At 34.8% G+C, this 57671-nt stretch carries 58 protein-coding genes and 1 tRNA gene (1 of these 59 cut by a window edge); 23 read left to right on the forward strand and 36 right to left on the reverse strand.

The genetic code is table 11. From position 1 onward, the window contains the following. Positions 1-46 precede the first annotated feature (46 nt). The 6 genes from CAO17_RS10325 to CAO17_RS10350 all read right to left on the reverse strand — a co-directional run bounded on the left by CAO17_RS10325 (position 47) and on the right by CAO17_RS10350 (position 5225). Positions 47-1267, reverse strand: a complete 1221-nt coding sequence (locus CAO17_RS10325; RefSeq protein WP_085991018.1) for an ISL3 family transposase — start codon at positions 1265-1267, stop codon at positions 47-49. A 163-nt stretch (positions 1268-1430) separates the two neighbouring features. Continuing rightward, positions 1431-1503, reverse strand: a tRNA-Val gene (locus CAO17_RS10330). A 138-nt stretch (positions 1504-1641) separates the two neighbouring features. After that, a complete protein-coding gene (locus CAO17_RS10335) occupies positions 1642-2925 on the reverse strand; it encodes a TRAP transporter large permease (protein WP_085992682.1) in 1284 nt (427 codons plus the stop codon). A gap of 18 nt (positions 2926-2943) precedes the next feature. Beyond that, the gene (locus CAO17_RS10340; protein ID WP_085992683.1) at positions 2944-3432 is read right to left on the reverse strand and encodes a TRAP transporter small permease; all 489 of its coding nucleotides are present in this window, start codon (positions 3430-3432) and stop codon (positions 2944-2946) included. A 95-nt stretch (positions 3433-3527) separates the two neighbouring features. After that, the gene (locus CAO17_RS10345; protein WP_085992684.1) at positions 3528-4604 is read right to left on the reverse strand and encodes a TRAP transporter substrate-binding protein; all 1077 of its coding nucleotides are present in this window, start codon (positions 4602-4604) and stop codon (positions 3528-3530) included. 180 nt (positions 4605-4784) lie between these two features. Next, complete coding sequence (locus CAO17_RS10350; protein WP_085994453.1) at positions 4785-5225, reverse strand: DinB family protein; 441 nt, start codon at positions 5223-5225, stop codon at positions 4785-4787. A gap of 256 nt (positions 5226-5481) precedes the next feature. Here CAO17_RS10350 and CAO17_RS10355 point away from each other — a divergent pair, with 256 nt between their 5' ends. Beyond that, the gene (locus CAO17_RS10355; protein WP_085992685.1) at positions 5482-6144 is read left to right on the forward strand and encodes a YjbE family putative metal transport protein; all 663 of its coding nucleotides are present in this window, start codon (positions 5482-5484) and stop codon (positions 6142-6144) included. 131 nt (positions 6145-6275) lie between these two features. Then, complete coding sequence (locus CAO17_RS10360) at positions 6276-6629, forward strand: truncated hemoglobin (RefSeq protein WP_179151932.1); 354 nt, start codon at positions 6276-6278, stop codon at positions 6627-6629. 102 nt (positions 6630-6731) lie between these two features. Here CAO17_RS10360 and CAO17_RS10365 read toward each other — a convergent pair whose 3' ends face one another. From CAO17_RS10365 to CAO17_RS10375, 3 genes are all read right to left on the reverse strand, one after another. After that, positions 6732-7046, reverse strand: coding sequence for a hypothetical protein (locus CAO17_RS10365; RefSeq protein ID WP_245831821.1), 315 nt, complete (start codon positions 7044-7046; stop codon positions 6732-6734). Positions 7047-7496: 450 nt separating this feature from the next. Then, complete coding sequence (locus CAO17_RS10370) at positions 7497-7640, reverse strand: YjcZ family sporulation protein (RefSeq protein WP_143833744.1); 144 nt, start codon at positions 7638-7640, stop codon at positions 7497-7499. Positions 7641-7668: 28 nt separating this feature from the next. Continuing rightward, on the reverse strand, positions 7669-7779 hold the full coding sequence (locus tag CAO17_RS10375) for a YjcZ family sporulation protein (RefSeq protein ID WP_085992687.1): 111 nt from the start codon (positions 7777-7779) through the stop codon (positions 7669-7671). Between the two features lie 204 nt (positions 7780-7983). Between CAO17_RS10375 and CAO17_RS10380 the strand changes: the two genes are divergently transcribed. Next, positions 7984-8472 (forward strand): C39 family peptidase, encoded by a 489-nt coding sequence (locus CAO17_RS10380; protein ID WP_218775555.1) that lies wholly within the window; start codon positions 7984-7986, stop codon positions 8470-8472. A gap of 143 nt (positions 8473-8615) precedes the next feature. Here the strand turns inward: CAO17_RS10380 and CAO17_RS10385 are convergent, their stop codons facing one another. From CAO17_RS10385 to CAO17_RS10400, 4 genes are all read right to left on the reverse strand, one after another. Continuing rightward, entirely contained in the window at positions 8616-9602 is a 987-nt protein-coding gene (locus CAO17_RS10385) for a catechol 2,3-dioxygenase (protein WP_085992688.1), read from the reverse strand. A 222-nt stretch (positions 9603-9824) separates the two neighbouring features. Then, complete coding sequence (locus CAO17_RS10390; RefSeq protein ID WP_085992689.1) at positions 9825-10016, reverse strand: 4-oxalocrotonate tautomerase; 192 nt, start codon at positions 10014-10016, stop codon at positions 9825-9827. A gap of 93 nt (positions 10017-10109) precedes the next feature. Continuing rightward, positions 10110-10898, reverse strand: a complete 789-nt coding sequence (locus CAO17_RS10395; protein WP_085992690.1) for a 2-keto-4-pentenoate hydratase — start codon at positions 10896-10898, stop codon at positions 10110-10112. A gap of 59 nt (positions 10899-10957) precedes the next feature. Then, positions 10958-12424, reverse strand: coding sequence for an aldehyde dehydrogenase (locus tag CAO17_RS10400; RefSeq protein WP_085992691.1), 1467 nt, complete (start codon positions 12422-12424; stop codon positions 10958-10960). Positions 12425-12742: 318 nt separating this feature from the next. Between CAO17_RS10400 and CAO17_RS10405 the strand changes: the two genes are divergently transcribed. Further along, the gene (locus CAO17_RS10405; RefSeq protein WP_085992692.1) at positions 12743-13540 is read left to right on the forward strand and encodes an IclR family transcriptional regulator; all 798 of its coding nucleotides are present in this window, start codon (positions 12743-12745) and stop codon (positions 13538-13540) included. 228 nt (positions 13541-13768) lie between these two features. On the opposite strand, the gene guaC is transcribed toward CAO17_RS10405, so the two are convergent. After that, positions 13769-14752, reverse strand: coding sequence for a GMP reductase (gene guaC / locus CAO17_RS10410; protein WP_085992693.1), 984 nt, complete (start codon positions 14750-14752; stop codon positions 13769-13771). A gap of 537 nt (positions 14753-15289) precedes the next feature. Here guaC and CAO17_RS10415 point away from each other — a divergent pair. The 6 genes from CAO17_RS10415 to CAO17_RS10440 all read left to right on the forward strand — a co-directional run bounded on the left by CAO17_RS10415 (position 15290) and on the right by CAO17_RS10440 (position 21470). After that, a complete protein-coding gene (locus tag CAO17_RS10415) occupies positions 15290-17011 on the forward strand; it encodes an ABC transporter ATP-binding protein (protein WP_085992694.1) in 1722 nt (573 codons plus the stop codon). Further along, positions 17004-18827, forward strand: coding sequence for an ABC transporter ATP-binding protein (locus CAO17_RS10420; RefSeq protein ID WP_085992695.1), 1824 nt, complete (start codon positions 17004-17006; stop codon positions 18825-18827). Before CAO17_RS10415 ends, CAO17_RS10420 begins: the two co-directional genes overlap by 8 nt. 79 nt (positions 18828-18906) lie before the next feature. Next, a complete protein-coding gene (locus CAO17_RS10425; protein ID WP_085992696.1) occupies positions 18907-19644 on the forward strand; it encodes an alpha/beta hydrolase in 738 nt (245 codons plus the stop codon). A 60-nt stretch (positions 19645-19704) separates the two neighbouring features. Continuing rightward, complete coding sequence (locus tag CAO17_RS10430) at positions 19705-20223, forward strand: YjcG family protein (protein ID WP_085992697.1); 519 nt, start codon at positions 19705-19707, stop codon at positions 20221-20223. Next, a complete protein-coding gene (locus CAO17_RS10435) occupies positions 20220-20642 on the forward strand; it encodes a GNAT family N-acetyltransferase (protein ID WP_085992698.1) in 423 nt (140 codons plus the stop codon). The genes CAO17_RS10430 and CAO17_RS10435 overlap by 4 nt, the downstream gene beginning before the upstream one ends. 117 nt (positions 20643-20759) lie before the next feature. Beyond that, the gene (locus CAO17_RS10440) at positions 20760-21470 is read left to right on the forward strand and encodes a DUF421 domain-containing protein (protein ID WP_085992699.1); all 711 of its coding nucleotides are present in this window, start codon (positions 20760-20762) and stop codon (positions 21468-21470) included. Here CAO17_RS10440 and CAO17_RS20720 read toward each other — a convergent pair. After that, positions 21426-21701, reverse strand: a complete 276-nt coding sequence (locus CAO17_RS20720; protein WP_143833745.1) for a hypothetical protein — start codon at positions 21699-21701, stop codon at positions 21426-21428. The genes CAO17_RS10440 and CAO17_RS20720 overlap by 45 nt on opposite strands. A gap of 106 nt (positions 21702-21807) precedes the next feature. Beyond that, positions 21808-22011 (reverse strand): hypothetical protein, encoded by a 204-nt coding sequence (locus CAO17_RS10445; RefSeq protein WP_085992700.1) that lies wholly within the window; start codon positions 22009-22011, stop codon positions 21808-21810. A gap of 199 nt (positions 22012-22210) precedes the next feature. Between CAO17_RS10445 and CAO17_RS10450 the strand changes: the two genes are divergently transcribed. Continuing rightward, positions 22211-22699, forward strand: coding sequence for a CotY/CotZ family spore coat protein (locus CAO17_RS10450; protein ID WP_085992701.1), 489 nt, complete (start codon positions 22211-22213; stop codon positions 22697-22699). 75 nt (positions 22700-22774) lie between these two features. Here the strand turns inward: CAO17_RS10450 and CAO17_RS10455 are convergent, their stop codons facing one another. Then, complete coding sequence (locus tag CAO17_RS10455; protein ID WP_085992702.1) at positions 22775-23260, reverse strand: CotO family spore coat protein; 486 nt, start codon at positions 23258-23260, stop codon at positions 22775-22777. A gap of 232 nt (positions 23261-23492) precedes the next feature. Then, positions 23493-24878, reverse strand: a complete 1386-nt coding sequence (mgtE, locus tag CAO17_RS10460) for a magnesium transporter (protein WP_085992703.1) — start codon at positions 24876-24878, stop codon at positions 23493-23495. Positions 24879-25173: 295 nt separating this feature from the next. Here mgtE and prpE point away from each other — a divergent pair, with 295 nt between their 5' ends. Further along, complete coding sequence (gene prpE / locus CAO17_RS10465; RefSeq protein WP_085992704.1) at positions 25174-25914, forward strand: bis(5'-nucleosyl)-tetraphosphatase PrpE; 741 nt, start codon at positions 25174-25176, stop codon at positions 25912-25914. On the opposite strand, the gene CAO17_RS10470 is transcribed toward prpE, so the two are convergent. From CAO17_RS10470 to yjbM, 3 genes are read right to left on the reverse strand one after another with little or no spacing between them, the layout of a single operon-like run. Beyond that, positions 25898-26788, reverse strand: coding sequence for an RluA family pseudouridine synthase (locus CAO17_RS10470; RefSeq protein ID WP_085992705.1), 891 nt, complete (start codon positions 26786-26788; stop codon positions 25898-25900). The genes prpE and CAO17_RS10470 overlap by 17 nt on opposite strands. A gap of 12 nt (positions 26789-26800) precedes the next feature. Further along, a complete protein-coding gene (locus CAO17_RS10475; RefSeq protein WP_085992706.1) occupies positions 26801-27616 on the reverse strand; it encodes an NAD kinase in 816 nt (271 codons plus the stop codon). A gap of 42 nt (positions 27617-27658) precedes the next feature. Continuing rightward, positions 27659-28270, reverse strand: a complete 612-nt coding sequence (gene yjbM, locus CAO17_RS10480) for a GTP diphosphokinase (RefSeq protein ID WP_085992707.1) — start codon at positions 28268-28270, stop codon at positions 27659-27661. Between the two features lie 145 nt (positions 28271-28415). Here yjbM and CAO17_RS10485 point away from each other — a divergent pair, with 145 nt between their 5' ends. From CAO17_RS10485 to CAO17_RS10500, 4 genes are all read left to right on the forward strand, one after another. Then, positions 28416-28988: a CYTH domain-containing protein gene (locus CAO17_RS10485; RefSeq protein ID WP_085992708.1), complete on the forward strand. Its 573-nt coding sequence runs from the start codon at positions 28416-28418 to the stop codon at positions 28986-28988. A gap of 202 nt (positions 28989-29190) precedes the next feature. Next, positions 29191-29577 (forward strand): globin domain-containing protein, encoded by a 387-nt coding sequence (locus tag CAO17_RS10490; RefSeq protein ID WP_085992709.1) that lies wholly within the window; start codon positions 29191-29193, stop codon positions 29575-29577. Positions 29578-29595: 18 nt separating this feature from the next. Beyond that, positions 29596-30462, forward strand: coding sequence for a ClpXP adapter SpxH family protein (locus CAO17_RS10495; RefSeq protein WP_085992710.1), 867 nt, complete (start codon positions 29596-29598; stop codon positions 30460-30462). 507 nt (positions 30463-30969) lie between these two features. After that, entirely contained in the window at positions 30970-31149 is a 180-nt protein-coding gene (locus tag CAO17_RS10500; protein ID WP_085994457.1) for a hypothetical protein, read from the forward strand. 927 nt (positions 31150-32076) lie between these two features. Here CAO17_RS10500 and pepF read toward each other — a convergent pair. From pepF to CAO17_RS10575, 15 genes are all read right to left on the reverse strand, one after another. After that, a complete protein-coding gene (pepF, locus tag CAO17_RS10505) occupies positions 32077-33888 on the reverse strand; it encodes an oligoendopeptidase F (RefSeq protein WP_085992711.1) in 1812 nt (603 codons plus the stop codon). 106 nt (positions 33889-33994) lie between these two features. Continuing rightward, positions 33995-35188, reverse strand: coding sequence for a competence protein CoiA (locus CAO17_RS10510; RefSeq protein WP_179151933.1), 1194 nt, complete (start codon positions 35186-35188; stop codon positions 33995-33997). Between the two features lie 332 nt (positions 35189-35520). After that, positions 35521-36192: an adaptor protein MecA gene (gene mecA, locus CAO17_RS10515; RefSeq protein WP_085994458.1), complete on the reverse strand. Its 672-nt coding sequence runs from the start codon at positions 36190-36192 to the stop codon at positions 35521-35523. Between the two features lie 440 nt (positions 36193-36632). Then, entirely contained in the window at positions 36633-37028 is a 396-nt protein-coding gene (gene spxA, locus CAO17_RS10520; protein ID WP_085992713.1) for a transcriptional regulator SpxA, read from the reverse strand. Positions 37029-37363: 335 nt separating this feature from the next. Further along, positions 37364-37951 (reverse strand): GNAT family N-acetyltransferase, encoded by a 588-nt coding sequence (locus CAO17_RS10525; protein ID WP_085992714.1) that lies wholly within the window; start codon positions 37949-37951, stop codon positions 37364-37366. A 225-nt stretch (positions 37952-38176) separates the two neighbouring features. Further along, positions 38177-39400, reverse strand: a complete 1224-nt coding sequence (locus tag CAO17_RS10530; protein WP_085992715.1) for a putative glycoside hydrolase — start codon at positions 39398-39400, stop codon at positions 38177-38179. A 131-nt stretch (positions 39401-39531) separates the two neighbouring features. Beyond that, positions 39532-41322 carry a cation:proton antiporter gene (locus CAO17_RS10535; protein WP_085994459.1) on the reverse strand — a complete coding sequence of 597 codons (1791 nt, stop codon included), beginning with the start codon at positions 41320-41322 and terminating at the stop codon, positions 39532-39534. A gap of 184 nt (positions 41323-41506) precedes the next feature. Then, positions 41507-42364: an MBL fold metallo-hydrolase gene (locus tag CAO17_RS10540; protein ID WP_085992716.1), complete on the reverse strand. Its 858-nt coding sequence runs from the start codon at positions 42362-42364 to the stop codon at positions 41507-41509. A 132-nt stretch (positions 42365-42496) separates the two neighbouring features. Next, positions 42497-43687, reverse strand: coding sequence for an amidohydrolase (locus tag CAO17_RS10545; protein WP_085992717.1), 1191 nt, complete (start codon positions 43685-43687; stop codon positions 42497-42499). A 184-nt stretch (positions 43688-43871) separates the two neighbouring features. Next, positions 43872-44924, reverse strand: a complete 1053-nt coding sequence (gene pseI / locus CAO17_RS10550) for a pseudaminic acid synthase (protein ID WP_085992718.1) — start codon at positions 44922-44924, stop codon at positions 43872-43874. After that, positions 44924-45472: a UDP-4-amino-4,6-dideoxy-N-acetyl-beta-L-altrosamine N-acetyltransferase gene (gene pseH / locus CAO17_RS10555; protein WP_085992719.1), complete on the reverse strand. Its 549-nt coding sequence runs from the start codon at positions 45470-45472 to the stop codon at positions 44924-44926. The genes pseI and pseH overlap by 1 nt, the downstream gene beginning before the upstream one ends. 2 nt (positions 45473-45474) lie before the next feature. After that, positions 45475-46542 carry a UDP-2,4-diacetamido-2,4,6-trideoxy-beta-L-altropyranose hydrolase gene (pseG, locus tag CAO17_RS10560; protein ID WP_085992720.1) on the reverse strand — a complete coding sequence of 356 codons (1068 nt, stop codon included), beginning with the start codon at positions 46540-46542 and terminating at the stop codon, positions 45475-45477. A gap of 12 nt (positions 46543-46554) precedes the next feature. Continuing rightward, positions 46555-47283 (reverse strand): cytidylyltransferase domain-containing protein, encoded by a 729-nt coding sequence (locus CAO17_RS10565; RefSeq protein ID WP_085992721.1) that lies wholly within the window; start codon positions 47281-47283, stop codon positions 46555-46557. A 9-nt stretch (positions 47284-47292) separates the two neighbouring features. Then, positions 47293-48495, reverse strand: coding sequence for a UDP-4-amino-4,6-dideoxy-N-acetyl-beta-L-altrosamine transaminase (gene pseC, locus CAO17_RS10570; protein ID WP_085992722.1), 1203 nt, complete (start codon positions 48493-48495; stop codon positions 47293-47295). 14 nt (positions 48496-48509) lie between these two features. Beyond that, entirely contained in the window at positions 48510-49454 is a 945-nt protein-coding gene (locus CAO17_RS10575; protein ID WP_085994460.1) for a dTDP-glucose 4,6-dehydratase, read from the reverse strand. Positions 49455-49731: 277 nt separating this feature from the next. Between CAO17_RS10575 and CAO17_RS10580 the strand changes: the two genes are divergently transcribed. The 7 genes from CAO17_RS10580 to CAO17_RS10610 all read left to right on the forward strand — a co-directional run. After that, positions 49732-50712, forward strand: coding sequence for an NAD-dependent 4,6-dehydratase LegB (locus tag CAO17_RS10580; protein WP_085992723.1), 981 nt, complete (start codon positions 49732-49734; stop codon positions 50710-50712). Between the two features lie 14 nt (positions 50713-50726). Then, positions 50727-51887, forward strand: coding sequence for a LegC family aminotransferase (locus CAO17_RS10585; protein WP_085992724.1), 1161 nt, complete (start codon positions 50727-50729; stop codon positions 51885-51887). Positions 51888-51908: 21 nt separating this feature from the next. After that, entirely contained in the window at positions 51909-52967 is a 1059-nt protein-coding gene (locus tag CAO17_RS10590) for a nucleotidyltransferase family protein (RefSeq protein ID WP_085992725.1), read from the forward strand. A gap of 112 nt (positions 52968-53079) precedes the next feature. Next, entirely contained in the window at positions 53080-54078 is a 999-nt protein-coding gene (neuB, locus tag CAO17_RS10595; protein WP_085992726.1) for an N-acetylneuraminate synthase, read from the forward strand. Beyond that, positions 54075-55232 (forward strand): UDP-N-acetylglucosamine 2-epimerase, encoded by a 1158-nt coding sequence (gene neuC, locus CAO17_RS10600; protein WP_085992727.1) that lies wholly within the window; start codon positions 54075-54077, stop codon positions 55230-55232. Before neuB ends, neuC begins: the two co-directional genes overlap by 4 nt. A 25-nt stretch (positions 55233-55257) precedes the next feature. After that, positions 55258-55953 carry an acylneuraminate cytidylyltransferase family protein gene (locus CAO17_RS10605; protein ID WP_085992728.1) on the forward strand — a complete coding sequence of 232 codons (696 nt, stop codon included), beginning with the start codon at positions 55258-55260 and terminating at the stop codon, positions 55951-55953. A 790-nt stretch (positions 55954-56743) separates the two neighbouring features. Continuing rightward, positions 56744-57671 carry the 5' portion of a glycosyltransferase family protein gene (locus CAO17_RS10610; RefSeq protein ID WP_085992729.1) on the forward strand. Its footprint extends 671 nt past the window's final position, so the window shows 928 of its 1599 coding nt (coding positions 1-928); its start codon is at positions 56744-56746; the stop codon falls past the right edge of the window.

The raw sequence follows: 57671 nt of genomic DNA on the forward strand, positions 1-57671 counted from the left end.
TGGTTCTAAGTCAAATGTTGGGGTGGGGCTATTAGCTCCTACCCCTTTAACCTATTGAATTGGCTACGGATTTAAATTGATGGTGTAATAATACCCTTAATCTCAATCGATCATATCTCTTGAATCCAAAGGCATTTCTCTTGATAACCTTTGTTTGATTATTCAATCCTTCAATAAACCCATTACTATACCCAAAGGCAAAGCTGTTCAATATTTCAGGTTGCCAATTTTGTAGCGTCTGTATCGCTTTTTCAAATTCCTCTAAACCCGCATCTTTTACTTGCGTATAAAACTGATACAGCCCTTCTTTAACCTCTTTCATATTATCTTTTCCTATTTTCTTTGCTTCTTCAAACCAAGTTCGATAAGATTCTTTTAACCCATAAGCTGTTCTCAAATCTTCTGATAACCCTAAATATCTTTCTAAGTACCAATGTTGTTTTGCGCTAAGGGCTTCATAATGCTTATAAAATACATGCTTCATTCGCTTGCACTTTTTACGATCATAAGGGTGGAATTCTTTTTGAACTCGTCTTCGCACACGTTCGAGTGCCCAATAAATATAACGACAGAAATGAAATCGATCCGCTATAATAATAGGATTCCCCAATGCTTGTTGAACAGCTGATTTAAAGCTATGACTCATATCCATAATGACTATTTCTACTTTTTCTCCCTTTTCCTGTAGATACTTTTTCACCGTTTTTACGGACCGATCAGGAAGAATATCCAAAGGCTCACCTGTCTCACCATTACCGATAATGGTTTGATATTTACCTTTATTTGTATCGCCCTTATATTCATCGATCGCTATTACCCGTGGCAGAGCTTTAACCTCACGTAATTTACCAGCTGATACGTTATCAAAACGTCGCATAGCTGTATTGGATGACGTATGAAATTGGGCAGCAGTATCCTTGAAATTCTTCCCCTTTATCACTCGAAAACCTAACGCCTGATTCCATTCCACCGTATGTCGCTGATAACGATAGACAATATTATTGTTTTCTACAAACCTCTTTCCACACTCACACCTATAACGACGCTTACGATAAAAAATATAGGTTCTACGTTCAAACAATTTTAAATGCTGAATTTTTTGCACTCGATAATCATGAATACGCTCTGTTATCTCCCCACAAGAAGGGCATTTATGAGGTTTTTTTGGCAACTGAACATGAATATGAAAGGATCCCTCTATCTCCTCTGTTTTCGTTATTTTCATTTCTTCTAATCCAGGTAATTTCATGTTAAAATACATATACACGCAACTCCTATCCACTTGTTTCTCGTCAATTCAAGTTTAAAGGATATAGGAGCTTGCGTGTTTTTTTATGCTTAAATTTTATTAAAACCCCAACATATATTTTAGAGCCAATAAAAAAGCGTTAATCCTTCATTAAACAAAGGACTAACGCTCTTTTAGTTAGTGATTCCGATTGGACTCGAACCAACGACCCCTACCCTGTCAAGGTAGTGCTCTCCCAGCTGAGCTACGGAATCGTATAAAATGAATAGCAATTAATATAAATATAATCGTTTTTTAACTTCTTGTCAACATTTTACTATATTGAGTTAATTTTTAAACATGAAGAACCCCCAATCGCCAAATGATTGGGGGGTCTTCAAATAAATCATAGACTAACCACCTAACAAATTCGGCAAAAACATAACAATACTAGGTACAAATGCAAAGATAAATAGTATTATAATTAACGTAATAGTAAATGGAAGAGTAGATTTAGCAACCTGTTCCAAAGATAATCCACTGATAGCGCTTGCCACATTTAAATTGTCTCCAACAGGTGGAGTTAAAAAGCCAATTTCTGCAGCTAAGATCATGACAATCCCAAAATGTACGGGGTCCATTCCAAGTTCTGTGACAACCGGAAGTAATATAGGTGCCAATAGGAGAATCCCTGCTAATGTTTCCATAAACATACCGATAAATATAAGTAAAATAACGATAAGACTAATAATTACCCATGATTCAACAGGCAGTGCTATTAAATAGTTTGCAATTGACGAAGGAACTTTTTCCACTGTTAGAATACGTCCATAGATTGATGCAGTTGCTACAATGATGAGTATAATTCCTGAGATTAAGATTGTCTGTTTAAAAATATCCGGTACCTTAACCCACTTTATTTCCCGGTAGACAAATATACCTAATAATGCACTATATCCAACTGCTACACCTGCAGCTTCTGTTGGAGTAAATACCCCGCCATAAATACCTCCAAGTACAACTACAGGCATAAGAAGCGTCCATTTTGCATCATTAAAGTATCTCCATCTTTTCTTCCAGCTTGCCTTCTCTCCAGAACCAACAAAATTTCTTTTTTTCGAAATAAAATAGCTAATAGTCCAAAGCAATGCTGCTATGATGATACCGGGTATAACACCTGCAATAAATAAATCTCCAATAGACGTATTTGTCGTTATTCCATAAATAATCAACGGAATACTTGGTGGAATAATAATACCGAGTGTACCAGCAGAAGCTACAACTCCTGAACTAAACCCAGTATCATATTTTTCCTTCACCATCGCAGGAATCATAATACCCCCAATAGCCGCTACAGTCGCAGGACCAGATCCGCTTAATGCCGCAAAAATAGTACAAGCCACAATAGCGACCCCTGCCAGCCCACCAGTAAAATGACCGACAAACGATTTAGCAAAATCTATAAGTCTTCTTGACATTCCTCCGTGTTCCATTAAAATTCCTGCAAATACAAATAAAGGAACCGCCATTAATGCATAGGAATCAACGGTCGAAAACATTCCCTGTGCAATGTATTCAATTGGCATTCTTTCTGTAACAAATAAGGTAAGAATAGATGCTATTCCTAAAGCGAATGCGATTGGCACACTAAGAATCATTAGTAAAATAAAACTACCAAATAATATGAGAGTACCCAACTACCCTCACCTCCAATATTATTGATTTGATTTTGGGATGTTATTTTTCATATCTTTCAGGATGTTTACAATATGCTGCACAACTCTAAATGTCATAAGAAAGGAACCTAGAGGTAATCCAATATAGATAAGGTACATCGGAATTTGATTCGCAGGGGATAATTGATGTGTATGGTACTGATCAATAATTAATTGAACACTGTAATAATCAAGGTAGATTAAAAAACTAATCCAAAATAAAAGTGCAATAAAGCATACAAAAAGCGATGCGAAGGTTGAAAACTTTCGAGTTAAATGGACTAAGATATTAAATTTAACATGGCGTTGATACCGCACTGCATAACTTGCACTTACATAAACAAACCAGACAAAGGCATATCGTGATAACTCCTCTGACCATGTCAATGGACTATCAAAAACATAACGCATAATAACCTGAATAATAACAAGAAACGAAAAAAATACGATTAATATGGATGCCAGATACGTTTCAATATGTTCATCCAAATGTTTATAAAGTCTAATAGGAACCTCCTCCTTTTAAGAAATTTAAATAGCCAGGAAGTAATGCCTTAGCTAGACACTAAATCCTGGCTATACATCTATTCACTTATAGCATTCAGGATTTTCTCATTTCCAGCAGCTTCTAATATATTGATTAACATTTCTTTATCTACTTCGTCGGTAAATTTCTCATAAAATGGTATGGAAGCTTCCACCCATGCATTATGCTCTTCATCAGATAAATCGGTAATAATTGCTCCTTCATCAATAAGCTTCTCTCTTAGTTCATCATCTAAATCTTTATTAAGATCTCTTAGATGTTGGATTGCTTCATTTGCGGAAGTTTGGATAATTTCTTGATTTTCTTCGGACAATCCTTCAAAAAATTCTTTATTAATTACTAGAATCTCAGGATCAAAAATGTGTCCAGTCGTAGTGATATAGTTACTAGGTTCATGGAATTTTCCGGTATAAATAAGTTGAAATGGATTTTCCACTCCTTCTACAACACCAGAAGATAATCCTGTAAACACCTCAGTGAAAGCCATAGGTGTTGGATTTGCACCAAGCTCTTTCCAAAATTCAATATGCATTGGTACTTCCATTGTACGTAGTTTTAACCCTTCCACTTGATCTGGAGTTACAATTTCCTCTTTCGTATTGGACAAATGTCTCCAACCATTTTCACTATAACCTAGCCCAATCAGGCCACTTTCCTCTAAACCAGCTAATAGTTCCGCACCTACTGAGCCATCAAAGACTTGATAAACCGCTTCTCTATCTTTAAATATAAATGGAAAATCAAAAACTTCTAGTGCAGATGAAAAGTTTGAAAGTACTCCAACAGATGGTGAGGTAATTTGTATATTTCCTGCCTGTGTGTTTTCTACCATTTCTCTTTCTCCACCCAATTGGCCATCAGGATAAACATCAACGACTATTCTTCCGTCTGACTTTTCCTCTACAAGCTCTTTAAATTTCAAATACATGTCATGTTGTGTTGCATCCTGAGAGACAACGTGTGCGGCTTGAATGGTAATGGTTTCTGTAGAATTACTACTTGAATCTTCTCCAGAGTTTTGGTCGCTATTTGATGAATCAGACCCACCCGAACAAGCTACTAACACCATTAAGATGAATGCAAATAATAAACCCCCTAACCATTTCTTTCTCAACGAATACTCCCCCCTTTTTCATCTTTTTTCATTCTCCTTGTATGGTTATGATTGGATTAGTCCTTTTATGCTAATCCACACGTCCTCACTATTAAAAGAATTAGATTTCTATTAGGAGAGTTAAAAAAACAGTCCCTCTCAAAATCTATGGAAAGAAACTGTTCGTCATAAGATTATAATTTATTCAACTAGTCGCTTCATCGCATGAATTTGTCCAGAATGATGAGATTCATGGTGAGCAATGATAGATACCACTTCTCCATACGTGTTAACACCGAATACAGGTTCAGGCATTTTATCAGCAAATCGTTCGTCTGGTATCTCCATTATTCGATTTTGTTGATCCTTCAATTGCTGAACAAGTGACTCCATTGCTGGTACTTCCCATTCCCATTCAGAAGGTTTTGACCCTGTATCAAATAGCTCTTTATATTTTGTTGGTAGTTTTCCATTTTCCGGAAATAAAAACTTCTCTGTAACAACCAATATATGACCCACATGCCAATGAATCGTATTATTGAATCCTCTTGGCTGCACATCAAGACTTTCCCTCAATCCCTCGATTTCCTTAAATAAGCTATCTCTTGTCATCCGGAACTGCATTTTGATTAGATTACTCATACTAACTCCTTCAATATATATTTTCTGATCACTAATAATAATATGATATTTATATGGAGGAAATTCTAGCTTTTCTATTTCTTTTATTCTATTACAACAGAAGGATTTCATTTATCTTTTTAAGTAAATATGTTCTTTCTCCTTTATTTCTTTCATAAAAATGGTGAAGAGTCTTTGCTAAATACCATTCCTTAAGACAAGCCCTTGCTCCATTCAACATTAAAATATGTCCACATACGGTAAGGAGGAAGCTTTTTTGGAAATTTTACAGCCTATACTAGAAATTTTACTCATTAATATCTTACTTAGTGGCGATAACGCTCTAGTCATTGCTATGGCAAGCCGAAATTTATCAATAGACCTGCAAGCAAGAGCTATTCGCTGGGGAACTTTCGGTGCTATTGGATTAAGAATACTTTTCACTTTTTTAATGATTCATCTTCTAAAAATGCCATTTATCGAGTTAGTTGGTGGCGTGTTACTACTTGTTGTTGCTTACAAATTATTAGTAGACAATCATGAAACAGATCATATAAAAAGTGGCGATTCGCTACAAGAGGCTGTTTCAATCATTATCTTTGCAGATGTGCTAATGAGCTTGGACAATGTACTAGCCATTGCTGCAGTTGCTGAGAATAATGTTCTTTTAATTATAACGGGAATCGTTCTAAGTATTCCTATTATATTAACTGCTAGTGAGCTCATTCTAAAACTAATCAAAAAGTATCCAGTTATCATTTTTTTTGGCTCAGGACTGCTTGCATGGACTGCTGGAGAAATGATATTAAAGGAAGGAATAGTGCAACATTTTGTTGAACATAAAGGTATACCTCCCATTGCCCTTCTTATTTCAGTTACATTCCTTGTTCTCTTAATTGGGGGAATAAAACGAAAATGGAATAAAAAAGGAGAGGAATAGACATTCAAGACATTTAATACCTGTTTTATTTTTAAAAAAATCTCAAACTGTGACATTTCTCACTAAAGTCATCCTAATTTATTACTATAATAAAGTTATAAATAATAAAAATGGCAAAGGAGATTTTCTATATGTCCGAAACAATTACACAAGATACCATAGACAAAATTATCGAACGCTTTTATGAGAAATTAACAAAGGAACCGTATTATCGTTCCATGTTTAAAGAACGTGGAGTGGATATTGAAGTGCTAAAAGAAAGGCAGAGAACATTTATTGCACGTCTCATTTCCGAGGAATTTTCACAGGATGGGGAAGATAAAAATCAAGTGATTAAAAGACATCCATTTAAAACAACCCCAGAAAGAGCAGAAATATGGATGGGACACATGAAGGAAACATTGAATGAAATGGATATTACCGATACAATTAAAAGTCGCTTATTGGGAAGAATACAATCACTGATGGACCAGATAGTAGAATAGAATACAACTTTAGTGGTACTTACCAACTTATTGGAAGTACCACTTTTTTCAATTACCGGGTAGCCCCAGTCTTGACATTTTAGATTTTTCCAAAAACATCAATCAGAATCCATTGTTTCTATAATACGGATAACCATAACCCCCAGGGTATCCATGATGTCCGTAACCTGGGCCATATCCTCCGTAACCAGCACCAGGATAAAATCCCGGACCGTATCCGCCAAACCCTGGACCATAAAAACCTCCAAATCCTGGGCCGTAAATAGGATAATGATGATGTTGATCAAACAACTCCCCACCTATAAAACCTAATCCCGCTCCAATAAGTCCTGCTGTTAGAGGTGTTATCCCAAAACCAGGGGCAGACCTTTGAGGAATTCCATAGTTCATAGGTATGTTTTTCCCAAATCCATGCATTTAACATTCTCCTTTTCTTCAAAAATGAATCCTCTATTTCACGGAGTATTACTATCTTTAAACTGTAATCATTCACCTACAGTTGGTCATCTAAATTCTTCTTCACTATAGCCTATGGAAAAACAAGAAAAATGAAATAGGCGTCATTCCCAAAATAAAAAACATTTTTAGTCGTTGCGAATAAAGTGAAGCTTCAATCAGCGCGGGGGGTTTTATCCCCCACTAAAATGATTCGTTTTTCCTCCATTTTGGGATGCGATATTCCTGCCCCTTAACCCGCGATAATTAATATTTTTCTAAACTACACCAAAAGGGCAACCTTATTTGGTTACCCTATTTCAAAAAATATATTTGAGGAGGACCAACAGGTGTGGGTATAGGTGAATGACCGAGCATTTGGAGGTTTCATCGCCTGTTGTCTCACACTTATTCGTTTACTTTATATTCCTACTACATCCAAGCTGCGCCAACAATAATTAGAAGGATGAATAATACTACAATTAAGACAAAGCTATCAGTACCATATCCTCCTGAACCGTAGCCGTAACCGCCGTAACCATAGCCTCCACCGCAATGTCCAAAACCGAATCCCATAATAACACTCCTTACGTTTATATTTTGATTAATAACCAAATCCGACGTATGCAGAACCTACAATAATTAAAAGAATGAACAATACAACGATTAAGGCAAAGCCTTCACCGTATCCTTTCCCTGCAAATGCTTCGCTCATTTTGATAACACCTCCTAGCATTTACACAATTACTATATGTATTTTAGACCATATCGTTATAGACAATTGTCCAAATCCTTTTAAATTAGGCTATATAGAAGTTGTTTAAATTGATGGAAGACAAACATATACTCTATTAATAACTCTTCCATAATTATGTTAATATGATAGAAAAGTGAAAGTTCACTCATGGGAGGAAAACCAATGATACAATTAAATGTGCCAGTAATTGGACAACTTCCGGAGCTTCCGACTGGTTGTGAAATTACTGCTGTTACCATGATGCTACAATATAAAGGAGTTTCAGTTGATAAAATAACATTGGCAAATGAAATGCCAAGAGCTTCCAAAGATCCAGACCTAGGTTATGTTGGAGATCCATTTACACCGGATGGTTGGACCATTTACCCTACTGCGTTAGTAGAATTAGTTAAACGCTATTGTGGGAGTAGTGTAAATTTAACAGGAACAGACGGTAATGAATTAGAAAAGCACTTATCTAATGGAAAACCAATTGTCGTCCTTGTCTCACCTATGCATCGTTTTACCGTTCACGCAATAACAATAACTGGTTATGATGAACAATTCTACTTCTATAATGACCCATGGACAGCAAAGAAGGATGTTAAAATGAAAAAAGAGAAGTTTTATCAGATATGGGAGAAGCAAAATAAAAGAGCATTAACTTACTAATTTATAGAGCAAATTACGTATACAAACGAAAAAAAGGTATTATATATAAGTCACTATCAGATTACATGCAAACAAGTAAATACTGAAAAGACCCCACCTATAGAGGGAGGATGGGGTCTTTATTAGGTCATCTATTATAGCGTTTATTTTGTAGTTACCGGTGATTTTACTTGCGGTGTTCCATACTTAAAGTAAGTATCTGGTAGTGGTGCACCATAGAAAATAATCGCTTTTTCTACTTCTTCTTCTGTCCATGTTACTGGTTTCCAATCTGGATCAAAAATAAGGTATCCGGAGTCCCCGAATAATTCTATACGGTTTCCACCCGGTTCAAAGACATACATACACATAGCTTGTGATACACCATGCTTTAATGGTCCTGCTTCAATTTCAATTCCATTTTCCGTTAATAATTCGGATAAATCATGTAAATGTTGTGGGAACCCATACCAAAATGCAAGATGATGAAGTTTTCCTAACCCCTTTTCTGAAGTGGATTGGTCACCCATAAAAGCAATTTCGTGAACCAATGGACTAACACTTAACCATGCACCAATTTCTGAACCATCATTTTTTACAACATGTTCCCTTAAATTAAATCCAAGTTCATTCATCAGAAAGTTCTTGTTATTTGTTACATTACTTGACATCAAATTAACATGATCAATACGACGTACAGGTACACCTTTGTTTGGACGTTTTTGTGGACGGTTTTTTAGTTGTGTTATTTCACTGTCCGGAGCTTGGTAATAATCTACATCCCAAAGAATTTCCATCTGATGATTATCCGGGGTTATAAATTGGTATGCTGCACCATGACCAAGGTCGCCATCAATCCAACCTTGGCCAGCACCAGATTTTTCCAAATCTTTCACACGACGTTCTAGAGCATTTTTAGAGCTTGCTCTCCAACTGACATGACCCAATCCAGGTTCATTTCTTTCTGTTACCTTTAAAGAATGATGATAGAAATCTTCATAGGACCGTAGATAAACAGATTGACCTTCTCTGGCTACTTCTGTCATTCCTAGTATTTCCTTAAAAAACCATAGGGTTCCATCTGGGTTTGGAGTAAATAACTCCACATGAGCTAACTGCGCAACATCAAATCTTTTCAATTCATTTTCCATTTAAAATCCCCCCCCATTTTAATTTTGAATTTAACCTTTATGATAACGCTTCCATTGATTATTAAAAAAATATGTATAATCGTTTCGTTTCATAAAAGTTAAGTAATAATTCTTAATTTTTATTATAGAGGAACTTATAGCAAAGGGAAGACTACAGTTCCTCTATATGCAACTGTTTATATTTTTTTCTAACAAAATTTCTAGTAGTTTTCACCCTATTATTTATCTACCTAGTTCTTTGGCACTTTTCCCCGCAATACCCCAGTGGGTTTTTGGCACCTCGTTTACAATAACACGTACATTTTCTTTCGGTGCATCTAATGACTCACTAACAGTATCCGTCACATTTTTCATCAAATTATTAATTTTTTCCTGTGATCTACCTTCCATAATTTGAATTTGTACTAATGGCATAATCTTTCACTCCTTTATAAAATCTCTATGCCTTTTTGTAGAAAATACGGCTGTGCATATCTTTAAGTAAGCCGCATTTTCTACATGAATCTACTATTCTTTTACAGAGAAGGAAACGTTTCCTAAGCCACCGTACTTCACATTTATGAAATCACCTGACTCAATGCGTACTGCTGCTGTTATTCCGCCTGTCATAATGGGTTGGCCAGCTTTAACTTTTTGTCCTTTTTTACTTAACATATTAGCAAGTCTAGCAACTGAATTAGCAGGATGACTTAATACAGCAGCACCAGCTCCTAGTGACCTTATCTCTCCATTTACGCTTAATGTCACACCAACTACATCTAGTTCTAGTGATTCTGGTCTTCTTATAGTTTTACCAAAAACAGCTCCCGCAGCAGAGGTATTATCCGCAATAACGTCTGGTAATGTGAAATTAAAGTTTTCATACCGACTATCAATAATTTCAATAGCTGGGAATACATATTCTGTTGCAGCAAGAACATCTAATGCTGTAATATTCGGTCCTTCCAGATCTCGTGATAGAATAAAACCAATTTCAGGTTCTACTTTAGGATGAATATAGTCTGATACGGAAATCGAGTCGTTTTCCTTCTCTATCATATAGTCAAATACATATCCATATATTGGGTCATCTACATTCATCTGTTTCATTTTTGCTTCACTAGTGATTCCCATTTTTGGCCCAATAATTTTATGTCCTTCTTCCAATTTTTGTTGAATTAGCTCTTCTTGAACTAAATAAGCATCATCAATGGAAAGATCAGGATATAACTCAGATGTAATTTTGGTAATTTCTCGTTTATCTTTTTCTGCCTGGTGTACATAATTTGCTAGTTCTTTAATTAAACCTTTATCCATGTTTCTCCTCCCAAATACGTCAATCTATTATTTATTTCATAGCCTTCTTATCTCTCTTTTTAAAGCTTGACAGTTATATTGGTTAGTTCAGAGTAGAAGTCAAAGCTATGTGCTCCACCTTCTCTTCCTATTCCACTGTGTTTCATTCCACCAAATGGTGTACGAAGGTCGCGTAAGAACCAAGTGTTAATCCAAACCATACCTGCTTCAATTTGACTCGCAACACGAGTTGCACGCTTAATATCACTTGACCATACACTTGCACTTAAACCATAATGCGTATCATTCACTTGCTCCATTACTTCTTCTTCTGTATCAAAAGGTATAACCGTAACAACCGGACCAAAAATTTCTTCACGTACACATCTTGAATCTTTTCCTAAGCCAGTGATTATTGTTGGCTCAACGTAGAATCCTTTGTCCATGTTATCTGCCGTTTTTCCACCTGTTAAGAAGGTACCACCTTCTTCTTTCGCAATATCTAAGTAGCTAAGTACTTTATTATAGTGTTCCTCACTAACTAATGCGCCGACATTTGTATCTTCATTAAATGGATCCCCTACTTTTAATTCCTTCGTTTTTGCAACGAATTTATCAAGGAATTCATCATAAATGGATCGCTCTACATAAATTCTTGAACCACATAAGCAAACTTCTCCTTGGTTGATAAAGCTAGATTTCAAAGTGGTTGCAATCGTATCATCTAAGTTGGCATCTGCAAATATAACATTAGGGTTCTTTCCACCTAGTTCAAAGGATAATTTCTTCAAGGTTGGTGCTGCAGATTTCATAATCGCACTACCTGTAATCGTTTCACCTGTAAATGCAACAGCATCCACATCCTCATGGGACGTAATGGCTGCACCTGTTTCACCAAAACCATGAACCATGTTAACTACCCCATCCGGTACGCCTGCCTCTGTACAAATTTCTGCTAATATCGTTGCTGTCATAGGTGTTACTTCAGATGGCTTCATAACTACTGTATTTCCTGCTGCAAGAGCTGGAGCTAACTTCCATGTCATAAGTAATAACGGAAGATTCCATGGATTGATTAAACCAACCACACCAGTTGGGCGTCTTACCGCATAGTGAATCGCAATGTCATCCTGTTGATAGGATTCATTTCCAACTGTTGTCATGTAATCAGCGAAGAAATGAAAGTTATATGCAGCGCGATCAGTATCTACACTTGTTGATAACCATAATGGTTTTCCTGTATCAAGTGTTTCAAGTGCTGCTAACTCATCTTGTCTTTCTAAAATTAGATCACCAATTTTACGAAGAATTGCAGAGCGTTTTCGTACTGGCATATTTGCCCATTCGCCTTTTAACGCTTTTTTTGCGGCCTTCACTGCCTCATCTACTTCTTCTTTTCCACCTTCTGCTACCGTCCCTAGTACCTCTTCTGTTGCCGGATTTACATTCTCAAAAGTTTTCCCATTTGTAGAAGGTACATATTTTCCATTGATATAATGTGAACAATTAATTGGCTTTACTTTACTTTTAGTTTCTGTTGTTTGCATACTAAATTCCTCCTTAAGTATTTCATTTCCGAAAGCGTATTCATCGCTTTCGAGATACATTTCTTTAAAAATTCTCTTCATAACTTAAATTTATTTCTTAGTATCTTTTAAGTTACAATTCTATTATAGGAACGACAAAAAATTTATAAAAGAGCGTTGTTCCTCTATGCGGAACAATTTATAGAAATTTTTAAATTATTTTTGAATTATTTCGTTGCAAGCGTTACCAAAATCGTATACATTATATATATAGCTATACAAATTCTATTTATCTAACGTTCCTTTATATAGAACATATTTTTTTTACGAGGTGGTACCATGTCGAAAAATAAAAAATCACCACAAATTCTGTCATCTGTTAGAAACTCACTAAGAATCTTAAAAAGTTTTTCAACATTTGAACCTTCCAAAAAGGTTAGTGAGCTTTCCGAATCATTAGGTTTAGCAAAAAGTACGGTTAGTAGACTTCTATCAACACTAGCTAGTGAAGGGTTTGTCATTAAAGATAAAAAAACAAATGAGTACCGTTTAGGATTATCCGTACTTACATTAGGAGGAATTGTTACTAATAATTTGGAAATCCATACAGAGGCCGCACCGGTCCTAAACAAACTAGTAAATGATACTGGGGAAACCGCTCATTTAGCTATCATGGATGGACTAGATACCATTTATATTCATAAAGAAGAATGTCATCACCCGGTGCGTATCCTTACCCATGTTGGTAGAAGAAATCCTTCTTATAGCACAAGCTCCGGAAAAGTCCTTCTTGCTTATTCAGAAGATGACACTGTCGATAAAGTGATAGAGAACGGATTGGTTGCCCATACACAAAACAGTATCACTAATCCAGACGAATTACGAAACGAACTGGAAGTCATCCGTCAAAAGGGATACTCTGTTAGCACAGAGGAATTAACGATAGGAACAAGGTCAGTAGCCGCCCCCATACGAGATCATACTGGAAAGGTGGTTTCTGCCATTACCGTTGTTGGCCCCATCCAACGAATGAAGGATTATAAAATTCCTGAGATAGGAAGAAAAGTGATAGAAGCTGGGAAGGATGCTTCCGAACGGCTTGGATATGATGAACGTTTCGTACATCGATTTACATGATAAAGAAAAGAAACCAGACAAAACCGGCCGATTATTTTTATCTATTTCAACCATAGAAGAGAATATCAACCAAAGCAGAGCATATATCAACTAGAAAGCGACGGATATCAACCTGTAACCTGAGATTATCGAAACGGGAACTTCCAAATGGATGACCACTTCAAATCTATGTTTCCAAAATAAAATAATCAAAAAGGGTATCCCATAAAATCGGGATACCCTTTTTCTCTAATAAACCTTATCACCATTAAAAATAGAATTTTTTACAACAACATAATCAACATTGCGAATGGCATTCAATTCTCTTCCACCAGCATATGAAATGGAAGACTGTAAATCTTGTTCCATCTCCGTTAACGTTTCTTGTAGAGAGCCCTTGTAATCTACATACATTTTCTTACCTTCGACGTTTTTCTTTTCTCCTTTTTGGAACTCAGAAGCTGAACCAAAGTATTCCTTATATAGTTTACCATCTTTTTCAACTGTTTCACCTGGAGATTCTTCATGACCTGCAAATAGAGAACCAATCATAACCATCGTTGCCCCAAAACGAATGGATTTTGCAATATCACCATGTGTACGAATTCCACCATCAGCAATAATCGGTTTGCTTGCTGCTTTAGCACACCATCTTAATGCAGCTAATTGCCATCCACCTGTACCAAATCCAGTTTTAATTTTAGTAATACATACCTTTCCAGGTCCAATACCTACTTTTGTTGCATCAGCACCTGCATTTTCTAATTCTCTAACCGCTTCTGGTGTTCCAACATTCCCTGCTATTACAAAACTTTCCGGTACATGTTCTTTTATATGCTTAATCATACTTATTACCGCATCAGAATGACCGTGTGCGATGTCAATTGTAATATAATCAGGAATAAGTTTTTCATCCACTAATTGTTCGATGAAGCGATATTCTTCTTCTTTCACGCCAACACTAATGGATGAATATAATCCACGCGCATTCATATCTTTTATAAAATCGATTCGTTTTTCTGGTTCAAATCGATGCATAATGTAAAAATATCCGTTTTCAGCTAAATATAATGCTATCTTTTCATCTATAATTGTCTGCATATTAGCAGGAACGACTGGCATTTTGAATGTACGTTCACCCAATGTTACTTTTGTATCACACTCTGAACGACTTTTAACCACGCATTTTGCGGGAATCAATTGTATATCTTCATAATCAAATACATTTTCCATGAAAACACTCCTAAAATACGAATATTTCATTCCAATTACCTAAGGAACGTTCGTCCATAAAATAATGTACCTTATTTTATGGTATATGTCAAAGTTTTCTCCTCAATTTCACGTATATAAATGAAGGAATCTCAGTTAACGTACGGTTTTAGACAAAAAGATGGGGAAACCTAGCTTATAACCGGTCTATGAATTCTTAGTGCTACCTTTAAGTGTTCCATAAGTTCAATCTTGTCTTCGCCCTGACCTGCATGTAATTAAAACCATATCCATACTATACCCCCAACATAATTAAATTACTTATTTACAACTGATTAGAATAGGAATCCACTACTATTAAATTGCATCAAACGGAATATGAATAATACTATTTCATAAACTTAACCTACAATAAACAAAAATAAAAAACTGGATAAAAAACTTAGCTAAGATTATAATAGTAGGAAAATTCACTAAAAATATCCAAATAATATCACATATCTTTAGAAGACCTTATTTATAAAAACCATATTCTTTTAATATTGAAGGAGTCATAATGTGAGAAATATCTTAACATTTATAAAGCCATATAAAATATCTGCAACCCTTGCATTATTATTCATGTTCATGGAAATAGGTATTGAGCTACTTCTCCCTTATTTCCTTGGACTGATGATAAATGAAGGGGTAATGAATCAAGATTTAGAAGGAATTATGAAGTGGGGAAGCTTGATGATCGGACTTGCCTTCCTCTCATTTATAATAGGGATTCTAAATTCATTTTATTCCTCTCATGTAAGTTTTTCATTCGGATATGACCTACGACAAAAGCTTTTCGAAAAAATACAAGATTTTTCCTATAAAAATTTAAATCAATATCCTACCTCTAGCCTTATCACTCGCTTCACGAATGATATCAGGCAAATACAAAACATGGTTTTTATGGGGCTTCGAATCGCTGCCAAAGCCCCATTAATGGTTATAGGCGGGATTACCATGGCCTTTGTCGTAAATGCTAGATTAGCACTAATTTTCTTCGTATCTGTCCCATTACTTCTTTTCTTATTATTTGTTGTCTTTACATTTGCTGGTAAAATGTTTAAAAAGGTACAAGAAAATGTTGACGGTGTTAATCGAGTGATGCAAGAGAATCTAACAGGGATGAGACTTATTAAAGCTTTTACACGGAGAAACTTTGAAGAAGAACGCTTTGAAAAGGCAAATAACGATTTAGCAAATTCAACAAAAAATACATTTCGCTTTGTTGAAGCATCTACCCCTGTTTTATTTTTCATTATGAATCTTAGTCTTGTCTTTATTATATGGTTTGGAAATACTCAAATTTTTGCAGGAAATACAAATGTTGGTGAAGTTGTTACAATTATCAATTATGCTCTACGTGTTTCGATGATGATTTCGATGTTCTCCTTTATTATTATGGCTATATCTCGGACAAAAGCTTCCTCCGAAAGAGTAAATGAAGTGTTATCCGTTAGTATAAAGTCTACCGACAAAGCAGAACAATCAATCATGATTGCAAACGGAAAGGTAGAATATCGGCATGTATCCTTTCAATATCCAGATACTCAAGAGAAGGCTTTAGATGAGTTATCTTTTACGGTACGAGCTGGAGAAAAATTATCTATCATTGGTGCGACGGGTTCAGGTAAAACTTCACTCTTTCAATTAATGCCAAGATTATACGATACAACAAGTGGTGAAATTTATATTGATAATTATCCCATTCAGTCCTACCCATATACAAATCTAAGAAATGGAATTGGTTATGTTCCACAGACACCATTGCTTTTTTCAGGGACCATTTCCAATAATATCGCCTGGGGAAAAAAGGAGGCTTCCATGGAGGAGGTCATCCAAGCAGCCAAAAACGCTCAGATCCATGAGACAATCATGGAATTGCCAGACCAATATAACACCAAAGTTGGTCAAAAAGGAGTCAATTTATCTGGTGGACAAAAACAAAGAATTTCTATCGCTCGAGCCCTTATACGTAAACCAAAAATCCTTATGCTTGATGATAGTACGAGTGCACTTGATTTGGAAACAGAATCCAATCTATTAGATGCTATAAAATCTTACCATTGCACATTATTTATTATCACACAGAAAATCTCTACAGCTATGGATGCGGATCAAATTTTACTTCTTGACGAAGGAAAGATACAGGATATCGGGACCCATAATGAACTTTTGCAACACTCAAATTTGTATCGGCAAATTATTAAATCACAGTTTGGGAAGGAGTATGCACATGTCTAGTAATGAAATAAAAGCACCCTTCCAACATAAAAAGATTCCACTTGACACCATTGATCCAGTAAATAAAAAACGTGCTAAAGATATGAGAGGTACGTTAATCCGGATTTGGTCGTACCTTGCAAGAGAAAAAGGAAAATTATTACTTGTTATATTGATGGTAACATTAACTTCTGGACTTACATTGCTTGGACCTTATATGGTAGGGATGGCCATTGATGACTTTATTGTTACAAGAGAAGTTTCTGGACTTGCTTATCTTTTAATCGGATTGGTCACGATTTATCTTTTTCATTCCTTATCCATGTTCTTACAAAACTATTGGATGATTGGTGTTGCACAAAACACAGTCAAAGATTTACGTGGGAGCTTATTCAAACAGTTCCATCGTCTCCCTATCTCCTACTTTGATAAACGCCAGCATGGAGATCTTATGAGTCGACTAACAAACGACATAGATAATATCAATATGGTGCTAAATACATCCGTTATTCAAATATTTTCCAGTGTCTTAACCTTAATTGGGACCGTGATTGTCATGCTAACTTTAAGTCCTATTTTAACCATGGTTACAATGGTCATTATCCCTTTGATGTTCTTAGCTATGAGATGGATAACCAAACGAACAGGTCGGTTATATAAAATGCAGCAACGAGACATTGGTGAAATAAATGGATATGTTGAGGAAATTATTTCTGGACAACATGTCGTTAAAACCTACTCACAAGAAGAACGTGTGATCCAGGAATTTGAATACCGTAACAACAGTCTAAAAAACACTGGATTTTGGGCACAAACAATTGCAGGCTTTACACCAAAGGTTATGAATGCATTAAATTTTTTAAGTTTTGGTTTCATCGCCTTCCTTGGTGGAATCTTATCGATTAATACAGGTTTAGTTACAGTTGGGGTAATTGTAATTTTCACAGAATATGCGAGACAATTTACTAGACCTTTAAATGAATTGTCAAATCAATTTAATATGCTTCTATCTGCGATTGCTGGAGCAGAGCGTGTCTTCCAGGTTTTAGATGAAACAATTGAAGAAAGTGATGAAATACAAACAACAGCCATCCATTCCGTACAAGGTCAGGTGGTTTTTGATCATGTATCTTTCGCATATGAAAATACACCGATTCTAGTAGATATTAGTTTTCAGGCAAATCCTGGTGAAACGATTGCATTTGTTGGTCATACAGGAGCCGGTAAAACTACGATTATCAACCTAATTTCAAGATTCTACAACTATGATAATGGAAAAATCACTTTAGATGGTACGGATATCAAGAACATTAAACGATCTAGCTTACGAAGGCAGATTGCGTTTGTATTACAGGATTCCTTTTTATTTCAAGGAACCATTCGGGAAAATATTCGTTATGGAAAACTAGATGCTACGGAGGAGGAAATTATACAAGCTGCAAAAAATGCTAACGCCCATGATTTTATTTCCAGTTTAAAAGACGGCTATGATACTGTACTGGATCAAGAAGGTGCTGGGATTTCTCAGGGGCAAAAACAGCTTCTGACAATCGCTCGAGCAATCATTAAAAAGCCCACCATACTTATTCTAGATGAGGCAACTAGTAATATCGATACCATTACAGAGATAAAAATTCAAGATGCCTTAAAGCGACTCATGAAGAATTGTACTAGCTTTGTCATTGCCCATCGTTTAAACACGATACAAGAAGCAGATAAAATTATTATGCTTGAACACGGTAACATCATCGAACAAGGAAACCATCACGAGCTTATCCAACAACAAGGTCTGTATTATCAGTTATACAGAAAACAACTAATGAATACAGCAAATTAGATTGTTCGAAATAGACATGATATGCTAAAACATAAGATAAAATAATTTAGCGAATTCTTATTTAACTTGGGGGATAACTATGGGACGAAAAGGTACGATGATTAATAAAGAAATCAACAGTTCGTATTTAAATGAAACGAAGCAAATCAAGATTTATAAACCAGAAAGCTTCTCTCCGCTTTATAAGTACAATATTTGTCTTATGCAAGATGGAAATGATTATTTCCAGATGGGGAGAATTGCAACATTTAGTGATAGACTACACGAATCAGAAGAAATTACGAATACTGTCTTTATCGGTATTCATTATAAGGATAGGCAGGATCGAAGAAAAAAGTATCATCCAAGTGGGGAACAGTATGAAGCATACACGAAATTCGTAGTGAATGAAGTGATTCCTTTAATAGATGAGATTATTCCAACATTACTTCTTGGGAAAACTAGAGCAATTATGGGTGATTCACTTGCTGGTTCATTTGCATTAGCAACCGCACTGAGATATCCGAATACTTTCGGCAAGGTTATTATGCACTCCCCTTATATTGATGAGGTAATGTTAAACTTAGTAAAAGAAACGAAAGTCGATTTATCTTCCATTGATATTTATCATACCATTGGTACTAAAGAGGATAATGCCACGCTTTCAGATGGAAAAGTGGAAGACTTATTAACACCAAGTCGCAAGTTGAATCAACTTCTAACTAACAAAGGTGCAAGCTATACGTATCATGAATTAGAAGATGGCAACCATACTTGGAAGTATTGGCAAAAGGAGATGCCTAGAACATTAACATCCATGTTTTCCGAAACATATTAGATTTTTTTGTTATACTAAATGTAAAAGAGAGATTCTAAAATTCAGTAGGAGGTTATGTAAATGAAATATGGTATTGCAATTTTTCCTTCTAAGTCTATACAAGATGAGGCTAATTCATACCGAAAGCGATATGATCCGCACTATTCTTTAATTCCACCACACATAACATTAAAGGAATCATTCCATACAGATGAAGATCAGCTAGGGGAACTAATAACAGAATTAAAACATATTGCAAATGATACGAAACCTTTTACTATTAATATCAACAAAGTGAGTACATTTGCCCCTGTTACGAATACGATTTATTTTAAAATCGAACCCATTCAAGATCTTATTGATTTGCAACAAAAAATGCATGAAGGAAAATTTGAGAATAACTCTAAACATGCATTTGTACCACATATTACGATTGCACAACAATTAGCAGACGATGAATATTCCGATGTATTTGGAACATTAAAAATGAGTAAATTTAAATTTGAGGATAAAATTGACCGTTTTCAATTACTGTATCAATTAGATAATAATTCGTGGACAGTACATGAAACATTTGTCTTTGGAAAGGAAAAGGTATGAACGTAAAAATTGTAGAAACACAAGAAGAATTAGAAGATGCCTATCACGTACGAATGGTCGTGTTTGTAAATGAACAAAAGGTTCCAGCTGAAGAAGAACTGGATGAATATGACAAAGTAGCTACCCACTTTATTGGTTATGAAGATAATCAGGCGATAGCGGCAAGTCGACTGCGATTTGTTGAGGAATATGGAAAATTGGAAAGAATTTGCGTCCTGAAGGATTATCGAGGAAAGTCCTATGGAAAACAGTTGATTCTTGCGATGGAGGATGTTATTAAAGAAAAAGGATATAAAAAATCTAAACTTAATGCCCAAATCCACGCAGAGGACTTCTATAAGAAGCTTGGGTATGAAACAGTTTCTAGAGAATTTATGGATGCAGGAATCCCACACATCACTATGATTAAAGAATTTTAAGTACAAGCGTCACACAGTTGTGACGCTTTTTAACTTTCAAATAAAGTTACTTATTGTATTGCTTTTCGCCCTATGGATAGACTAAATAATAAATTCGTTTTATAAGGGGATACAAAAATGAATGATTACTTATCTATCTTTGTTGAGACCATATTTGGTTTTTTTTGCCTGTTCATTATTACAAAAATACTAGGAAAAACACAAATCTCACAAATTACACCATTTGATTTTATCTCCGCACTATTACTTGGGGAACTTGTAGGGAATGCCTTATTTGATGAAAATGCTGGAATCTTAAAAATTGGCTTTGTTGTTCTCATATACGGAACTTTAATGTATACCTCGGAAATTATTACGCAGAAAGTAAAACGAACACGCCACCTTATTGAAGGTTTCCCTTCCATAGTGATTCATAATGGAAAACTCATTCGAGATACGATGGAAAAAAATAAACTTGATGTCAATCAGCTCCAACAACTATTACGAATGAAAGACGTTTTCTCCATTCAAGAAGTCGAATTCGGTATATTAGAAGCGAACGGATCACTATCCATTATGAAAAAATCTGATTATCAAACACCAACAAGAAAAGATATGAAGTTGGCCCCTCAGGATGTGACCCTCCCCATCACACTTGTGAACGATGGTGAAATTATTTATGATAACTTGAAAGAGAAAAACCTTACAGAAGAATGGCTTTTCGAACAGTTAAGAGAACAAGGCTTTGATAAAATAGAAGAAGTTTTTTATGTGGAATATAATAAAGGACAGGATTTATTTGTATTACCGTTCATTAACCGCAACCATCAAAAATGGGATATCGAATAATATCCCATTTAAATGGTTGTATGAAAATAAATTATCTTTCCTAAATCCAGACTCCAGTGTTGATTTTTCTGCAGATAAAGACATTCTCCCATTTAGTCGTTCATATTGTTTCTTAACATTCTGATGCTTTCTATCTAATACTACCTTGAATGGTTTGTGGACTGGTTTTGCTTGCTTATTTGCTCGTACTCGCATTTGCTGATAACTGTGTAGGTAATGATTTATTGGCATTATATACCCTATCCCAGCTCCCCCCTAATTTACTGCATTTTTCTTTAGTCTTTTTTACGTTCTATTATAAAGTTTATCCTTTCCTCTATTAATATCAAAATTTTCTCTATTCATCAAACATTTTCTCTAAATCCTTCATTACTTTCTCGATATCTCTAATGTTCTCTAAAAATTCCTTATTCCATGTTGTAGCATTTTTTTCAAATATCTTCATCTTCTTTTCTGGTCGTTGAAACCACTTTTCATTTTTTTCTAAATGCTTTTCAATAATCCGCAAATTTTCCTGTAATTCTTTGTCCTTTTCCTTCATACTCATTTCCTTTCAACAGACTTTACCATAGTTTATGAAGCGCAGACTCAAGACGAAACTTAGAACTTCAATTCAAGTCGTACTCGAGGAAGAAATGGGTATTTTCTAGTGAAACATTGATAAATGCCCACACCAACACTGTGGTCTAACATATTCTAATAGGGAAAGTTAACCTAAGTTATGAAAGGAGACATAAATCATGGGTTGTGGAAAAGACTTTAATACAGGTAATTGTGTTGCAGATATTTTAAAGGATATCGTGGATGCACAAAATGATATCGTAGAAAATTGCTGTGATACTAGTTGTGAACAATCAATTGCTGATTTATTAGGTGAATCAGAGCCTTCTAATGGCTTAGATACAGTACCAGTGATTTTATATTGTAAAGGGGACTGCAAACCATTCAAAGGTTTCGGAGCAGAAAGAGAAGTTGATAACGGTAGATTCGGTATTGGCCACATTGTATCAAGCTTCATTTTCCGTGTTAAATCCGTTGATGACGATAATTGTGCGGTTTTAGAACTATTACTAAAAGATGGGGAAACATGTGGGTACAATGAAATGAAAGACCCTACAGACCAATCAACACACAATCTTCTAGCAACTGGAATATGCATCACTGTTGACCTAGATTGCTTCTGCCATATAACATGTCTACCAGCAATCAGCGTATTTAATAATGACTAAAGGATGCAGTAATTGCTAAAACTGTAAACGCAAAAAGCACCATGGAAATCATGGTGCTTTTTAAATAATAATTGGTTAAAATCCTAATAAACGAACTGAATAAATATCTTCAAATGAAATCTCGATCATTTTTCTGCCAACTTGGACAAAAACCATTTCATCTTTAAAATCCATAATAAAACCTCGATATGACTTCTTTTCCGTTTTTATCTCACATTTAACCTTTGGAGCATACTCCGAAGTATCCAAGAAATAATGGATACGTTCTCTTACTGACATATCCTTAAATTGTTTTCGCTGGTTTAATGGTACATCATGCTTCTCCTCTTTTTTTTCCTCTTTTTCCGATGGGGGTTCTTCATTTAAAACCTTTTTAGCAGAGTATCTCCTTTTTGGGATTTCTTTAGCTGGCTCAGATGTATCGGATGGTTGTTCCACAGATTTATTTTTCTTTTGTCTCTTAGGAGAAATATAACTGTCCTGCATTGGAGCTTTTGGCGTACTAACACTTGGCTGATGTATAAAAAGTAATGGATCATTAGCAAATTTTTTCTTAGCCATCAAAACCTCTCCTTTATAAATAATTCACTAACCTAGTATATGTAGCCCATTATTGAAGTGTGTTATACGCCTAGTTATTTATGTGTGACCCCTTGAATTCTTTATGCTGCGGTTGATATATGTTACTCCTCTTCAGTTGATTTATTCTTCTCTTTTGGCTGATAATCGATTTCCTGAATTCCAATAATCACAAAAAGCACCCCTACAGGAGGTGCTTTAAACGAATCCCAAATCATATTAAATATTGCATAAATGTTGTCGCCATTCCAAAATAAATTAAGATAGAAATGATGTCATTAATGGTTGTAATAAATGGACCTGAAGCAACTGCAGGGTCTATTTTTAAGCGATCCATTAAGATAGGCACTAGTGAACCAGCTAATGTTGCGACGATAAGGGAAGCCATGATAGAAACTCCTACAATAATTCCGAGAAATAAATCACCCTTCCAGAAAAAAATTACGGTTGAGATTACTATTCCACATACTGAACCAGTAATGAATCCAGTTGTAGCCTCACGTAGGATGAGTTTCAGTTTTCCTTCATTTTCATAGTCACCATTGGAGAGCCCACGTACAGCTACCGCCAATGCCTGAGTACCTGTATTTCCTGCCATCCCTGCAATAAGGGGGATAAAAATGGCAAGTACGGCAACTTGATCCAACGTTTCTTCAAATTGTCCAATTAGACTTGCAGTAAAAATGCCTAAAAACAGAAGGACAATTAACCATGGTAGTCTTTTTTTAGCCGCTTCCATCGCTGTATCATTAGGTCTATCCGCTTCAGATATACCGGCCAATTTAGAGAAGTCTTCACTTGCTTCTTCTTCCATAACGTCCAGAATATCATCAACTGTTATAATTCCTAATAAATGATTTTGAAAATCAACTACAGGGAGTGCAAGTAAATCATAATCACGGAATGTCAAAGCAACTTCTTCTTGATCTCTTGCTACCGAGACAGCAACCACTTTTTCACTCATAACCTCTTCAATTTTTGTTTCCTCTTTGGCGACAATTAAATCGCGTAAAGATAAAACTCCCACTAATCTCTTATCATCATCAAGAACATATAAATAATAAATCGTTTCTGCATCAGGAGCTTGCTGTTTTAATTGCTGCATTGCCTCTTCCGTTGTTTGTGTTTTAAATAATGCAATATATTCGGTTGTCATGATACTACCAGCTGTTTTTTCCTCATAATGCAATAAGTGCTTGATTTCCTCTGCAGCATCTTTTTCCATAATGGTTAAGAAGCTAACTACTTCTTCCTTATCCATTTCATTCAAAATATCAACTGCGTCATCAGCAGGCATTTCTGAAATGACCATTGCACCAAGACGAGGATTCATCTCTTTAAAATATTCTGGTATATTTTCAAATTCAATATTAATCATCAGTTCAGCAAGCTCAGCCGGAGATAAGTAAGAATAGATTCGCATGCGATTTTCTTTTTCTTGATCAATAAAAAACAATGCCTGGTCATATGGATGCAAATCTAGAAATTCATTTCGAAACGCATCGGTTAGTTCCCGATTCAAGGCTTGATAAACTTTATCCCAATGTGCTTTATACTGTTCTTCGTACGCTCTTTCGTATATATTTTGTTTCTCTTCCATAGGGATACTTCCTTTCTTTAAAGAACAATTCACTCATCTATTCCCCATTTTATTTCCATGATATTAGTGAACGAAAGCCTGTTCAATAGTAAACTCGACTCATTGCTTGCAAAAAATGACGATTACCCTTCGCAACAGGTAAACCATCATAACGTATAAAAACAATTTTGTTGTATACAATTATTATAGATAAAAACGCATTTGGTGTTCGTATACTTAATAAATACGTGACTATCATAATTAGATATGTAAAAAAACTGCAATCTCTATTTTTCAACAAAAGGTGGATGAAAAAATGAAAATTGATGTAATTGGTGATATCCACGGTTGTATAGAAGAGCTTCATATGCTTTTTCAAAAATTAGGATACCATTACCAAAACGGTGCATATGTTCACCCCAATGATAGAATCCCCGTATTTGTCGGTGATTTGACAGATCGCGGTCCAAACTCCATAGCGGTGATACAACTTGTTTATCGAATGGTCATAGAGGAACAAAAAGCAAAATATGTTCCAGGTAACCATTGTAACAAATTATACCGGTTCTTTTTAGGAAATAATGTTCAACAAAAGCATGGCCTGGAAACAACGGTTGCTGAATACGAGGTACTTTCGACTCGTGAGCAAAAAATTATACGAAAACAATTCATGACTCTTTATGACAAGGCACCGTTATATTTAGAAATTCCAGAGGTTTCTGCAGTCATTGCTCATGCTGGAATTAAGGAAGCTTACATAGGACGTAGCGATAAAAAAGTGAAATCCTTTGTTTTATATGGGGATGTAACCGGAGCCACCCATCCAGATGGCCGTCCTATTCGACGTGATTGGGCAAAACATTATAAGGGAAGCCATTGGATTGTATATGGTCATACCCCCGTGAAAGAGGCTAGAATAATAAATAAAACAATCAATATTGATACTGGTTGTGTTTTTGGAAATGCTTTAACGGCATTCCAATTACCAGAAGAAAAAACAGTGGCTGTTGAATCCAAACAACCACTAGTAGAAGAAAAATTTAATTCATTTGATTAAAATTTTCAATGAATCCAGCCATATCATCTGGTAATGGTGAATCTAAATCGATTACTTTCTTTGTAAACGGATGCTCGAAGGATAGCATGGAACAATGAAGAGCCTGTCTATTTATATCCCTCTTAGTTCCTCCATACAGATCATCTCCGGCTAGCGGATGATTTAAATAGGAGAAATGAACACGTATTTGATGTGTTCTGCCAGTTTCAAGCTGAATATTCACGTATGTATGGCTTGTTAACCATTTTTCAACCTGAAAATGAGTCACCGCCCGTTTACCCGTCTCTCTGACAGTTCGTTCGATAATCGAATTTTCCTTTCGATCAATCGGTGCATTAATCGTTCCCGTCATTCTCTCCATACTTCCTTCGACAATTGCCTTATATCTACGCTTGACTTTTCCTTCCTTTTGGGATTTCGCCATAAGCGAATGACTATACCGATTCTTCGCAATTAATAATAAACCAGATGTATCCCTATCCAACCTAGTGACTACATGTACGGTATATGGGATATTATGTTTTACATAATATCCTAGTATCCCATTTGCTACGGTTCCTGTAGGGTGATTTAATGAAGGAATCGTTGCAATCCCAGCTGGCTTATCGACGACTAGAACAGCTTCATCCTCATACACAATCGATATATCCATTTCCTCAGCTTTCATATGCAAACCAATGCTCTCTTTTGGAAAGGTAATTTGTAGCAAATCTCCTTTCTTCAAGTAATAGCGAACCGTTTGGGGAATATCATTAACTTTAATCCCCCCTGCTTCCTTCACCATAATAAGAATTCTTCTAGAAAAACCGTGGACGATGCGTAAATAATCTCGAATCATCATACCATCATGTTCATTTTGAATGATCCATTTCATGAAATATTAACCTCACTCCATTCTTTGTTCCCCTTCAGCAACAAATGAATCACGAACCCTATCCCAGAACGGAAATTGCCGGAACCTAGCAAACCGAACTCTTTCCTTAGCAACTCGACATTGAATTGATTTTACATCATCATACGTTCTTGTGAAATGATCAATAGCGATTAAGAAGCTTTTCCCTTCTTTCATCGGCTCCAATAAGCACGTATGATGTTTTGGAAGGATGAGTGGGGAACCAATAGTACGGAATACCCGATTATTAATTGAAGCCATTTCTGTTAATTGAATAGCCTCAATGGATGGATGGATAATAGCGCCACCTAAGGCTTTGTTATATGCAGTACTACCTGATGGTGTTGAAATACAGATTCCATCTCCACGAAATGTTTCAAAATGCTCACCTTTAATTTTCACATCAAATACTACTGATCCCTCAGCTGTCTTAATCATTGATTCATTTAAAGCAAGAACCCTATCTTCCTTTTCACTTGAATTTCCACGGATAATGACTTCAAGTATTGGATATTCCACAATTTGAAAAGGAGTTTTTGCAATTTCAATCACGAGTTTCTCTAGTTCATCTGGTGTATAATCCGCATAAAAGCCTAAGTGGCCTGTATGAACTCCGATAAAAGCGGTCTTATCCAATCGGTGTATATAGCGATGGAATGCTTCAAGAAATGTTCCATCACCACCAACAGATATAACCAAATCTGGTTCTTCTTGGTTGTACACCAAATCAAAATCAAGTAAATACTGCTTCATCGTTGATTTGATTTTATTAGAACGTTTGTCACCTTTAGATATGATTTTAAAATTCACAACTATAGCCTCCCCTATTTGTAAAGACAGTTATTCTATCATCTAAAATTTTCGCCGGAACATCCGTTGTGCTTCTTGAATTTCATGCTTAATCATTGACATTTCTTCATCCAACTTAAAAGCCGCTTCCGAAGCACGTTGAAGTCTTTCTTTTATTTCCGTTGGGATACTACCACTATATTTATAATTAAGCGAATGCTCATTTGTCGCCCAGAAATTCATAGCTAACGTTCTAATTTGAATTTCTGCCAAAACAAATTTTCTTCCTTGAACCATTTCAACCGGATATTCAATAATCATATGATAAGAGCGATAGCCACTTGGCTTTTTATTTGTTATATAATCTTTTTCTTCAATTACTTTAAAATCATTTCGCCTGCGAAGCATTTTAACAATTGTATAGATATCATCAACAAACTGACATACAACTCTTACACCTGCAATATCATATATTTCTGTTTCTATATTCTCTAAAGGAATTTCCCGACTTTTTGCTTTTTCTAAAATACTTGGGACTGGCTTAACCCTTCCTGTAACAAACTCTATTGGAGAATGGCTCGAGTCATATTCGAATTGTGAACGAGTCCCTTTTAATTTCACTTTTAATTCTTCAACTACTTGTTTATAAGGAGCTAGTAAAGCTTCCCAATTCATAACAACACTCTCCCACGTTTCAGTCAATCAAATTATAGCCTATATTATTTTAACATACTAGCCGAATTGATTTTCATTGCAAAATAAATAGAGTTTCGCCATAATCAATCAATAATATCTTTTTTAATACAATGGAGGCAATATGATGGCACAAGAAATCGAAATTGAATATAAAAATTTATTAACAAAAGAAGAATTCAAACATTTACTGGATAAATTACCATTTCCTGAATATAGTGTTAAACAAACTAATTTTTATTTTGAGACAGAGACACTTTCCTTAAAAGATAAAGGTTGTGCACTACGAATAAGAGAAAAGGCTGCAAAATACCGATTGACTTTAAAAGAGCCTCATGAATTGGGATTATTGGAAACCCATGATGAATTATCAAAAGAAGAAGCACTTCAATGGACCAAAGGAAATATTATCCCTAAACCCGAAACAACAAAGCAATTAACTAACTTAGGTATCGAACCAAAGGATTTAATTTATTTCGGAAAACTAATCACAGAAAGACGAGAAGTTACCCACCGCAATTGTTTCATTGTATTAGATTACAGTATTTACAATGATAAAGAGGATTTTGAATTTGAACTAGAAGCAAGCGATAGAAAAACTGGGATAGATACGTTTCATTCCTTATTGGAGGAATGTAACATTACAATTAAAAATACTCCTAATAAAATAGAAAGATTTTTCGATTCGTTACCAAAATAGGTATTTTCACATACACCAAATCAGATTGTTTGCCCACATAGATAGTACACTGTAAAATAAGGGCAAACAGATTACACTGCCTATCTTGTATGAAGGCTAATTTTATAAAATCGTTGCTTTTAGCTACAGCAAAGTAAAAGCAACAAAATTTTAAAAATTTTATTATGTAACAAATTTAGAATTTAAATACAAGGAGATAAATATGAAAGAAGTAAAGCATGGTAATATTTATGATGCAATTGGTGGTTTTGAAACGATAGAAAGACTTGTTACCTCGTTTTACAAACGCGTAGGAAAACATCCTGACTTAATTCCAATATTCCCAGAGGATTTAACCGAGACAGCAAGAAAACAGAAATTATTTCTAACTCAGTTTTTCGGTGGTCCAAGATTATATGAACAAGATCGGGGACACCCGATGCTAAGGAGACGCCACCTCCCCTTCCCTATTACACCAACGAGAAGAGATGCATGGCTTCATTGTATGAAGGAAGCGTTAAAAGAAGCAGAAATTGAGGAACCCTACCAAACAGTTATCTATGAAAAATTGACCCTAACAGCCAATCACATGATGAATAGACTAGATTGATAGAAAGGAGAATTCGATGTGAGTTGGAATCAAATTGGGCTTAGTAACTTCAATAATACAAACACATCGGAAAGCTGCAACTATCAAAACTTTAATCCAAAACCGATTGAAATGTATGTCTTTATCGACCCGCTTTGCCCAGATTGCTGGTATTTTGATCCATATTTAAAAAAGCTTACATTAGAATATGGGCGATTTTTCACTACTAGGCCAATTGTAAGTATCGCAATAAATCGTGAAAGCCTTTGTAGATCAAAAAATAACTTTAAAAAGTTAACTAGACAATCAGAACAAACGTTAAATCAAATAGAAAAGTCAATAAACAGTCCTTGGATTGTTTCTCTTGCCATAAAAGCTGCTGAGATTCAAGGTAAGAAATCAGGAAAAGCCTTTTTACGAAAACTACAAGAAAACCTATATTTAAGAAAACGCAATATCTCAAAGGAAGAAATATTAATTGATATCGCTAAACAAGCAAATCTCGATATTGAAGAATTTACTGAAGACCTTTATTCATCATCAGCCAAGAAGGCGTTCCAGCGTGATGTACAATTAACACATGAGATGGAAATTGAAGATATTCCAACTATCGTGTTTTTTAATCATTCTAATGATGACCAAGGGATAAAAATTTCAGGTGTTTATTCTTACGAGGTTTATGAATTTATTTTACGAGAAACATTAAAAAATACACCTATCCCATCCGCAAAACCTCCATTAGAAGAATTTATACAGAATTTTGAGGTGGTTGGAAGTAAGGAAATTTCCATTGTATATGATTGGTCCATATCCAAGACAGAAAAAGAAATGAAGAAACTCCAATTCAAACAAAAAGTAGATAAGATTTCCAGTCAGCAAGGAACCTTCTGGAAATACCTTGGTTAGCCTTTATAAAAAAGCTTTTTTTATTGGGTGGATATTAAGAATGAGGATTGACAAATTAGATTTGTTTCCTATAAATTTCGTTTCGATTTGTTATTTTCCAACATACAAAATCAATTAGATATAAAAGAAGGATATGCGGGGCAGCGCATATCCTTTATTCCGTCTTTGTATAAATACAAAGGGGGATGGGAGAAAGTTTCATGATCAAACAAAAGGGGTATTTGTTTGTGTAATTAACTTACACGTATATATTAACAATGATGACCTAATCTCGCAATACTTTTGTTCATATTTTCACAAAATGTTCAATTCTAATTTTGATTTTAAACCATATAAATGTAGTATGAACATGGTGGGACTGCCATTACTCGGCTGCCGAAATCTTGTGGAGGGCTTCAGTAACTTGGACGTCCAAATTTGAACATGATTATTTTATCATGTTCATAACACCGGATTTTTATCTTTCAAAGAGAATTCATTACATTTTGAAACAGGAGTGAAAGTATGATGCAACAAACTTATCCGTTTCTATTTCTAATTATAACAATTTTTGCCTTTTTTATGAATGTCTTAGGACTTATGCAATTAGTTCCACTTTATGTTACACTCCCCTTCTTGTTTATATCTATCTATTTAACCATCTATTCATTTACCAATCAAAACACTTATAGAAGACGTATGAGGTAAATAACTAAAGCAGAATCGCTCTCACAAGCTAACACATCACGTCCTAGAAATGCGGTTACCGTCCCGAGGAAAACTATTTATCACAACAACTATACTAGCACGTCTTGTGCATCGTAGATATAGTTAATAATTTCATACCTAGAAAAGCGAAAAAGGATATGCGGGCAGCGCATATCCTTTTCTTCCGTCTCTATTTAAATAAAGGGGGGTGGGAAAAAGTTTCAAGATTAAATAAAAGGGGTATTTATAAGTGTAATTAACTTACAGATATATCATAGCAACATGTTTACGTTTGTACAAGTAATATGTTCATTTGTTCACAAAAAATTCATTGGATTTTAATTCAGTTATTTGTTCTTAATTTAGAAAGGCAGTTACGTAAACAATCAAAAACTACAATTATAAAATAAATCTCAATCAGTGGGGTTTTCTTTCATCCCCCACTGATTATTAGATAAACAAATCATGCTTTTTGGGACAGTTATTCCTCCATTTTTGGGTTGAGCTATTACTTCCCTCTTAAATTGTAGTAATTTTCACAAAACCGACTTCATTCCCCTATCAACTTCAATATCTTTAAAAAGCGAATATCATTATTTTATGTATTAGAAGGAAAATGGACAACACCGAGTAAAATACAACATGTAATTTGGATAAATTTTTGAAAGAACAAATAAAAAAGAATATGCGGGGCAGCGCATATTCTTTAATCCGTCTTCTTTGTATAAATACAAAGGGGGGATGGGAGAAAGTTTCATGATCAAACAAAAGGGGTATTTGTTTGTGTAATTAACTTACATGTATATAATAGCAAGTGCACACACATCATGCAAGGATGTTGTTCATAGTTTCACAAAATGTTCAATTTCTAGGCAATATTTGACATAGTTAAAGGGAACAGATTAACACTGCTCCCTTATTAATTTATTAACCTAATAACAATTTTTCAAACTCATTCAACTTCTCTTCAAATACTTCTAATGCACCCATTATTGGCTGTTTGGATGTCATATCAACTCCGGCTTTTTTCAATACTTCAATTGGATAATCACTGCTCCCAGCTTTCAAGAACTCTAGATAGCGATCGACAGCATTATCCCCTTCTGACAGAATTTGATTAGCTAGAGAAGTGGCTGCGGAATATCCTGTTGCATACTGATAAACATAATAATTATAATAAAAGTGAGGAATTCTCGCCCATTCTAAACCAATCTCTTCATCTGAAACAATTGCATCACCGTAATATTTCTTATTAAGGTTATAATAAATCTCTGTTAACTTATCAGCTGTTAATGCCTCACCATTTTGTCCTCTAACATGAATATCATGTTCAAACTCCGCAAACATTGTTTGACGGAACACTGTACCACGAAAGCCTTCTAAAAAATGATTTAAAATATATAATTTTTCTTTCTCATCGCTAAGATTTTTTAATAAATAATCATTTAGTAAAGCTTCATTACATGTGGAAGCAACTTCTGCTACAAATATGGAATAATTTCCATAGCGGAATGGCTGATGTTTTCTTGTATAATAACTGTGTAGAGAATGCCCTAACTCATGCGCCAAAGTAAATGTATTATTAATATTATCTTGCCAGTTCAATAAAATATATGGGTTGGTTCCATAGGCGCCAGATGAATATGCTCCACTACGCTTCCCTTTATTTTCTTCCACATCAATCCACCGATTCTCAAAGCCCTCTTTTAATACCTTACCATAATCTTCACCGAGTGGTGCTAACCCTTTAAGAACATAATCCTTTGCTTGTTCATAGTTTATTTCCATCTCCACATCTTTTACAAGAGGGGTATATATATCATACATGTGGAGTTCATCAACGTTTAAAACTTTCTTACGAAGCTCAATGTAACGATGCATTAAAGGTAGTTTTTCATTTACAGCTTCCACTAGATTATCATATACCTTCTCTGGAATATTGTTGTTATCTAATGCTGATTGGCGAGCAGATTCATAATTCCTTACTTTTGCAGAGAAATTATGTGTTTTTACTGTACCACTGAGTGTTGATGCAAATGTATTTTTAAACTTGCCATACGTTTCATACATAGCTTTAAATGCATCTTCACGAACCCTACGATCCTTGGATTCCATAAACCGACTGTAGCGTCCATGTGTTACATCCACTTCTTCCCCATTCTCGTCCTTTATAGATGGAAAAGTTAAATCTGCATTATTAAGCATTCCAAATGTTTGTGAACCAGTTGATAACGCCTCTGAAGCTTCAGCTAATAAAGCTTCCTCTTTTTGACTCAATACATGGGGACGTTGACGTGTAATTTCATCTAATACCTTTTTATATAATTGCAATTCTTCTTTTTCGTTTAGAAAAGTATCTATCTTATCTTCATCCATTGCTAAAATTTCTGGTACAATAAAGCTCATGCTACTAGATGCTAATGTAAGAACATTCTCAGCTTGTGCATTTAAAGCCTGGTAAAAGGAATTTGTCGTATCTTGATCATAGCGCATATGCGCATATGTATATAGTTTTCCTAGCCGTTCAGATAATTGGTCCTGCATTTTTAATAATTCATATAGCATATCTGCTGATTCGGACAATTTCCCTTGATATTTCTTAATTTCTGGTATATCTTCTTGTAATTTGTTAAATTCTGTTTTCCATTGATCATCCGTTTCGAAAATATCCTCTAGTCTCCAAGTTTTTTCTTCTGGTAATTCTTCCCGCTTTGGTAATTCTTTAGCAGATTGTGCCATTACAATTCCTCCTTTTATTTCATTACTCATTATAGTTCTAGATTTTGGAAAAAATTCCTTCCAAAATAATTCCCTTAGCTATTTAGTATTACGAAAGTAGGACAAATCATGCTTGTATTTTGTTTTTATTCAATCGAATTAGTTCATCCATTAGCACATTATCTCCTTTTAACGCCTCTTCTATATTTGAATATTTTTCAAAATCCTTTACCTTAATATACGTATGCTTTGAATGAATGCATAATATACCAATTTGAGTTAAGTGTTGGAAATATTGTTTGATTGGGTGGTCATTAGAATTAATTAAAGGGAAAGTTGTTCTTGGCTGGAGGTGTTTTTTAAGTAATGATTCAACTGTTTGGATGGAGAATACTTTACCAATGGACATTGGCTTAAGCAATTCTAGACACAATCTACTTTGCCAATCCCATAACGATGTCTTCATCCGATATTGAGAAGAAATTGGTAGATATACAATGGATGGTAGGTATTCAACGTGACTCCCTTTTAGATATAACCATTGATACCATGCTAGTTCTTTTCCATAAACTTTTTTACTAGGCCTTAGACGAAAGCGTTTCTTCTCTTTTTGCCAAAGGTATAGTAATTCATGATTTAAGAACCTTTTATACTTAAATAAATGTTGGAAAGGATGTTCATTTATTTTCTTTATTTCCATTTTCCCAATTGCTCGATTCGTTTTAGTGAAATATAAGTCTTGTAGAGTAGTAAATTGCCGTGTATATGGACAAAAGTAATATAATACTGGTGGCAGATTAGAAGAAAAGCGATGGATAAATTGTTGTGTAAATGCATTGATTTTAAAATGGTATGATGCTTCTCTACAAAAATGATTGGCACCTAATACCCAAATAGGTGTGATGCCGGCTGATAAATACCCTTCATTTCGCTTTTGAATAACGTTTAAAGGTATACGTGCACATTGATATTCTAATGCTATTCTTTTCTTATTTAGAACTAACAAGATATCCGGGCGTTGTCCAATATCTGGAATGTATTCTTCCAAGAAAGCGGATAACCCTTGACGCTTCAACCATTGATATAATAGCCATTTTCCTTGTTCATGATAGGTTCCTTCCCCACCATCAAACGATGAACATTTTTCACTTTTATAATGAGCAAAGTGAGGAATAGTTTTCGGACCTGCCTTTATCAGAACGGGATGGTGGCACACAGGACAATAAAATTTTATTTTTTTATCTTTTAATCTATGAACCTCATTTCTTTTTAAATGAATAAGCGTTATCAAATTCCCGTTTTCCAATTTTGCTTGCAACATATCATATATCACCTCCTCCCTATATTCGACAATAATTTGCATTTTCCTGCATACTCTACATATTTTATCTGCTGCTTTCTAAAAAATTATTGTTTTTGACAAAACGTCTATAGCATGTTCACTAACTTAATACGAGAATTAGTGGTAAATACCGCGAAAGACATACTCTACACTTTTCGTGTATTTCCCGTAGCTGGGCTAATGCTACTTTATTTGTTGATTAATTAGAGCGAAGGACGATCGTCTTCTTAAACAAAAAACATTTTCTGCATTTTATGTAAAGAAATACGAAATGGAGCAAAATAAATAGACACCCATATAATAACGAGTGTCTATACTTGAGCAGGAAAGTATGATTTTATTTGTTCAAATGCATTGTATTCAAAAAGTTTCTTTCCATATTCTTCTAGAACATGTATTGACATATCCGAATCATTTGAAAACTCTAGCACCTGACTAATTAAATCCTCTTGCAAGTGATCATCTAACAAGTCTGGAGAAAATTCCATTAATAAGTAGTATTTATTATTATATGAGTATAGCGTTTCATCTACACTGTCTGTATCATCCTGGAAATAATGACTTAATTGAATGGCATCCTCAAAATTGTTGAATTCTGTAATAATCCATAATGCATCTTCAATCATATCTTCATCGGTATCTGGAACATTTTTACCAAACTTATCTTCCAATAAGTCTTCAATTTTATCTTCAAAATGCTCATCAATTAACCCATCATGTGTATGAAGTTCACCATTTTTAGTGATTTTGGCTTTTGTTACAATTATCTCTAACCCTTTTTCCAGTGCTTGAACTTGAATCCATAATGGACCATCCACATTAAAATCTTCTTTATAGTTGACTTCATCCATCATTTGCCAGAAAAGCTGTTCACTTCTTTCTCGGTCATACCAGATTTCCTCTCGCTCAAACCCCAGATCCTCAATATCTAAATACGAAATGTAAAATTTAACGGTATTCTCATTAATTCTTTCTATATCCATTTTTTCTTTCTCTCCCTTCTTATTAGAAAAAATGTTTAACTTCATTTTCTTAACTTTAAAGTATAAACAGTTAGGTGGAGAGACTACTTCACCATAATCTATATGCATTGATAAAAATATTTCTTCTTTTAGCAATTACTATCTAACCATTCATTCTTCAGGTGTTACTTCCATTGTATGATAGTGTACGGTAAGTTGGAAATTAATATGCCCAGAATTTATAAAATATTTTCTTCTTCATTTCCCACCATATCTTTTCACCATGACAAACGAAAAATATTATAAGGATAGTTAGTATTGTATTCTAAACCATTCACGCATTTTTGTCACGACATATAAACTAGGAAAATACAGGATATTAGAATAAAAACGCAGAATAAAAGTATTCTGCGTTTTTCTTATATTAAATCAATATAGAGATTGTTCAAACACACTTTCGATTAATTAACCATTCTTTGTGCTTCTCGTAATTGAAAGGTTCGGACTGTTCTAGGAAGAAACCTACGAATCTCATCTTCGTTATAACCAACTTGAAGACGCTTCTCATCAAGTATAATCGGTCTCCTTAACAAACCAGGGTTTTTCTGAATTAAATGGAATAGTTCCTTCATTGGAAGCTGTTCAATATTTACATCTAATTTTTGAAAAACCTTAGAACGTGTTGAAATAATCTCATCAGTTCCATCTTCAGTCATTCGTAATATTTCTTTAATCTCATCCAATGTTAAAGGGTCAGAGAATATATTACGCTCTTTATATGGTATGTTATGTTTTTCTAACCATGCTTTTGCTTTTCTGCAAGATGTACAACTTGGTGAGGTATAAAGTGTAACCATGTTACTTCACTCCTCATTCTATTAAGAATATAAGATTTCCATGTAACTTTTGAAAACTTATTTCATTATTAAATTAAAATAAGTTTAAATAACCTTTATGTATTAGTATACTACACTTGTCAAGTAAAAGGTAGAGGGTAATTTAGAAATATAAGGTAATTTTTATTAGTTCATAGAAAGTTCTTATTTACTATATAAATATACCCTTATCCTTTTTCATCTAAACCCCCCAAATTGAAAAATGTTATAAATTTTAAAATGCCTCTTCTTATAATTTAGTCTATATTTTAAACCAAACAGTTGAAAGCAGTACGTAATAAACGCACTGCTCATCTTTAACCTTTCGTCTCTAAATTTCCCAGTATATCTTCAGAATTACGATTCTCATCATAACTTAATACTTCTTTTGCGGGCTGATAGGATTTCCCATATATTTCTTCATCTTTATACGTGTGAATATCTTCGTACATTCTCTTCATCTGCTTATAAATTACTTCTTCTGAATCATCGGTAGGTGACCAATACAAAATTTCCATTGGTGTTTCTTCATTTGTAGCTAATGACCTGCGATTATAGCCTATAGACTGTGCATGAGTAAAACCCTCTCTCTGATAAAAATGTAACCTTTTTTCTGTATCAGAATCATCATAATCAATGGGTTCAACTTCAAGAATAATCGGTTTATTCTTTGCCTTAAGCTTTTCAATTAATTGATGACCAATTCCTTGACCTCGAGTTTCACTGGATACCCAAATATAATCTATAAAAATAAATGTTTCGAATTCGGCGTACATTAATACATGTGTCGGACTTTCATCTTTATGGTAAACGTCCCCTTTTTCCTCTAACAATAACTCCATGTGTTTTTTTGACTTCATTTCTTCAATCGGAAAGTACTTTTTTAACTTATCGTACCAATTCATTAAACTACCCCTTTTGTTTTTGTCCCGTATCTAAACAGGCAATCCAAAACTTTTTACCTTTTTAGTATAACCAACGATAAACAATTTGAAAAACAGCGATAAACATGAAAAATAGACATTATATTCCATTTTGAACAATGAAGTTAAGTTAATAGAGCTGACCTCCTATTTACATGAAATCCACTCTATATCTTCCAATTCCTGTAACCATTTCAGCTAAAACGGTCAGGTTTTATTTTTTCCGACTAAATAGTCCACGTTTTTGGTATAATTATTAGCCGCATTCCATAGTAAAAATTCATTAATCCCATTCTCATATAACGCTTTAATTTGCGCCTCTACTTCCTTTTTCCCATATTCCTTTGTCTGTCCGGTATACAGCCAAGGTGCCTCAAAATCTTGAATCCAAGGTCTGGATGTTGGTGGATTCTCCAACGCTTCCAAAACTTCATTTTCTACCTTGGCATACGAACTAATCAGACGATATGGTTCCGTATCAGGTAACCTAATTCCGAAATAGTTCTCAGACCAATGACTTGGATAGATCATAGATGAAATTACATCAACCTGACTGGAAATCCTTGAAAAGTTCTGTCCAATTCCTGGCGTTTCCTCCATGGTAGCTGCATAACCAAAAATGTCAACAGAAACATCTACACCATAACTCATTAATTCATCTTTAGCATACCCTACAAAATTTGTTACAGCTTCCACACGTTTTTTAATATTATTCATATTAATATCTTTATAATCCCCCATGGAATAATCTAATTCGTTATCCATTTTTTCAAATCCTTCAGGAAATCGAACATAGTCGAATTGTATTTCTTTAAACCCGGTTTTAGCAGCCATTTTTGCAATTCCTACATTATATTCCCAAACTTCTCGTAGAAAAGGATTAACGAAAGCTTCTCCATTTCCATTTCTCCATATTTCTCCATTTTCTTTAAAGGATAAATCTGGCCTTTTTTGTGCGAGCACAGAATCTTTAAAAACAACAATTCTTGCAATAGGATAGATGTTTTTCTCTTCTAATGTTTTCATCATGCCTTTTGGATCATCAATATAATTTTTTGCAATGTCGGCATAAGGGGAATCGGGAGGAACTTGAAATGTTAAGTTACCATGATCGTCTTTTACATCAATAACCATTGTATTCAAATCCGTTGACCCCACTAATTCTACCAATGAATGGAATCGACTGGATCCAGCAGAATGACCAGTAACATAAATACCTCTTACCGCATCTGGATATTCAAAAGTATAGGCTGAATCAGACATAAAACGTTGATTTTTGTTTTCTGCCCCCATTACGTTTATTCCTATATCCCTTTTAGAATGGGAAGCTACAGCCGCTATTGCTTCACTCCCAATATCCATAGGTAGAGACAGCATAACAAGGAGAATCGCCATGATGAAGCTTACAAACCATAGGATTTTTCTTCCCATTTTATCCATCTCCTTAAAATTAATCATATTATAATCATCTTTAAGTATATTTTATGGTTGTTCGTGATGAATATAATATGTAATTTAAGGCTATGTTTCCAATAGGAATTCATTTAGAATGTTAAAAAGCTTTACTTTGGTTCAACTAGCACAATAAGGTGATTGCCTTCCTCTAACGTAATTTTTTCTTGTAAGGTAATAAATTCAATTTGACGATTTTTTTTACGTACACATAAAGGAATGATTCCTTTCGTATGGAGTTCATTTTTTATGGCCGTTTGCTTAGCACTGATTTCTATCGCCTCAATCGTATGGCCGATGTTTATTTTTCGATTCAATTCCGTAAAGACTGCTTCTTCTCCAAAGAGAATACGGGCATGTAACGATAAGGGAACATCATTGGATTCAGCATTTCCGTATACCGGTAAGGCAAACGTATTATTATATCCAAATTCAGGTACATAGGATTGACATACCAAAGCATTATAAGCGGTATCTCCCGTCATCGCTAATATACTTTCATATGGAGTTAAATCAATTTCAAATTCGGAATGTTCTTCTAGTATCTCTCCACGGTATGTCGGAATTTCTAAATCTTTTGCAGGTAGCAAGCGTTCATTGGAGTTGTCACTAATTAGAACAGGTGTCCCTAGATTCTTTAGCTGTTCAGCAAATGCAACCGCAAAGCTACTTGCTCCAACGATTAACACTCCTGGTGGATTTGTATTTGCTAGGTCCAATTTTCTGGCAATCGGCCCAAGTGAAAATCCATGTACACATACCGTAATAAACACAAGTGCAAAGGTTAAAGCAGTCAAAATGGAAGCACCCTGATACCCGTCATTCAATAACATTTCTGCAAAATAACCAGAAACGGTTAAAGCGACAATTCCTCTTGGAGCAATCCATCCAATTAATGTTTTTTCTTGTAAGGTCAGTTCCGTATTTATAGTCGAGATAAAAATAGAAAGTGGGCGCACCAAAAATAACATAGCTAATACAAAGCTAATAATTGGCCAGCTAAATATATCTAAGATGGTTTCTCTAGTTAAAGAAGCAGTGAGTAAAATAAAGACCGTTGAAGTTAATAGGACGGAAATATTTTCAATAAAATGTCCTACACTACTAATGGAACGAACATATCTTCCTGTTCGAGCTAAAGTTAATCCCATCACTGTCACAGCAAGCATTCCTGTTTCATGCATAATAACCTCTGCAATACTAAAACAAATAAAAACAAATGACAAAATAATTGGTGATTTTAAGTATTCTGGAAACCAACCTTTACTTACTAAAAGGCTTACAAATAAACCAATTCCTAGACCAAGTAGGAAAGCCAAAACACATCCTAGAAAGAATGGAATTAGATCACTGATATGAAAAGAAGTACGGCCTATCACCTTGATGATTTCATAAGCAAATAAAGCAAGTAATGGACCTATGGGATCTACAATGATTCCTTCCCATTTAAGGACGGCAGCAGTTCTTGGCTTTAATTTTGCTTGTCTTAATAAAGGTATGATGACGGTTGGCCCTGTAACAACAAATAACCCCCCGATAATAAAGGATATTTCTAGACTAAGTCCTGCAATATAATGTGCTGCTAAAGAACCCCCTATCCAAGCTAAAAAAGCACCAAAAGTAACTACTCGAAATACAGACTTCGATATACCTCTTACTTCTCGAATATCTAAGCTTGTACTTCCTTCAAAGAGAATAACCGCTACAGCTAGTGAAATGATGGGACTGTACAAATCACCCAGTGCCTCTTTCGGATTAATCAAACCAAAAACCGGACCAATAAGTAATCCAGCAATAGACATGATAACAATGGAAGGCCACTGAATTCTCCATGCTAGCCATTGTGAAAAAATCCCCAATACAATAACAGTTATTATGGCTAACAAAATGTATTCTTGAATATGAATCACCTTCTTAATGTATGTTGTAATATGTATCTCGTTTTTCACATAGTTTGAAGACGTTTTTCGTTAATTATTCATGACAAGCAAGCTTCAAAAGTAAGCATCACACAAGTCCTGTTTTAGCCCTTACCATGCAAAAAGCCTGCTTATTTTTGTTGATAAGACAGGCTTTTAAATTACTTTAATGTAATTTTTTATTTATATACTTCCCATAATCGGGAATTGCAATACTATCGAAATCTTGAACCAAAGTTTCTAAGCTCTTTGATAATAATTCTCCAGACATCGGTAACCCATGTCCAGTTACTGCAATATTAGGATTCAATTCTTCTAATTTAATAACCGATTGCTTTGCAGCTTTCCAGTCAGTTGTAAGATATCTTGGTGGTCCGTTTATTTCCTGCTCCTGTGTCAATACCTTGTAAAGAGAATCTTGTTTGACGGTAACAAACGCATCTCCCGCTATTAATGTTCTATCGTTTTCTCTAAAAAATGATACATGTCCTGGTGTATGACCAGGTGTATGAATCCAACGAAAATCAGGCATGTGAGGAACAGAACCATCAGATGGAAGCATTTCTACTTTATTTCCTAAATTAATGGGTTCATTCGGAAACATTGGGGACATTTTTGCTACCATGCCACCTTCTACGGTTGGATCTGGTTCTGGATAATTTTTTTGTCCTGTTAAAAAGGGCAGCTCTAATTCATGTGCGTAGACAGGAACCTCCCAATGTTTAACCAATTCAATGACAGCTCCGACATGATCAAAATGACCATGCGTTAAAATAATTGCTTTCGGTCGTGCATTTTCACCATATCTTTCTTCCGTAACTGAGATAATTTCGTCAGCAGACTTAGGCATTCCTGCATCAACTAATACAAATTCCTTTGATTCCGGATTTCCAACTAAACAAATGTTGACAATTTGAACGGTATGGCAGAATAGATCTGGTAATACATCCATTCCCACTCCACTTCCTACCGATGTAGTAGGAATATATTTGTAATCACTACCGTAATTTATCTCCTTTTCCAAAATAACCCTCCTCCAATTCATACCTCATATCTATTTTTCCAATTTCAAAAATAAATATTTACGTAATTCGGTATTACCAGGGATATCCTAAATAAGGGAATAGACGACAGTAATAAATAGTACTAATACCAGCTATTTAGCTTGGTCTAAATAACTACAAACAACTTGTCCCACTGATTTAGCAGCAATAAGAATGGCATCTTCATCAATATCAAATTTTGGATGGTGGTTAAAATAAGGCTCCTCCACTCCTTTTGGTGTACAACCAATATAGAAATAAGTGCCAGGGAACTCCTCCAAATAATATGCAAAGTCATCAGACGGTGACATTTTAGGAAATTCCTTTACTTCTTTGATATCTTTATCTTGAGTGCCATCTAAAGTGTCTGCAACAAATGTAGTTAATTCAGGATCATTATATAAAGGAGGATAGTCAGCTGTATACGTAAGTTCGCAAGTTACACCGAATACTCCTTCCAACCCTTTCACAATTCTTTTGAACTCCCTATTAATTACTTTCTGTGCCTCTTCATTCGAATAGCGAATATCCCCCTCTATTTCAATACTATCTTTAATCACGTTAAAACTGCCTTTACCGTCAAATGAACCGATTGTTACAACACCAGCATCCAGTGGATTTACTCGGCGACTAACAATAGTTTGTACAGTTGTAACAAAATAAGCTCCTGCAACAATGGCATCGTTTGCTTTATGTGGAGATGATCCATGTCCCCCAATACCTTGGATTTTTAATTTAAAATAGGTTCGTCCATTAAAGGAATATCCACTATGATAGCCAACCGTTCCAGCTTTGGCCATTGGTAACATGTGAATGCCAAAAATAGCCTCTAAATCATCAAGTTTACCTGAATCCACAATACTTTTCGCACCACCAGGGGGCTGTTCCTCTGCATGTTGATGAATAATTTTTATGGTACCCTTCATTTGATCCTTTAGTTGAAGAAGACAGTCAGCCAAAATTAACAAATATGCTGTATGGGCATCATGTGCACACGCATGCATGACGCCTGCATTTTTTGACTTATACGGCACATCTGCTTCCTCATTAATTGGCAAAGCATCGAAATCAGCACGAAGTCCAATAGTTTTGCCTTCCAAATCCCCCCTAATCGTTACAATGATACCGTAGCCATTTCCAACATTCGTTTCTATTTCAACATCTTTACCTTTATAAAAATCAGCGATATACGTAGCAGTTTTTTCTTCTTTAAAAGAAAGTTCAGGATGTTCATGTAGATACCGACGAATTTCAATCATCTCATCTTCCCGTTCTTCAAGCATTTTCATTAATTCATCCTTCATTAGGAAAGCCCCCTCTATCATTTATATAAAAGCAGAGCATAAACATCTCAGCATAATATGAAATCATAACGTCCAGTAAGTGCTTGTCTATTAGAGTATCGGTTTTTATCGTACTAATTATAAGTAGGTCAGGAGTAAATTAAAGAACCTTTGATTCAAAAGAGAATCAAAGGTTCTTCTGTTTTTATATAAGATCCCAAGAAACAGCTGTTCCCTTTTTTACGTCCTGTTTCACTTTTTTCCCCAACAAAATATCATAGTATTTAGGAGCTAACCCATAACCCGGTCGAATGACGGCTAAGTTCTGTTTTGTAAACACATCTCCTGATTTCATATCTTCCATAATGTATAAAGACCGTCGATATTTTTTGGAGGATTTTTCCGCCTTCGTTGCACCATAATGAACTGATCCAAGAGATTGCCAGGCTCTTTTCGTTTCCGTTACTAATGCTTCCATTTCGTCAGGTTCTAAAGAGAAACTGGCATCAACTCCCCCGTCCGCCCTAGAAAGTGTGAAGTGTTTCTCGATAATAGTAGCCCCTAACGCAACACTCGCTACAGCTACGCCATTCCCCATTGTATGATCAGATAAGCCAATTTGGCATTGAAATAAATCTTTCATGTGTGGAATTGTTAATATATTTGTATTTTCTGGAGAAGCGGGGTAGGTGCTGGTACACTTTAATAAAATTAAATCCTTGCATCCTTCCATTCTTGCCGTTTGAACCGTCTCCTCTATTTCACTAGCAGAACACATTCCTGTAGAAATAATCATAGGCTTTTTTGTTTTTGCAACCTTGCGAATTAAAGGTATATCTGTGCACTCAAAAGAAGCAATTTTATAACAAGGTACATTCAACGTTTCTAAAAAGTCTACAGCTGTTTCATCAAATGGAGAGCTAAAACCAATTATTCCCAATTCTCTACATCGTTCAAAAATAGGCTGATGCCAATCCCATGGTGTATATGCTTCCTGATAGAGCTCGTATAATGATTTGTTTGTCCATGGACCAGAATCCGAAATTTTAAAATCATCCTTGGTAGTATTTATCGTCATAGTATCCGCTTTATATGTTTGAATTTTTAATGCATTCACTCCTGCCTTTGCTGCTTCTTCAACAATTTCCAAGGCCCTATCTAGTGATTGATTATGATTACCACTCATTTCGGCTATAATAAATGGTGAGTGATTTTTTCCAATAAACTGTTTTTCCAGTGTTATTTCTTTCACTTCCATCACCCTTCCAAATCCTTTAAAAGATTCAACCTATGGTGCTTCCATTTATTTGCGAAGAGTGCCATCTGAATGACATCTAAGTAATGTTGGTTCTTCCAAATATGATTTTTGAGCCTTCCCTCCATTTCAAATCCGAATTTCTGATGGAAACGATAGCTTGCTTGATTTGTAGCAATCACTTCCGAGCAAACTTTGTTTATCTGCATTTCATGAAAAATCTTATCCAGTGCAAGTATTCCCATAATCGTACCAGAACCTTTTGGTGCCTTTTCATCCCCAATATAAAATCCCCAGTAACAACGTGCATTTCTTTTTTGAATGTCGGTAAAATTAACAACACCTAAAGGCCTGCCTTTACCATGTAAAACCAAAACACGTTTGCTTGGATCTTCTTGCACGTTATGAAACCATTCTACATGTTCCTTCCAAGAAATTTGATGATCCGTGTACATCCATGATTTAATCCTTTCTGAATTGCGCCAGTTTAATATAACCTGTAATTCATCAAAACAAACAGGCTTTAATTGAAACTGTTCTATCTTAGCCATGGCTATTCTCCCTTAATTAATTGTTTTGCAACAGCCCCGCTTTCATAGTCTTTCATTATATTTTTAGATGTATCGCTCATTTCTCTAAGCTTATCTGGACATTTGATTATCTCCTCGAGTACTCTTGCTATGTCTTTTTCCTGAACACCCTTACTGCTACCCAGGTGATAAACTGCCCCTCTCTCAGATAAATAGGATAATATTTCCTTTTGGTTATCAGCTACTTCAATTGTTATGGTTGGCAACCCAACGTAACACCTTTCCCATGTTGTACTCCCACCTGCACCAATTCCTATATCTGCTTTTATCATTAGCTCTGAGATGTTATTAACTTGAACATAAAGGTTGACATGTGGTGTTTGTTCGCAAAATTGCTTGATAGTAGCAACATTTGAATTTGAGACTCCAATAACTACATCGACAGAAATATCTGTTCGTTTCAGAAGTTTAATTGCCTTTAATGCTTTCATCGTTTCATTTGTAGGATCACTCCCACCAAAAGAAATCAATATTCGTTTAACACTTGTGCTTCTTTTCATGTTGGTTATATCTCTAAACTCTCTCCTTAATAAAAAATACCTCCCACCTAATAAAAGTGTTGTTTTTTCTGGAGTAAGCTTGATATAACGTTGTCTCATATCACGATATAGATTTTGGTCTAATAGTAAATCACAATCGTGCGAACGGTTTGCTAAATCATCAATAATCATTATTTTTCTCACATATGGTCTTATCTTTTGTTCCCATTTTTTATCAATTGCATAATGATCAATAATAAACCAATCAATTTCGTATTGATCTGATATAGTTTGAATCGTTTGATGTACATCCTTCTTCCAATTGTTTTTAAACCAATTATAGTAATCTAAAGGCACATCTTCAGGTGTTGGTAATGACAATACGTTAAATCCATGTTTCTTTATATAGCCCATTAAATTACCTGGTAATAGCCGGCAAATAAACGTAACTTTTACATTTTCCTTCTTGAGGTCCTCTGCCAGGACCAGGCTTCGCATAACATGCCCAGTTCCTATATCCTTTGATGCATCCGTTCGTATAAAAACATTCATACGCTCACGCTTTCAATCTTTTTTCTGCTCGACATGTTGATTGATCAACTGCCAATTGGAGTTTTTTTCCATAAGCTGTATAATATCTTCTAATGTAAAGTGTTGCTTTTTGGGATATAATTCTTCCACAATTTTCTTAATGAGTATAAAGTCATCCATCGTATCAACCGTCCACCGATAATGACTATAATCTTTGCGATATGTCACATTATAGATTTGAAATGATTTTAAAATTTTTGTCATATAAATGGTTACATGTTCTCGTTCTTTCTTTGTCTTTGCTTTTTCATGTGCTTCTTTTAAAATCTGAAAAGAAAACACCTCAATATCCATTCCTCTTGGAAATGTTCGATTTAAGGTGTTAGAAACATATTGTAACTTCTGATTATCTAGAAAATATTTAACAATAGTATCAATCTGTGACGGATCAATTAAAGGACAGTCAGCTGTTAAGCGAATAACGATATCTGCCTTTACCTGTTTTGCCGCTAAGTAATACCGCTTTAATACATCATCTTCTGGTCCTCTAAAATATGCTACTTTCAATGATTGACACAAGGATATAATCTGATTATCAATCCTCTTATTGGTAGTAGCTACTAAAACTTCATCTAAATACTGCGAATTTTGTACACGTTCCAGTTGATAGGCTAACAGGGGTTTTTCAAGAACGGGTTTAAGAGTTTTTCCCGGAAGCCTTGTAGACCCCATTCGAGCCTGGATGATTGCAACGACTTTCATTTCACCACCTCAATTTATCAAATAATAAGAAATAACTTTTCTCACGCCTTTTATGACATCGTTTAAATCCTCTTCAGACATTTTTGGAAACAATGGAAGGGTAATTATTTCTTCATATAAACTTTCTGCATTCGGACATAAACCAATTTTATAACCCAGTTGCTGATAATAAGGATGTAAATATACGGGAATGTAGTGTACGTTTACACCGATATTTTCCTTTTGCAACGCCTTAAAAATGGCATTTCGATCTACTCTTAACTTACTCAAGTCTAGCCGGATGATATATAAATGCCAGCTTGAATCAGAATACTTTTGTTCTGTTGGCGTGATTACACCTTCTAAATCTTTAAATGCTTCGGTATACTTTTTTGCATATTCCCTACGCTTTACAAGAAAGTAGCCTATTTTTTTCATTTGACTTAAGCCAAGTGCTGCCTGTATATCCGTCATACGATAATTCAAACCAATCTCTTGCATTTCATAATACCATGGCTCATGCTTTCCAATGATTTTCTGGGGATCACGAGTAATACCATGGTTTCTAAATCCAACTAATTTTTCGTAAAATTGATGATTATCCGTCGTAATGATACCACCTTCACCCGTCGTTATATGCTTTACAGGATGAAAGCTAAACATAGTCAAATCAGCAATAGAACCTATATACCTTTGTTTATAAGTAGCACCTAATGCATGGGCAGCATCGTCAATAACAATCAATCCATGCTCTTGTGCTAAAGAAAGTATTTCATCATATTCCGCTGGTGTTCCTGTATAATCTACCGTTATAATTGCTTTCGTATTTTCATTAATGAGGGGCTTAATTGCTTCAGGAGAGATAGTAAAAGTTTTTGGGTCGATATCTGCAAATACTGGAGTTGCTCCCAGATATAAGATACAATTAGAGCTTGCTGCAAATGTCATCGATGTTGTTATCACTTCATCATTTTCAGTTATCCCAGCTGCGAAGCAAGCAGCATGTAGTGCAGCTGTTCCACTTGAAAATGCAATGGCATACTTCGTTCCAACAAAATCACGAATAGCCTTCTCAAATTCAGTAATCATAGGTCCTGTGGTAATAAATTCACTTTGCAACACTTTAGTAACTGCTTTTATATCTTCCTCATCAATCCATTGTCTGCCATATGGCAAATAAGCATTGCGTACCGGTTTACCACCATAGAGTGCTAGATGTTTATTCTTAGTCATTTTTGATTACACCTTTATAATAGATTCGTTGATTTAATCCAGGTTTCCGTTTTTTTAATTCCTTCTTCCAAACGATACTCCGGTTCCCACCCTAATAATGCTTTAGCTTTACTGTAATCACATAGTAATTTGGGTATTTCACTCTGGGGATGTATATGAGTAACATGTTTTATCTTTGTTTCATCTTTCACAATTAGCTTAGCTAGTTCATTAATACTAATATCTTTTCCAAGTCCAGCATTTATCACTTCTCCATTAACTTTATCTGAATACCCTGATTCAACAACAAAACGAGCACAGTCTTCTACATAAAGAAGATCTCGTGTTTGTGTTCCATCTCCGTAAATCTTTAATGGTTTATCCTCCAACATGTTATTTATGAAAATAGCCACAACGCCGCCTTCCCCATCTGTTTTCTGAAATGGTCCATACGTATTAAATGGTCGAATAACTGTTACAGGAAGATCATAAGCATAGTAGTAAGATAAAACCATATTTTCTGCAGCTAGTTTCGATCCAGCATATGGTGAGGCAGGCTTAACGCTATTCATCTCACTTATCCCATCATCACTATAGGCGCGTTCATAAACCATACAAGTACTCATAAATACAAGTTTTACATGATGCCTCTTACATTGCTCCAATACATTAAAAGTTCCAATTACGTCATTATTAAACGTTTTCCCTGGGTTATCTATACTATCTTGTACATTAATACTTGCAGCTAAGTGATAACAAACATCAAATTTTTTAAAAAACAAATGATTTAGAACACGGATGTCTTTTATATCCCCATTAACAAAATCCTGATAATTTTTATGGTTCTGTAAGTCTACAAGGTTTTCTAAATTACCATTTGATAAATCATCCAACACCCATACGTAATGACCATCCTTTAAGAGTCGGTCAACTACCCACCTTCCAATAAAACCCGCTCCGCCAGTTACAAGGATATTCAAAGCCTTCACCCTTTCTAAACCCTCTCATAGCATCTTATTTTCATAACATCGAATATATTCATAAATATCAGAAGTACCAAGTGAGAATGAATCACTCGGGATAGGATGTGTCGTGATTTTCCTAAAATCTCTAGAAGGCTTGATGTAAACATCCTAGGTTGTTTTAATGTTGGTTTCATATAGTGCTCAAAATTCCATTCGTATCCTATGCAAAAAAGATATCTATTTGCATAGAATACCTTAGAGCTTCATATTACATTGAGGGGTGCAAACATTCATGTCAAACGTATTGATCACAGGTGCAGATGGATTTATAGGTTCACATCTTACGGAGGAATTAGTAAGAGAAGGTCATAACGTAAAGGCGTTTGTATTTTATAATTCCTTTAACTCATGGGGATGGTTAGATACATTACCAGCTGATATCAAAAGTGAGATTGATGTTTTTACAGGTGACATCCGGGATCCAAATGGGGTAAGAAAGGCTATGAACGACGTGGATGAAGTGTATCATTTGGCTGCACTTATCGCCATACCATTTAGTTACCATTCACCAGACTCTTATGTAGACACCAATATTAAAGGTACACTAAATATTTTACAGGCTTCACGTAATCTCAATACAAATCGAGTATTGATAACTTCCACATCCGAAGTATACGGGACTGCACAATATGTCCCAATTGATGAGAGTCATCCGTACCAAGGTCAATCACCATATTCTGCAACGAAAATTGGAGCTGACCGAATTGCTGAATCGTTCTATAAATCTTTTAATGTCCCATTGACCATTGTAAGGCCGTTTAATACCTATGGTCCAAGACAATCTGCTAGAGCGGTAATACCTACCATTATTACTCAACTATTAGCTGGTAAAAAGGAGTTAAAATTAGGATCATTAACCCCTACTAGAGACTTTAATTATGTGAAAGACACTGTACGGGGATTTATTGAAATTGCAAAAGAAAACAAAACCATAGGCGAAGAAATTAATATTGCTACACAACAGGAAATCTCTATTGGAAAGCTAGCTAAGGAATTAATAAAACAAATAAATCCAAACGCTACAATCATAACGGAAGAAGAAAGAATAAGACCGAAAAATAGTGAAGTCAATAGGCTCTTAGGGTCTAATGAAAAAATTCGAAAACTAACAGGTTGGAAACCAAAGTACACATTAGAAATGGGATTAAAAGAGACGATTGAGTGGTTAGAGAATAATTTAGATCAATACAAAACGGATATTTATAATATTTAAGGAGAAATTCAACCATGATACCTTTATCTATACCAAATTTAAAAGGAAATGAACTAAATTATGTCACCAAAGCATTGAAAGAGGGGTGGGTATCGACTGGGGGTGATTTCATAAAGAGGTTTGAAACTGATTTTGCAAATTACCTAAAGGTCGACCAGTCCGTAGCATGTCAAAGTGGTACTGCTGGTCTTCATCTCGCTTTACTTCTTTCTGGAGTGAAAAGTTCTCATGAAGTTATCGTACCTTCATTAACATTTATTGCTGCCGTAAACCCGGTAAAGTACCTTGGAGCAGAACCTGTATTTATGGATTGTGATGATTCCCTCACGATTGATGTTAAGAAATTAGAAATATTTTTCCAAAAGGAATGTTGGATAACGGATAACGGATTAATAAACAAAAAGACGAATAAGCTAATAAAGACAATAGTTGTCGTTCATGTTTTTGGAAATATGGCTAATATGGAAAAAATAATGGAAATAGCAAAAAAATATAAGTTAAAAGTAATAGAGGACGCTACCGAAGCACTGGGCACTTATTATACTTCTGGAAAATTTAAGGGAAGGTTTGCTGGAACTATTGGTGACTTTGGAGTTTATTCGTTTAACGGGAATAAAATCATTACTACTGGTGGCGGAGGTATGCTAGTTGCTAAGGATAAAGAAATAGTAGAAAAAGCTAAATACCTCTCAACACAGGCAAAGGACGATCCACTTTATTATGTTCATAATGACATAGGATATAACTACCGGATGACAAATATTCAGGCTGCCATGGGAGTAGCCCAATTAGAGCAGCTAGAAAATTTTATTCATATAAAAAAAATTAATTATCAAACCTACCAGGAGAATATTAAAAGAATAAAAGGTCTTTCCCTCTTAGATTTTAAAGCAGGCACAAGGCCAAATTATTGGTTCTATTCTTTAGTTATAGATAAGAAAGCATACGGTATAGATAGGGATCAACTACTAGTAAAACTAGCTGAAAACGGTATTCAAACCCGGCCAATATGGGGGTTAATCCATGAACAGAAACCATATGTTAATAATCAAGCTTATGCAATAGAAAAAGCAAAAAAATATGTGCAATTCATATTAAATATTCCATGTAGTTCTAGCCTAAGGAGGGTTGAAGTTTTAAAAGTTACAGATGTTTTAGGAAAGCTGGAGTCCTAATAAACGAAATGAGGAGATGTCATGAGTTTAAAAGATTTATTTATCAGTAAAGAACTTTCAATAAGAGATGCACTAGAGAAACTTGATAAGACAGCTAAGAAAATATTATTAGTTATGAAGGATGAAAAATTACAAGGAATTATTACGGATGGAGATATTAGAAGGTGGATTTTAGATAACGGCGATTTAAACGAGAATGTTGAATTGGCTATGAATAAATCACCGATATTTATTTTTGAAAAAGATGTCATAAGGGCAAAAGAAATATTGAACGAAAAAATGATAGAAGCAATTCCTGTTCTGAATAAGAATCATAATGTTGTAGATATCATTTATTGGAACGAAAAGTTTAATCGTAAATTAAATTATTACAAAAAACTCAATAATCCAGTAGTTATCATGGCTGGTGGAAAAGGAACGAGATTAGCACCTTATACTAAAATTCTGCCAAAGCCATTAATACCTATTGGAGATATACCTATTGTTGAAAGGATTATCAATAGATTTTATGAATATGGTTGCAGTAATTATTATATGACCGTTAATTACAAAAAGAACATGATTAAAGCGTATTTTGATGAGAAGGAAAAACCATATCAAATAAATTATGTAGAAGAAGAAAAGCCATTGGGTACAGCGGGAAGCCTACATTTGCTTAAAGGCATTATAAAGGATACTTTCTTTGTAAGTAATTGTGATATTTTAATTGAGGGTAATTACTCTGGAATGTTGAAATATCATAAAGAAAACAATAATAAAATAACGTTAATAAGTTCACTTAAACACTATACGATTCCTTATGGGGTTATTGAAATAGATAAAAACAGCGTCGTTAAAGGAATGATGGAAAAACCAGAGTATGATTATTTAGTAAATACAGGAATGTACATCTTAGAACCTGATTGTTTAAATGATATACCGGACAATACGTTTTACCATATTACGGAGTTAATAAGTCACTATATTGATAAAGGTGAAAAAGTGGGGGTATATCCGATCCAAGAAAATTCCTGGTTAGATATGGGGCAATTTAAAGAAATGGAAATCATGATAGAAAAATTAGGTATTAGAAATGAATAATACTATTTTAATAGATATTGACGTGGTGGCCACTGTAACAATGTCATTGGTTCCCTCAAAGATTTAAAGTATTGGCAGTAAACTTATAAAGCCCTACAAGGTGGTGTAAGTATTGAATAGAACATTTATAATTGCAGAAGCAGGAGTAAACCATAATGGCAGCTTGAAATTGGCTAAGAAACTAGTTGACGAGGCCAGTAAGGCTGGAGCGGATGCTGTGAAATTTCAAACTTTTAAAACAAACCAGGTACTAACAAAATACGCAGAAAAAGCCGACTATCAAAAAGAAAATACGGATAAGGTAGAAAATCAGTATCAAATGGTAAAAAAATTGGAGCTTAATAATAAAGAACACCAAGAGTTGATAGAATACTGCAAAACAAAAAATATCCTGTTCCTTTCCTCCCCTTTCGATTTGGATAGCATCGATTTACTTTCAAAACTGGGGTTAAAGATTTTTAAAATCCCTTCCGGAGAAATTAATAATGTTCCATACCTTCGAAAAATCGGTCAGTTAGGAATGAAAGTTATTTTATCTACGGGAATGGCAACAATGGGGGAAATAGAATTTGCCTTAAAGATTTTAAGAGATGAAGGAACGACTGACATTACGGTTCTTCACTGTAATACAGAGTATCCGACGCCAATGGAAGATGTGAATCTTACTGCAATGAATACAATCAAAAATGGTTTTAAAGTTGAAGTCGGTTATTCAGATCACACATTAGGAATAGAGATTCCAGTGGCTGCAGTTTCATTAGGTGCCAAAATTATTGAAAAACACTTTACATTGGACAAAAATATGGATGGACCCGATCACCAATCAAGTTTAGAACCCTTTGAATTTAGGTCAATGGTAATGGCCGTAAGAAATATTGAGAAAGCGTTGGGAGATGGTGTTAAAAGGCCATCAAAATCGGAAGTAAAAAATATAAAAATAGCAAGAAAAAGTATCGTTGCGAATACTAAAATTAATAAAGGTGAAAGATTTACAGAAGACAACTTAGACATTAAAAGGCCTGGTGATGGAATTTCGCCGGTTTTCTGGGATACATTAATCGGCAAAAAGGCCAAAAGAGATTTTTATAAAGACGAGTTGATTGAACTATGAAAAGGATTTGCATTATTACTGGTACGAGGGCAGAATACGGTCTTTTAAAACCATTAATAAGGAAAGTGAAACACGATGAACAGTTGGAACTCAAGTTAATCGTTACAGGTATGCATTTGTCCCCAGAATTCGGTTTGACCCACAAGGAAATTGAAGCTGATGGATTTAAAATAGATGAAAAATTAGAAATTTTGATGAGCTCTGATACACCTATTGGTATTTCCAAATCAATGGGATTGGCAATGATTAGTTTCGCAGAATGTTTTGCACGAATAGAACCCGATATGATTATTGTATTAGGTGATCGATATGAAGTTTTTTCAGCAGTCAGTGCAGCTTCCGTTATGAGAATACCAATAGCACATTTATATGGCGGAGAAACAACGGAAGGAGCTATTGATGAGGCCTTCCGCCATTCGATAACGAAAATGAGTTATTTGCATTTTACTAGTACAGAAGCATACAGCAAAAGAGTGATACAACTTGGTGAAGATCCTTTAAGGGTTTTTAATGTTGGAGCTATTGGTGTTGAAAACATTAAAACATTAAAATTACTATCGAAACAAGAGGTAGAAGAAGCTATCGGATTAAAGTTGAATGGAAACATAGCATTGGTTACTTTTCATCCTGTTACTTTGGAAAGTAATACAACTGAAAGACAGTTTAGAAATCTTATCCGTGCATTGGATAATTTAGAAGATATGAAGATTATTTTTACGAAGTCGAATTCGGATACGGACGGAAGAATAATTAATCAGATGATTGATAAATATGTAAATGATAATAAAGAAAAAGCAGTAAAATTTACCTCGATGGGACAATTACTGTATTTAAGCACAATGAAATATGCTGATGTGGTAATTGGCAACTCGTCCAGTGGCATTGTAGAAGCCCCTTTTTTTGAAGTGCCGACTGTAAATATTGGTGATAGGCAAAAGGGAAGAATTCAGGCTGACTCTATCCTTGATTGCAGTCCAAATAAGGAAGATATAATGAATAGTGTAAGGAAAGCTTTACGCATTAAATTCAGCGGAAAAATTAAAAATATCAATAACCCATACGGTGATGGAAACGTTTCTGATAAAATCATCATTAAAATTAAGGAAGCATTGGAAAGTCAAATAAATATTAAAAAGCGATTTTACGACACGTGAATGTAAAGGCAGGTGGGTTGGGATTATGTTAAATAAGAAAAAGTTTTTAGCAATTATACCGGCACGCAGCGGTTCAAAGGGACTGAAAGATAAAAATATTAAAAACTTGAACGGGAAACCGATGATAGCTTATACAATTGAAGCGGCTACTCAAAGCAGGATATTTGATGACATAGTAGTATCAACGGATTCTGAAAAATATGCACAAATATCTATAGAACATGGTGCAACAGTCCCCTTTTTAAGACCCACGGAACTGGCATCTGACAGTTCAAACAGTATTGATACAATCATTCACACCATTAATGAATTAAAAAAGAGGAACCTGAGCTATGATTACTTTGTTTTATTACAACCTACATCTCCACTAAGAGATGCTAATGATATAAAAAAAGCCGTAAACTTATTAATTGAAAAAAAGGCTTTATCCGTAGTTAGTGTATGCAAAACGAAACATTCTCCCCTTATCATGAATACGTTAAATGAATCATTGGATATGAGTCATTTCATATCCGACGAATTTAACAAAAGAAGACAAGAACTACCTGCGTATTATAGGGTTAATGGTGCAATATATCTAAGTGAGTTGGAACATTTTTTGCAGCATAAAAGTTTTTATAAAAAAGGGAGCTTTGCATATGTTATGGACCAAAAAAACTCTATAGATATTGACTCAGCATTAGACTTTGAACTTGTGAAAATATTAATGAAATATAAATAGACTTCATTTTTTCATTTACCCTCCACTTCATAGAGATAGGTTCGTGATTCACATCATAATGAATAAACAAGATATACCCGCTGTTTACCACCTGTTTTACAAGCCACATGATAACCGAAAAAACATATTAACTGTCACTCCATCCATTCTCAAAATTCATTATTTGCCAAACATTTTAATACTTGTAGTTTACATGATTGGTGTTTCTACTTTTAGATGCTAGTGCTGACAAGTAATTTGACATTCTACCACCTATAATGTCAAGGGTGTATAATATTTATAAGATATGGTCATGATAATAAATTCTCATTTAATAGTTAAAAATTTCCGCTGCTTCATATTCTGAAGCAGCTCCTCTTCATATGCTAAGGATTTATTCCCTTTTCACTACGGGTAATGAGTGATCCTTCATTTCAGACCAAACTTTTCATCCTTTCTAACTTCTTCTTTTAAAAATGAGGAAATATGGACAAACGTATTAGGGCAATTTTGATTAAGGTTACATCACTGAAAACTGTCTCATCCGTGATAAAGCTTTCTACAGTAGCCTAAAGGGATATTTATTTTATCTATTACTGTATAAATTGTTATAAGCAGAGGTATTCCACTATTTGAAGACATTTAATCTCGAAGGTGGGTTGAAGTCTTTAACTGGTTATTCCTTTCTGAATATATATATTACTATTTAAATGTTATTAAATTTAACGATAGTAAATAGTTCAGTTATTTAGACAATATTGCGATAGTATCGCCTTGGTTTTTTAAAAGTACAGAAGGGTAGGAGAATATCATGAATACTTTTGATAAAAATTATTGGTCCTTATACCTTAATTTTCTTAAAGATTTTAAGGAACTGACGTATAGAGGTTTTTCTATTCCGTATTTTTCCATTTTCCCAAAATTAGTTAATACCAGTAAAAAACAATGGAATAATTTATTATTTGATAAAAAATTGGCACAGCAATTAAATAATCAAGTAAATGATTTGCAAGAAATCCAAAAGGAATTTAGTAAGTTTGTTCAGAGGCACACGAAAAAATCATTAGTCAAAAATAAACAAGGAAAGGTGGTTTTGCATGTAGACGGACATCTCCGATTTCCCAAGGAAACTTTCAAAAATTATTTTGACCCGACTAGGACATTATTAATAAGCGCAGTTAAAGGCAATCCCTCAAATAAGAGATTAACGAGCAAAAAAAAAGCAATAGTTAAATCCCTAACGAATACAATTACCGTAAGGGGAAATTCCCACAAAAATAGGAACATTACACCAAATACTAGAATTAAACATGTACCAAGTGTTATTGAAATGATAGGGATTGATCATTTACCTGTCGATTATCTCCCCAATTATTCAGTTGACACGAAAAAAGCGGCACAACAGCTTCAAAATAAAGCAAAGTCAATCTTAAAATCTTATAATAAACACCCCCTTTACGGAGAGGAATACTTTCAACGTGCGTTATTATCTCATATCCCCCAAATAATAAACTGGATTGAAGAGGCTAAAAATTTTCTCGATAAAGTATCCGTTTCCTGTTTGGTTATATCGTCTCCACATTCCCTTAATCGTGTACTGGCTTTGGCTGCTGCAGAAAAGGGGATTCCTACCATATCTATGCAGCATGGACTTATTGGAAAAACATATATACCGAAAATTGCAACCATTGATGCTGTATATGGGAATTTTGAAAAAGATTGGTATATAAAAATGGGGG

This window comes from Oceanobacillus senegalensis (assembly GCF_900176885.1).
GTDB classification, from domain to species: domain Bacteria; phylum Bacillota; class Bacilli; order Bacillales; family Amphibacillaceae; genus Oceanobacillus; species Oceanobacillus senegalensis.

Coding starts and splice junctions, on each gene's coding strand:
- pepF (WP_085992711.1), bottom strand. CDS start 33,888: ATGGCACAATCTGCTAAAGAATTACCAAAGCGGGAAGAATTACCAGAA.
- neuC (WP_085992727.1), top strand. CDS start 54,075: ATGAAAAGGATTTGCATTATTACTGGTACGAGGGCAGAATACGGTCTT.
- mgtE (WP_085992703.1), bottom strand. CDS start 24,878: ATGGAAGAGAAACAAAATATATACGAAAGAGCGTACGAAGAACAGTAT.
- CAO17_RS10440 (WP_085992699.1), top strand. CDS start 20,760: ATGAATGATTACTTATCTATCTTTGTTGAGACCATATTTGGTTTTTTT.
- CAO17_RS10510 (WP_179151933.1), bottom strand. CDS start 35,188: ATGTTGCAAGCAAAATTGGAAAACGGGAATTTGATAACGCTTATTCAT.
- CAO17_RS10485 (WP_085992708.1), top strand. CDS start 28,416: ATGGCACAAGAAATCGAAATTGAATATAAAAATTTATTAACAAAAGAA.
- pseI (WP_085992718.1), bottom strand. CDS start 44,924: ATGGAAGTGAAAGAAATAACACTGGAAAAACAGTTTATTGGAAAAAAT.
- CAO17_RS10400 (WP_085992691.1), bottom strand. CDS start 12,424: ATGCAAACAACAGAAACTAAAAGTAAAGTAAAGCCAATTAATTGTTCA.
- CAO17_RS10385 (WP_085992688.1), bottom strand. CDS start 9,602: ATGGAAAATGAATTGAAAAGATTTGATGTTGCGCAGTTAGCTCATGTG.
- CAO17_RS10445 (WP_085992700.1), bottom strand. CDS start 22,011: ATGAAGGAAAAGGACAAAGAATTACAGGAAAATTTGCGGATTATTGAA.
- prpE (WP_085992704.1), top strand. CDS start 25,174: ATGAAAATTGATGTAATTGGTGATATCCACGGTTGTATAGAAGAGCTT.
- CAO17_RS10390 (WP_085992689.1), bottom strand. CDS start 10,016: ATGCCATTAGTACAAATTCAAATTATGGAAGGTAGATCACAGGAAAAA.
- CAO17_RS10605 (WP_085992728.1), top strand. CDS start 55,258: ATGTTAAATAAGAAAAAGTTTTTAGCAATTATACCGGCACGCAGCGGT.
- CAO17_RS10450 (WP_085992701.1), top strand. CDS start 22,211: ATGGGTTGTGGAAAAGACTTTAATACAGGTAATTGTGTTGCAGATATT.
- guaC (WP_085992693.1), bottom strand. CDS start 14,752: ATGGAAAATGTATTTGATTATGAAGATATACAATTGATTCCCGCAAAA.
- CAO17_RS10365 (WP_245831821.1), bottom strand. CDS start 7,046: ATGCATGGATTTGGGAAAAACATACCTATGAACTATGGAATTCCTCAA.
- CAO17_RS10350 (WP_085994453.1), bottom strand. CDS start 5,225: ATGAGTAATCTAATCAAAATGCAGTTCCGGATGACAAGAGATAGCTTA.
- CAO17_RS20720 (WP_143833745.1), bottom strand. CDS start 21,701: ATGCCAATAAATCATTACCTACACAGTTATCAGCAAATGCGAGTACGA.
- CAO17_RS10590 (WP_085992725.1), top strand. CDS start 51,909: ATGAGTTTAAAAGATTTATTTATCAGTAAAGAACTTTCAATAAGAGAT.
- CAO17_RS10405 (WP_085992692.1), top strand. CDS start 12,743: ATGTCGAAAAATAAAAAATCACCACAAATTCTGTCATCTGTTAGAAAC.
- CAO17_RS10490 (WP_085992709.1), top strand. CDS start 29,191: ATGAAAGAAGTAAAGCATGGTAATATTTATGATGCAATTGGTGGTTTT.
- CAO17_RS10585 (WP_085992724.1), top strand. CDS start 50,727: ATGATACCTTTATCTATACCAAATTTAAAAGGAAATGAACTAAATTAT.
- pseH (WP_085992719.1), bottom strand. CDS start 45,472: ATGGCTAAGATAGAACAGTTTCAATTAAAGCCTGTTTGTTTTGATGAA.
- spxA (WP_085992713.1), bottom strand. CDS start 37,028: ATGGTTACACTTTATACCTCACCAAGTTGTACATCTTGCAGAAAAGCA.
- CAO17_RS10425 (WP_085992696.1), top strand. CDS start 18,907: ATGGGACGAAAAGGTACGATGATTAATAAAGAAATCAACAGTTCGTAT.
- CAO17_RS10380 (WP_218775555.1), top strand. CDS start 7,984: ATGATACAATTAAATGTGCCAGTAATTGGACAACTTCCGGAGCTTCCG.
- CAO17_RS10580 (WP_085992723.1), top strand. CDS start 49,732: ATGTCAAACGTATTGATCACAGGTGCAGATGGATTTATAGGTTCACAT.
- CAO17_RS10375 (WP_085992687.1), bottom strand. CDS start 7,779: ATGAGCGAAGCATTTGCAGGGAAAGGATACGGTGAAGGCTTTGCCTTA.
- CAO17_RS10360 (WP_179151932.1), top strand. CDS start 6,276: ATGTCCGAAACAATTACACAAGATACCATAGACAAAATTATCGAACGC.
- CAO17_RS10565 (WP_085992721.1), bottom strand. CDS start 47,283: ATGAAAGTCGTTGCAATCATCCAGGCTCGAATGGGGTCTACAAGGCTT.
- CAO17_RS10500 (WP_085994457.1), top strand. CDS start 30,970: ATGCAACAAACTTATCCGTTTCTATTTCTAATTATAACAATTTTTGCC.
- CAO17_RS10420 (WP_085992695.1), top strand. CDS start 17,004: ATGTCTAGTAATGAAATAAAAGCACCCTTCCAACATAAAAAGATTCCA.
- CAO17_RS10530 (WP_085992715.1), bottom strand. CDS start 39,400: ATGGGAAGAAAAATCCTATGGTTTGTAAGCTTCATCATGGCGATTCTC.
- CAO17_RS10435 (WP_085992698.1), top strand. CDS start 20,220: ATGAACGTAAAAATTGTAGAAACACAAGAAGAATTAGAAGATGCCTAT.
- CAO17_RS10545 (WP_085992717.1), bottom strand. CDS start 43,687: ATGAAGGATGAATTAATGAAAATGCTTGAAGAACGGGAAGATGAGATG.
- CAO17_RS10455 (WP_085992702.1), bottom strand. CDS start 23,260: ATGGCTAAGAAAAAATTTGCTAATGATCCATTACTTTTTATACATCAG.
- pseG (WP_085992720.1), bottom strand. CDS start 46,542: ATGAATGTTTTTATACGAACGGATGCATCAAAGGATATAGGAACTGGG.
- CAO17_RS10470 (WP_085992705.1), bottom strand. CDS start 26,788: ATGAAATGGATCATTCAAAATGAACATGATGGTATGATGATTCGAGAT.
- CAO17_RS10395 (WP_085992690.1), bottom strand. CDS start 10,898: ATGGATAAAGGTTTAATTAAAGAACTAGCAAATTATGTACACCAGGCA.
- yjbM (WP_085992707.1), bottom strand. CDS start 28,270: ATGAATTGGGAAGCTTTACTAGCTCCTTATAAACAAGTAGTTGAAGAA.
- CAO17_RS10525 (WP_085992714.1), bottom strand. CDS start 37,951: ATGAATTGGTACGATAAGTTAAAAAAGTACTTTCCGATTGAAGAAATG.
- CAO17_RS10370 (WP_143833744.1), bottom strand. CDS start 7,640: ATGGGATTCGGTTTTGGACATTGCGGTGGAGGCTATGGTTACGGCGGT.
- pseC (WP_085992722.1), bottom strand. CDS start 48,495: ATGACTAAGAATAAACATCTAGCACTCTATGGTGGTAAACCGGTACGC.
- mecA (WP_085994458.1), bottom strand. CDS start 36,192: ATGGATATAGAAAGAATTAATGAGAATACCGTTAAATTTTACATTTCG.
- CAO17_RS10430 (WP_085992697.1), top strand. CDS start 19,705: ATGAAATATGGTATTGCAATTTTTCCTTCTAAGTCTATACAAGATGAG.